Annotated in this window: 53 protein-coding genes (1 of these 53 only partly in view); 18 read left to right on the top strand and 35 right to left on the bottom strand. The window is 65.8% G+C overall.

Annotated features, from left to right (window positions below; genetic code table 11):
- On the bottom strand, positions 1-44 hold the beginning of the coding sequence (locus QVN30_RS09860) for a tyrosine-protein phosphatase (protein WP_289836238.1). 736 nt of this gene lie to the left of the window's left edge; 44 of the gene's 780 nt are visible here — the first part of the coding sequence; the start codon lies at positions 42-44; its stop codon lies beyond the left edge, outside the window.
- Between the two features lie 193 nt (positions 45-237).
- On the bottom strand, positions 238-1,341 hold the full coding sequence (locus QVN30_RS09855) for a CAP domain-containing protein (RefSeq protein ID WP_289836237.1): 1,104 nt from the start codon (positions 1,339-1,341) through the stop codon (positions 238-240).
- Between the two features lie 173 nt (positions 1,342-1,514).
- Between QVN30_RS09855 and QVN30_RS09850 the strand changes: the two genes are divergently transcribed.
- Complete coding sequence (locus QVN30_RS09850; protein WP_289836236.1) at positions 1,515-3,428, top strand: glycoside hydrolase family 2 protein; 1,914 nt, start codon at positions 1,515-1,517, stop codon at positions 3,426-3,428.
- Between the two features lie 421 nt (positions 3,429-3,849).
- Here QVN30_RS09850 and QVN30_RS09845 read toward each other — a convergent pair whose 3' ends face one another.
- The 4 genes from QVN30_RS09845 to QVN30_RS09830 all read right to left on the bottom strand — a co-directional run bounded on the left by QVN30_RS09845 (position 3,850) and on the right by QVN30_RS09830 (position 10,075).
- Complete coding sequence (locus QVN30_RS09845; RefSeq protein ID WP_289836235.1) at positions 3,850-5,478, bottom strand: MFS transporter; 1,629 nt, start codon at positions 5,476-5,478, stop codon at positions 3,850-3,852.
- 81 nt (positions 5,479-5,559) lie between these two features.
- Complete coding sequence (bsh, locus tag QVN30_RS09840) at positions 5,560-6,525, bottom strand: choloylglycine hydrolase (RefSeq protein WP_289836234.1); 966 nt, start codon at positions 6,523-6,525, stop codon at positions 5,560-5,562.
- Between the two features lie 179 nt (positions 6,526-6,704).
- Positions 6,705-7,763 carry a DNA/RNA non-specific endonuclease gene (locus tag QVN30_RS09835; protein WP_289836233.1) on the bottom strand — a complete coding sequence of 353 codons (1,059 nt, stop codon included), beginning with the start codon at positions 7,761-7,763 and terminating at the stop codon, positions 6,705-6,707.
- Between the two features lie 164 nt (positions 7,764-7,927).
- On the bottom strand, positions 7,928-10,075 hold the full coding sequence (locus tag QVN30_RS09830; RefSeq protein WP_289836232.1) for a Tex family protein: 2,148 nt from the start codon (positions 10,073-10,075) through the stop codon (positions 7,928-7,930).
- Positions 10,076-10,310: 235 nt separating this feature from the next.
- On the opposite strand from QVN30_RS09830, the gene QVN30_RS09825 reads away from it, so the two are divergent.
- From QVN30_RS09825 to QVN30_RS09800, 6 genes are all read left to right on the top strand, one after another.
- The gene (locus QVN30_RS09825) at positions 10,311-11,042 is read left to right on the top strand and encodes a lantibiotic protection ABC transporter ATP-binding protein (protein WP_289836231.1); all 732 of its coding nucleotides are present in this window, start codon (positions 10,311-10,313) and stop codon (positions 11,040-11,042) included.
- Positions 11,039-11,800 (top strand): lantibiotic immunity ABC transporter MutE/EpiE family permease subunit, encoded by a 762-nt coding sequence (locus tag QVN30_RS09820; protein WP_289836230.1) that lies wholly within the window; start codon positions 11,039-11,041, stop codon positions 11,798-11,800. The genes QVN30_RS09825 and QVN30_RS09820 overlap by 4 nt, the downstream gene beginning before the upstream one ends.
- A gap of 5 nt (positions 11,801-11,805) precedes the next feature.
- The gene (locus QVN30_RS09815) at positions 11,806-12,630 is read left to right on the top strand and encodes an ABC transporter permease (protein WP_289836229.1); all 825 of its coding nucleotides are present in this window, start codon (positions 11,806-11,808) and stop codon (positions 12,628-12,630) included.
- Positions 12,623-13,036 carry a hypothetical protein gene (locus QVN30_RS09810; RefSeq protein ID WP_289836228.1) on the top strand — a complete coding sequence of 138 codons (414 nt, stop codon included), beginning with the start codon at positions 12,623-12,625 and terminating at the stop codon, positions 13,034-13,036. Before QVN30_RS09815 ends, QVN30_RS09810 begins: the two co-directional genes overlap by 8 nt.
- 610 nt (positions 13,037-13,646) lie before the next feature.
- The gene (locus tag QVN30_RS09805) at positions 13,647-14,309 is read left to right on the top strand and encodes a response regulator transcription factor (RefSeq protein WP_204563002.1); all 663 of its coding nucleotides are present in this window, start codon (positions 13,647-13,649) and stop codon (positions 14,307-14,309) included.
- Positions 14,297-15,769 carry a sensor histidine kinase gene (locus tag QVN30_RS09800; protein WP_289836227.1) on the top strand — a complete coding sequence of 491 codons (1,473 nt, stop codon included), beginning with the start codon at positions 14,297-14,299 and terminating at the stop codon, positions 15,767-15,769. The genes QVN30_RS09805 and QVN30_RS09800 overlap by 13 nt, the downstream gene beginning before the upstream one ends.
- Positions 15,770-15,794: 25 nt before the next feature.
- Here QVN30_RS09800 and QVN30_RS09795 read toward each other — a convergent pair whose 3' ends face one another.
- From QVN30_RS09795 to QVN30_RS09785, 3 genes are all read right to left on the bottom strand, one after another.
- Positions 15,795-16,220, bottom strand: a complete 426-nt coding sequence (locus QVN30_RS09795; protein WP_289836226.1) for a GyrI-like domain-containing protein — start codon at positions 16,218-16,220, stop codon at positions 15,795-15,797.
- A gap of 180 nt (positions 16,221-16,400) precedes the next feature.
- Positions 16,401-18,158, bottom strand: coding sequence for a PH domain-containing protein (locus QVN30_RS09790; RefSeq protein WP_289836225.1), 1,758 nt, complete (start codon positions 18,156-18,158; stop codon positions 16,401-16,403).
- Positions 18,159-18,160: 2 nt separating this feature from the next.
- Positions 18,161-18,679: a PH domain-containing protein gene (locus QVN30_RS09785; RefSeq protein ID WP_204538783.1), complete on the bottom strand. Its 519-nt coding sequence runs from the start codon at positions 18,677-18,679 to the stop codon at positions 18,161-18,163.
- A 174-nt stretch (positions 18,680-18,853) separates the two neighbouring features.
- Here QVN30_RS09785 and QVN30_RS09780 point away from each other — a divergent pair, with 174 nt between their 5' ends.
- Positions 18,854-19,603, top strand: a complete 750-nt coding sequence (locus QVN30_RS09780) for a helix-turn-helix domain-containing protein (RefSeq protein ID WP_204588262.1) — start codon at positions 18,854-18,856, stop codon at positions 19,601-19,603.
- Between the two features lie 154 nt (positions 19,604-19,757).
- Here QVN30_RS09780 and QVN30_RS09775 read toward each other — a convergent pair whose 3' ends face one another.
- From QVN30_RS09775 to QVN30_RS09760, 4 genes are all read right to left on the bottom strand, one after another.
- Complete coding sequence (locus QVN30_RS09775) at positions 19,758-19,979, bottom strand: DUF6440 family protein (protein WP_204588261.1); 222 nt, start codon at positions 19,977-19,979, stop codon at positions 19,758-19,760.
- A gap of 90 nt (positions 19,980-20,069) precedes the next feature.
- Positions 20,070-20,669, bottom strand: a complete 600-nt coding sequence (locus QVN30_RS09770; protein ID WP_289836224.1) for a helix-turn-helix transcriptional regulator — start codon at positions 20,667-20,669, stop codon at positions 20,070-20,072.
- Between the two features lie 176 nt (positions 20,670-20,845).
- Entirely contained in the window at positions 20,846-21,043 is a 198-nt protein-coding gene (locus QVN30_RS09765) for an ATP-grasp domain-containing protein (protein WP_204588603.1), read from the bottom strand.
- Positions 21,044-21,654: 611 nt separating this feature from the next.
- A complete protein-coding gene (locus QVN30_RS09760) occupies positions 21,655-22,947 on the bottom strand; it encodes an ATP-binding protein (RefSeq protein ID WP_289836223.1) in 1,293 nt (430 codons plus the stop codon).
- A gap of 416 nt (positions 22,948-23,363) precedes the next feature.
- On the opposite strand from QVN30_RS09760, the gene QVN30_RS09755 reads away from it, so the two are divergent.
- Complete coding sequence (locus QVN30_RS09755) at positions 23,364-25,049, top strand: DUF927 domain-containing protein (RefSeq protein WP_289836222.1); 1,686 nt, start codon at positions 23,364-23,366, stop codon at positions 25,047-25,049.
- A gap of 268 nt (positions 25,050-25,317) precedes the next feature.
- Entirely contained in the window at positions 25,318-25,731 is a 414-nt protein-coding gene (locus QVN30_RS09750; protein ID WP_204588760.1) for a hypothetical protein, read from the top strand.
- 4 nt (positions 25,732-25,735) lie between these two features.
- Here the strand turns inward: QVN30_RS09750 and QVN30_RS09745 are convergent, their stop codons facing one another.
- A complete protein-coding gene (locus tag QVN30_RS09745) occupies positions 25,736-26,071 on the bottom strand; it encodes a winged helix-turn-helix transcriptional regulator (protein ID WP_087355877.1) in 336 nt (111 codons plus the stop codon).
- A gap of 155 nt (positions 26,072-26,226) precedes the next feature.
- On the opposite strand from QVN30_RS09745, the gene QVN30_RS09740 reads away from it, so the two are divergent.
- Together QVN30_RS09740 and QVN30_RS09735 are read left to right on the top strand one after the other, a co-directional pair.
- Positions 26,227-26,787 carry a flavin reductase family protein gene (locus QVN30_RS09740; RefSeq protein WP_117680434.1) on the top strand — a complete coding sequence of 187 codons (561 nt, stop codon included), beginning with the start codon at positions 26,227-26,229 and terminating at the stop codon, positions 26,785-26,787.
- A 118-nt stretch (positions 26,788-26,905) separates the two neighbouring features.
- On the top strand, positions 26,906-27,919 hold the full coding sequence (locus tag QVN30_RS09735; protein ID WP_289836221.1) for an IS3 family transposase: 1,014 nt from the start codon (positions 26,906-26,908) through the stop codon (positions 27,917-27,919).
- Positions 27,920-28,052: 133 nt separating this feature from the next.
- Here QVN30_RS09735 and hemH read toward each other — a convergent pair whose 3' ends face one another.
- From hemH to guaA, 5 genes are all read right to left on the bottom strand, one after another.
- A complete protein-coding gene (hemH, locus tag QVN30_RS09730; RefSeq protein ID WP_289836220.1) occupies positions 28,053-29,042 on the bottom strand; it encodes a ferrochelatase in 990 nt (329 codons plus the stop codon).
- A 139-nt stretch (positions 29,043-29,181) separates the two neighbouring features.
- Positions 29,182-30,468, bottom strand: coding sequence for an ISL3 family transposase (locus tag QVN30_RS09725; RefSeq protein WP_289836219.1), 1,287 nt, complete (start codon positions 30,466-30,468; stop codon positions 29,182-29,184).
- Positions 30,469-30,555: 87 nt separating this feature from the next.
- On the bottom strand, positions 30,556-30,903 hold the full coding sequence (locus QVN30_RS09720; RefSeq protein WP_289836218.1) for a hypothetical protein: 348 nt from the start codon (positions 30,901-30,903) through the stop codon (positions 30,556-30,558).
- 312 nt (positions 30,904-31,215) lie between these two features.
- Complete coding sequence (locus QVN30_RS09715; protein ID WP_289836217.1) at positions 31,216-32,517, bottom strand: ATP-binding protein; 1,302 nt, start codon at positions 32,515-32,517, stop codon at positions 31,216-31,218.
- A gap of 100 nt (positions 32,518-32,617) precedes the next feature.
- Complete coding sequence (guaA, locus tag QVN30_RS09710; RefSeq protein WP_066830382.1) at positions 32,618-34,216, bottom strand: glutamine-hydrolyzing GMP synthase; 1,599 nt, start codon at positions 34,214-34,216, stop codon at positions 32,618-32,620.
- Positions 34,217-34,570: 354 nt separating this feature from the next.
- Between guaA and QVN30_RS09705 the strand changes: the two genes are divergently transcribed.
- Together QVN30_RS09705 and QVN30_RS09700 are read left to right on the top strand one after the other, a co-directional pair.
- Positions 34,571-35,620 carry an asparaginase gene (locus QVN30_RS09705; protein WP_204538698.1) on the top strand — a complete coding sequence of 350 codons (1,050 nt, stop codon included), beginning with the start codon at positions 34,571-34,573 and terminating at the stop codon, positions 35,618-35,620.
- A 178-nt stretch (positions 35,621-35,798) separates the two neighbouring features.
- On the top strand, positions 35,799-36,059 hold the full coding sequence (locus tag QVN30_RS09700; protein WP_289836216.1) for a hypothetical protein: 261 nt from the start codon (positions 35,799-35,801) through the stop codon (positions 36,057-36,059).
- A gap of 11 nt (positions 36,060-36,070) precedes the next feature.
- On the opposite strand, the gene QVN30_RS09695 is transcribed toward QVN30_RS09700, so the two are convergent.
- The 6 genes from QVN30_RS09695 to groES form a co-directional block, all read right to left on the bottom strand.
- Positions 36,071-36,469 (bottom strand): DUF1648 domain-containing protein, encoded by a 399-nt coding sequence (locus tag QVN30_RS09695; RefSeq protein WP_239455903.1) that lies wholly within the window; start codon positions 36,467-36,469, stop codon positions 36,071-36,073.
- Between the two features lie 63 nt (positions 36,470-36,532).
- On the bottom strand, positions 36,533-37,609 hold the full coding sequence (gene ychF / locus QVN30_RS09690; protein WP_289836215.1) for a redox-regulated ATPase YchF: 1,077 nt from the start codon (positions 37,607-37,609) through the stop codon (positions 36,533-36,535).
- Between the two features lie 144 nt (positions 37,610-37,753).
- On the bottom strand, positions 37,754-39,019 hold the full coding sequence (locus QVN30_RS09685; protein WP_289836214.1) for a 4Fe-4S binding protein: 1,266 nt from the start codon (positions 39,017-39,019) through the stop codon (positions 37,754-37,756).
- Positions 39,020-39,228: 209 nt separating this feature from the next.
- Positions 39,229-40,260, bottom strand: coding sequence for a YitT family protein (locus QVN30_RS09680; protein WP_079989019.1), 1,032 nt, complete (start codon positions 40,258-40,260; stop codon positions 39,229-39,231).
- A gap of 240 nt (positions 40,261-40,500) precedes the next feature.
- Entirely contained in the window at positions 40,501-42,138 is a 1,638-nt protein-coding gene (groL, locus tag QVN30_RS09675; RefSeq protein WP_066829205.1) for a chaperonin GroEL, read from the bottom strand.
- A 51-nt stretch (positions 42,139-42,189) separates the two neighbouring features.
- Positions 42,190-42,477 (bottom strand): co-chaperone GroES, encoded by a 288-nt coding sequence (gene groES, locus QVN30_RS09670; RefSeq protein ID WP_066829208.1) that lies wholly within the window; start codon positions 42,475-42,477, stop codon positions 42,190-42,192.
- Positions 42,478-42,711: 234 nt separating this feature from the next.
- Between groES and QVN30_RS09665 the strand changes: the two genes are divergently transcribed.
- Entirely contained in the window at positions 42,712-43,944 is a 1,233-nt protein-coding gene (locus QVN30_RS09665; RefSeq protein ID WP_289836213.1) for an amidohydrolase, read from the top strand.
- A gap of 82 nt (positions 43,945-44,026) precedes the next feature.
- On the opposite strand, the gene QVN30_RS09660 is transcribed toward QVN30_RS09665, so the two are convergent.
- The 10 genes from QVN30_RS09660 to QVN30_RS09615 all read right to left on the bottom strand — a co-directional run bounded on the left by QVN30_RS09660 (position 44,027) and on the right by QVN30_RS09615 (position 51,926).
- Complete coding sequence (locus QVN30_RS09660; protein WP_289836212.1) at positions 44,027-44,548, bottom strand: DUF2752 domain-containing protein; 522 nt, start codon at positions 44,546-44,548, stop codon at positions 44,027-44,029.
- Positions 44,545-45,231 (bottom strand): DUF4234 domain-containing protein, encoded by a 687-nt coding sequence (locus QVN30_RS09655; protein WP_289836211.1) that lies wholly within the window; start codon positions 45,229-45,231, stop codon positions 44,545-44,547. The genes QVN30_RS09660 and QVN30_RS09655 overlap by 4 nt, the downstream gene beginning before the upstream one ends.
- A 22-nt stretch (positions 45,232-45,253) precedes the next feature.
- Positions 45,254-46,243 (bottom strand): DUF4013 domain-containing protein, encoded by a 990-nt coding sequence (locus QVN30_RS09650; RefSeq protein WP_289836210.1) that lies wholly within the window; start codon positions 46,241-46,243, stop codon positions 45,254-45,256.
- Between the two features lie 471 nt (positions 46,244-46,714).
- Positions 46,715-47,584: a MetQ/NlpA family ABC transporter substrate-binding protein gene (locus QVN30_RS09645; RefSeq protein WP_289821448.1), complete on the bottom strand. Its 870-nt coding sequence runs from the start codon at positions 47,582-47,584 to the stop codon at positions 46,715-46,717.
- 45 nt (positions 47,585-47,629) lie between these two features.
- Positions 47,630-48,310 (bottom strand): methionine ABC transporter permease, encoded by a 681-nt coding sequence (locus tag QVN30_RS09640; protein ID WP_289836209.1) that lies wholly within the window; start codon positions 48,308-48,310, stop codon positions 47,630-47,632.
- Entirely contained in the window at positions 48,303-49,052 is a 750-nt protein-coding gene (locus QVN30_RS09635) for a methionine ABC transporter ATP-binding protein (RefSeq protein ID WP_289836208.1), read from the bottom strand. The genes QVN30_RS09640 and QVN30_RS09635 overlap by 8 nt, the downstream gene beginning before the upstream one ends.
- A gap of 326 nt (positions 49,053-49,378) precedes the next feature.
- Positions 49,379-49,912 (bottom strand): Asp23/Gls24 family envelope stress response protein, encoded by a 534-nt coding sequence (locus QVN30_RS09630; RefSeq protein ID WP_435051639.1) that lies wholly within the window; start codon positions 49,910-49,912, stop codon positions 49,379-49,381.
- 68 nt (positions 49,913-49,980) lie between these two features.
- Complete coding sequence (locus QVN30_RS09625) at positions 49,981-50,367, bottom strand: DUF2273 domain-containing protein (RefSeq protein WP_239283397.1); 387 nt, start codon at positions 50,365-50,367, stop codon at positions 49,981-49,983.
- 1 nt (position 50,368) lies between these two features.
- Entirely contained in the window at positions 50,369-50,905 is a 537-nt protein-coding gene (locus QVN30_RS09620) for a hypothetical protein (RefSeq protein WP_289827781.1), read from the bottom strand.
- A gap of 214 nt (positions 50,906-51,119) precedes the next feature.
- On the bottom strand, positions 51,120-51,926 hold the full coding sequence (locus QVN30_RS09615) for a YebC/PmpR family DNA-binding transcriptional regulator (protein WP_066829240.1): 807 nt from the start codon (positions 51,924-51,926) through the stop codon (positions 51,120-51,122).
- A 725-nt stretch (positions 51,927-52,651) separates the two neighbouring features.
- Here QVN30_RS09615 and QVN30_RS09610 point away from each other — a divergent pair.
- The 3 genes from QVN30_RS09610 to QVN30_RS09600 all read left to right on the top strand — a co-directional run bounded on the left by QVN30_RS09610 (position 52,652) and on the right by QVN30_RS09600 (position 56,973).
- Complete coding sequence (locus QVN30_RS09610) at positions 52,652-55,573, top strand: cation-translocating P-type ATPase (protein ID WP_204538662.1); 2,922 nt, start codon at positions 52,652-52,654, stop codon at positions 55,571-55,573.
- Between the two features lie 78 nt (positions 55,574-55,651).
- On the top strand, positions 55,652-56,305 hold the full coding sequence (locus QVN30_RS09605; RefSeq protein WP_289836207.1) for a potassium channel family protein: 654 nt from the start codon (positions 55,652-55,654) through the stop codon (positions 56,303-56,305).
- A gap of 8 nt (positions 56,306-56,313) precedes the next feature.
- Positions 56,314-56,973, top strand: coding sequence for a potassium channel family protein (locus QVN30_RS09600; RefSeq protein WP_087201164.1), 660 nt, complete (start codon positions 56,314-56,316; stop codon positions 56,971-56,973).
- Positions 56,974-56,985: the final 12 nt, after the last annotated feature.

The raw sequence follows: 56,985 nt of genomic DNA, 5'->3' as shown, positions 1-56,985 counted from the left end.
AAATCGATGATGCCGTGATCGGGGTGCGCGGCGCTCGGCTCCATGTTCCATCCTCCCGGTGACCTCGTGGAATCGTTCACATCAGAGAAAGCGCCAACCGGCCGCATCCGCGCCCTGCGCGAAATGAGCCGATCAGCGGTTCCCAAGATACCAGAGGACGCGCCGATCCGTGTCATGCGTGCGTAAAGACGGGGCCGCGCCGACGCGTGAGCCCCGCCCATACGCCCCCGCAATCGATCAGTAGGCCGCGAACAGCTCGACCCAGTGCTTGGTGCCCGAGCCGTCGATAAAGCATGCGGCGCCGAAGACCGTGGACTCCGGGTTGACCATGTTGTAGTGATGACCCATCGATGAGGTCCAGGCGGCGTTGACCGCCTCCGCGCTCCGCTGCCTCATCGCGATGTTCTCGGCGCAGGTGTAGGGCCTCCCCAGCTCGAGCCTGAAGGGCATCACCTCCTGGAACCCGCTGCCGTCGGGGCGGTAGTGCGAGAAGGTGATCGACAGCTCGCTTGCCCGCAGCCGAGCGGCTTCCGCGACCTCGTCGTCCCAGGCAAGCGGCGCCACCCCGGAGCGGGCGCGCTCGGCGTTCACCATGGCAAGCAGGTCATAGGCCTCACCCTCGCTCTGCGCGCCCCCGAACACGTACGCACCGGTCGTCTCGTCGAAGTAGCGCGCGACGCCGTCGATGGTGTGCCAGCCCTTGACCATGCGGCCGGTCGAGGCGTGGTAGTACACCCATCTCGTGGCGGCAAGCCCGCCGTCGGGGTCCGTGGTCATGAACTGCCAGCCGTAGAGCACGGCGCCCGTCACGTCGTCGAAGTACATCCAGCCGGGTTCGTCGCCGTGCGATCCGTCGATATAGCGCTCGCCGTGCGCCATCTGGCCGGTCGTGTAGTCGTAGAAGACCCACTTGCCACCGTTGGAGGGCACGTAGGTGAAGCCCTTGAGCATCTCGCCGGTCACGGGGTCGAAGTAGTACCAGCCGCCGTAGCGGAAGTCCTCGCCCTTGACCATGTGGCCGTCCGCGTCGTAGCGCACCCACTTGCCGCGGGAGCGGTCCTCGTTGGAAACCGGGATGTAAACGTCCTTGTCGCGGGCCATCGTGCCGTCGGCGTCGAACCAGTACCAGGCGTCCGACTCGGGGTCGTAGACCTGCTTGTCGCGGGCCATGACGCCGTCGTCGTACCAGTAGCGCTCGCCGTCCACCTCGTCCCAGCCGTTCTGGGGCGCGGCCGCGGCGGGAAGCGCCGTCGCCACCATAAGCAGCACCGCCCACACCATGGAAGCGATGCCGAACGCGCGCATCCGCGCAGGTCGCCTTTCCCTTATTGTCTTCCCCATCGCAACCCCCTTATGGTCCGCGCGCCCGAAGGGCGCAGCAACAACCGGTCCCCTCCATTGTTATTGACCGACACCCCATCCCCGCCCCGCGGCTCGCCCAACGGTTTCGACCGTTCGCCCAGCGCGACGTGAGAAAATGGAGGCTACCCGCCGATGCCGTGGAGGATGATCGCATGCTCGATATCAAACGTGTTCTCATGAGCGCCAAGAGCCACAAGCGCGGCGACGTCTATCCGCTTGAGACGCCGCGGGGCGCCACACTCGATCCCGACCGGGTGCTTCCGGAATATCCGCGCCCGACCATGGTTCGGCCTGCATATACCATGCTCAACGGGTATTGGGAGTTCGCCATCCGGCCGATTCCGGAAGAATACCGCCATGCGCAGGCGCTCTCGACCGGACGGGTCCTCAACATGCTGGCGGCAGCCCCCGAACCCGAGCGCTACGATGGGCGCATCCTGGTCCCCTTCTCGCCCGAAGCGCCCGCCTCAGGCGTCGGCCGCGTGCTGCAGCCCGACGAGCTGCTGTGGTATACGAGGACCGTCGATGTTCCAGACCTTGACGAGCTCGAGCGGCTGATCGTGCGCTTCGGGGCGGTCGACTGGGCGTGCTCCCTCATGGTCGACGGCAAACCGGCGGCGACTCACGTAGGCGGCTACCTACCCTTCGATGCGGACATCACCGATTTCGCGCGCGGACGCCGCTCGCTTCGGCTGGCGCTGTGCGTCTACGACCCGAGCGACGCCGGCGTCCAGCCGCGCGGCAAGCAGCGCCTCGACGCCGGCGGCATCTGGTACACCCCGCAAAGCGGCATATGGCAAAGCGCCTGGTACGAGGTGGTGTCCGCGGTTCACGTCGAATCCCTTGCGCTCAACGGCGCCGCCAACGGCACGCTGCGCATCGAAGGCGCGCTCGCCGATCCGCACGGGCTGCTGCGCGAGGGCGACTCAATCGATGTCGTCGTGCGCGACCATGAGGGGCGGGACGTCGCCGCAGCACGTCTCCCGATAGCCGGGCGACGGGTGCGCGGCGCGATCGACGTCGCGCACCCGCACCTCTGGTCCCCTGGCGACCCCTACCTCTACGATGTCGACGTCGCCGTGTGCGCCCGAGGGCTTTTGGGCAGGCAGGACGCCCTCTCCAGCTACTGCGCCTTTCGGACCGCCGAGGTCAAGCGCGACGAGTCCGGCGTGGCGCGCTTCTTCCTCAACGGCTCCCCCGTGTTCATCAAGGGCGTGCTCGACCAAGGCTACTGGCCCGAGGGCCTCATGACCGCGCCGTCCGATGAGGCGCTGGTCCACGACATCCTCGCCATGAAGCAGGCGGGGTTCAACATGCTGCGCAAGCACATCAAGATCGAGTGCGCGCGCTGGTACTACCACTGCGACCGGCTCGGCATGCTCGTGTGGCAAGACGCCGTGTCCGGCGGCGGCGCCTACAGCCCCTGGCACACCAGCCGGAAGCCGACCCTGGTCAAGGCGTCATGGGACCGGTTCCGCGACGACACCCCGCGCCACCGGGCCGCCCTGTCGTCAGGCAGCGCGGACTACCGGCGCGAATGGCTCGAGACCACACGCGATATGGTTCTGCAGCTCGCCGGGCACCCCTCGATCGTGACCTGGGTGCTGTTCAACGAGGGCTGGGGGCAGTTCGACGCGCGCGAGATGAGCGAGCGGATCCACGAGCTCGATCCGACGCGCCCGATCGACGCCACGAGCGGGTGGTACGACCAGCGATGCGGCGACTACCTCTCTCAGCACAATTACTTCCGGCCGCTGACCGTCGACTGCGACCGCCGCGTCCCGGTCGGCTATGCGCAGGAGCGCGGCAACCGCGCGTTCGTGATCTCGGAGTTCGGCGGCTGGACGCAGGCGATCCCCGGACATACCGTGTCCCCCTACTCATATGGCTACGGCAACTTCCCGACGCTGGACGCCTGGCGCGACGCGGTGCGGCGCACGCTCGACGAGGCGGCGTCGCTCGAGGCGCTCGGCCTCGCGGGCTACGTCTACACGCAGCTGTCCGACGTGGAGGAGGAGCTGAACGGGCTGCTCACCTATGACCGCCGCGTCAACAAGCTGGCCTAGAGAAGCGCCGGAGGACCCCGGATGCCGCGCTCCCGTGCGAACGTGGCTAGAAATTTCTGTTTTGCTGTAAGCCGGTTCGAATGAAGGTGGCCGATTTGACCGCAATACCCGCATCGGCTGCTTATGATGCATGCGTCGTGGCCCCAAATGCCTCGGATGCGGCCTCGGCAGGGGAAGAAGCGGCACCGATGACGGGCTCCAGGCCCGATCGCGCGACACCGCAACAGCAAAACGGAAATTTCTAGCCACTTTCGCCAGAAGAGCGTGCGGCTGGGGCTCCGCGGACCGTGCTCTTTTGCCAGACAGAAGGTCCGGGGCCTCCCCCGGGCGAATCTGCGAGCTGTCGCGTCAAGGCTCATATGGTTGCAGATCCGCCCGGGGGAGGCCCCGGAACTCGTAAGGAGGACAAGAGCTTTGGCCGCTAACGGCCCTGCAGGGACTCCTGCTTGGACGTGATCTTGATCGCCGGGGTCGTCGCCAAGCCGAGCAGCACGATGACCGCGCCCACGGCGTAGGCGATGCGCGTCGACTCGAACCGCGCCTGCGCCTGGATATCCACGAGGGCGCGGCGCTCGGCGTCGGTCATGTCGATGCCCGCGATCTGCTGCTCGAACTCGCGGTCGCTGCCGAGGTTGAGCGTCATGCCCTCGAGCTGACGATCGACGTCACCCGAGATCGCGGCGTCCTCGCCGGCCTTCACGCGCACGGTGCTCGTGATGCCGAACAGCAGCACGGCGCCGAGCAGCGCCACGCCGATGGCCTGGCCCACGTTGCGCATGGTGCTCTGGATGCCACCGGACTGGGAGGCGTCGCGCTCAGGCAGCGCGAGCGCCACGATGTTGCTCGCGTGGGACGACACCGTTCCCGCGCCCACGCCCGCGACGAAGGCGCCCAGGTACACGCCGACGGCGCTCGCGCCGTCGATGGTGACGGACGACCCCATGATGCCGAGTGCGACCGCCATCGCCGCGTACCCGATCTGGATGACGTGGCGCGGATTCGCCCGCGGCGCGAGCTTGGGGATACCGAGCGCCAGCGCGAACGTCGGCACGCCGGTCACGATGGAGATCAGGCCCACGTCGACCGGGGTCCATCCGGCGACGAGCTGCAGGTACGGCGACATCAGGATGGACTGCGCGCCCATGAAGAAAAACGTCAACGCGTTGGCGGCGAGGCCGGCAAGCACCTGCGGCGTGCTCAAAAACGAGCTGGGCAGCAGCGCGATGCCGTTGGCGCGCTCCACCCGCGGCTCGACCAGGACCAGCGCGGCGAGCACCACAAGACCGAGCGCGACGAGCGGAAGCGCGGGAGAGATGCCGAACACGGTGAAGGGACATCCCTCGAACGGCGTGATCAGGCCCCACGAGGAGATGCCCGACAGACCGATGAGGAACAGGAACAGGCCCGTGGCGGCGAGTGCCACGCCCACGACGTCGAATTTGAGTTTCTCGTCCTTTTGGTCGATGGCCGGCAAGCGGAACGAGACGAGAAAGACCATGAGGAAATAGGCGCTGAGCACGAGGAACGTGACGCGCATGCCCGAGACCTCCATCACCACGCCGAGCATGAGCGGCAGCACGGCCGACAGCCCGGAGGCGGCGCCGATGCAGCCGAACGCGACCGCCCGGTTGCCCCCGCGGTACAGCAGCGGGATGAGCCCCAGCACCGAGGGGATCATGAAGCTCGCGCCGAAGCCGACGAGCACGCGCCCCACCCAGATGAAGACCGCCATGTTGGGAGCCGCCGCCAGCGCCGCCTCGCCCACCGCGCACAGCACGGTCCCGATGCGGAAGGTCTTCTTCCAGCCGACGATCGTGCCCGCCAGGCCGCCCGCGATCATGAAGGCGCCGCCGACGAGCGGGTAGATCATGTTGGCGAGCTGGATTTCAGACGTGGTGGCGCCGAGGTCGCCGGTAAGCGCCGAGGTGGCGAGCGACAGGGCGCCGTTGTCGCCGGTCGCCCCCATCTGGGCCAAGATCAAGATGACGATCGGCAGGACGGCGAAGCGCTCCTTGCCCGCCGATGCCATCCGTATGGTTGCTGCGTTCATGTCGATTCCTTTTCATTCGAACGCGTATATATGTCCACACCCGGCGCGGATCGCCCGGCGCGAAACGATGGCAGGGCGCCCCTATGCCGCGTCGGGCATGACGAAGGGATGCACGCCCGACAGATCGCAGGAGGACAGCGGATAGGCCCTGATCTGCGGATCGTCGTAGGAGGCGTGGTAGTACGTGCACCGCGCCGAGGAGAACCCGCTCGTGTAGAGCGTCTTCTCATACGAACCGTCGGCCATGCGGGCGCAGCCGTCGGGCACGGCGACCGAGCCGAGCGTGCGGAACAGGCGCGTGACGTTATCGGCCTCGGACGCCTGCTCGGGGTAGTGGCCGTTGACGAAAGCCGCCTTCACGAATCGAGCCGGGCCGCTGTAGTCGCCCGGGATCCCCTGCATGCCGGGGCCGGAGCCGAACGGGATGAGCTCGGCTTTGTCCCACGTGACGTGCGCGGGCTCGTCCTCGGTGAGCGAGATGTAGTTGCGCAGGTTTTGACGGTGCCAGCAAAACGTCGGCTCGTTGGTGAGCACGTCGACGTCGTCCTCCCAGACGCGCATGCCGTCCTCCAGGCACTCGACCGCGATGCTGCCCGTCTCATCGCCGATGATCCAGTGGAGGTTCGCCACCGGCAGCTCGTCGTTGACAGCCCGGGCGACGACGGTCACGTTCTCGAGCGCGGCGCGCACCTCGTCCAGGGCGGCGAAATTGCGCGCGACCCAGAACGGGAACTCATACGCGGCGACGTTCACACCGGTCGGCGCCGGCTCCGTCGCATAGTGCGCGCTCTGCGGGAAGTTGAGGCCCGCCACCGCCAGACCCGCGTCGTTGCCGCAATCGAAGTACAGGGGGATGCCCTCGACGATGATGCCCATGCCGATGACCGCATGCCCGCGCTCGGGGTCGCCTGCGCGCTCGAAGGCGACGGGCACCTTGGCGGCAGGCGGCGTCACCACCACGCGCTCGCCGTAGCTGGTCGTCCAGTCGAGGTTTCGACCGAAATACATGGTTCCCGCCGGATCGGTAAATCGGATGCCCGTGCACATAGGGCCACCCCTTTCCTGTTTGGGCAGCCTTGCGCCATCCAAACACATGAATTGTAGATAGTGATTTATTACCCATGAGTTATATGGGAAATTATGAAGCGCGGCTTAGGAAAGGGTTGCGAATTACGGAAGGGAGGGTCCGCCTGACAAGGCGGGCTTTTCGCCCCCTATGGCAGATGCTATGGGTTGCAGTTGCCGCAGGGCTCGTACCCCTGCGCGATGAGATTGTCGCGGGTGTCGGTGACCTCGCGCTTGTTGTGCTCGGCCATCTGGTCGACCGAATGGCAGTCCGGATAGTGGAACTTGCGGGAGTTCGTGTTGAGGATATAGGTCACCTGCGGCGCCGGGGCCTCGGGCGATGCGGACTGCGCCTGCTGCAGCGCGCGGCTGTCGCCTGTGGCGTAGTCGATCTCGATACCCGGCTGCACGTTGTAGCAGAACACGTTGAACGAGACGCCCGCGCCCCCGTCGTCGATGGACAGGGCCTCCAGGTGCACGCCGCGCGCGACCAGCTCGTCCCCCACGAACACCGGCGTGGAGCGCATGAGCACGCGGTTGCCGGTGCGCTCCACATAGGAGGCGACCTGGTTCTCGAACGGGAGCATGCCCTCGACGTTCATGTAGCGCGTGCCGGTGATGAGGTTGCGCTCGTTGGCGTTTTCCGCCGTCAGCTGGAATCCGAGCAGATGGCAACGGTTATAGAGGTAGCGGCCATCGACCAGGTCGTCGTAGCGCACCGTATGCCAGCCGGAGGGACGGATCATACCGATGCTTCCGCGCTCCTCGGTGGGCATGGTGTCCAGGCTCACGATGGCGAACGCGGCACCGCAGCGGCCGAGCGCGTCGAGCGGGGCGTAGGACTCCGCCGGCGCGCCGACGGCATCTTCGGCCGAAAGCGCCGGCACGTTGCCGTCGATCTCCGCATAAGGGCTTCCCGCATAGGGCGGTACCTGCGCATAGTCGAATGCCTGAGCCTGCTGCGCCGGCGCATCCGGGGTGCCCGGGGACGCCGGCGTCTCGGACGTTGCCGGGGCCTCCGACGGCGTCGATGCGACAGGAGTCTGCGGATCGGGGCTCTCGGGCGATGCGGGGGCGGCCTGCACCTGCTCGGTTGCCGGCGCGGCCGCTTGATCGCGGGCGGAGCTCGCGCTCGGTTCACCGGAGAACGCGCCGATCACCAGCAGGAGCGCGACGACGATGACGGGGACGGACAGCCCGCTGCGTTTCCTTGCCACCATATACCTCCTGCTTGAACCGATGGTTCAATGGTAGCATCCCGCAGGACGGGTTGGTTGGGGACGGGTTCGTTTCGACCCATGCCGGTGCAGCGCACCGCCATGGGTTGAAACGAACCCGTCCCCAACCAAAAATGAGCGAAGATTGCCCAGCCCAAACGCACCGGCTACTTGTTGGGCACCATGGTCAGCGAGATCTTCCCGCGCTCGCGGTCGATGCGCTCGACCCAGACCTTGACGGTGTCGCCCACCGCGACCACATCGCTCGGGTGCTTCACGAACGAACGCGACAGCTTGGAGATGTGGACCAGGCCGTCCTGGTGGACCCCCACGTCGACGAAGGCGCCGAAGTCGACGACGTTGCGCACGGTTCCGGTGAGCTCCATGCCGACCTCGAGGTCGTCCAGCGTGCGCGCCGCCTTGCTGAACACGACCTCGGGCGCGTTGTCACGCGGGTCGCGGCCGGGTTTCTCCAGCTCGGAGATGATGTCGAGCAGCGTCAGCACGCCGCAGCCCACCTCGCCGGCCAGCGCCGACACGCTCCCCACGCGCTTCTCGATATCGGGAATGCCGCCGTGCGCCAGGTCGGCTGCGGTCACGCCCGCGCGGTTGAGCACCTCGCGCGCCACCGCATAGCTCTCCGGATGCACGCTCGTGGCATCGAGCGGGTTGTCGCCGCCCGCGATGCGCATGAAACCCGCGCAGTTGAGGAACGCCTTCGGCCCGAGCTTGGGCACGTCTTTCAGCTGCCCGCGGTCGGTGAAGGCGCCGTGCTCCTCGCGGTAGGCGACGATGTTCTTGGCGACCGTCGGCGTGATGCCCGACACGTAGCCGAGTAGGCTCGCGCTGGCCGTGTTCACATCGACGCCCACGCGGTTCACGACGTCCTCGACCACGTTGCCGAGCGTGCGCGCCAGCTCAACCTGGTCAAGGTCGTGCTGGTACTGGCCTACGCCGATGGACTGCGGCGGGATCTTCACGAGCTCGGCGAGCGGGTCTTGCAGACGGCGGCCCAGGCTCATGGCGCCGCGGGTCGTCACATCGAGATCGGGATACTCCTCACTTGCCAGCGCGCTCGCGGAGTACACCGACGCGCCCGCCTCGTTCACGATGGTGTAGCGCAGCGCGAGATCCGACTCGGAGATGAACTCGGAGACGACCTCCTCGGTCTCGCGGCTCGCCGTTCCGTTTCCGATCACGATGGTGTTGATGGCGTACTTCTTGGCGAGGCGCGCGAGCTCGCGCTTGGTGCCCGCGACGTCGCGGCGGGGCGGGGTCGGGTACACGACGCCGTGATCGAGAAGCTTGCCCGTCTCGTCGAGCACCGCCACCTTGCAGCCGGTGCGGTACCCGGGATCGAGCGAGATGATGCGCGCACCGCGCACCGGGCGCGCGGACAGCAGGCTCTCGAGGTTCTTGCCGAACACCTTGATGGCGTCCATCTGGGCGCGCACCGTGAGCTTGGCGCGGACCTCGCGCTCGAGGGAGGGCGCCATCAGGCGCTTGTAGCCGTCGGCGACGGCGGCGTCCAGCACCGGCGCGAACACGCCAGAGCGGCGCGGCCAGCGGCTCCCCAGGCGCGCGATGGCGGCGTCGACATCGACCCGCACGCGGACGCGGAGCTTGTCCTCGCGCTCGCCGCGGTCGATGGCGAGGATGCGGTGGTTGGGGATCTTGCGCACCGGCTCGGCGAAATCGTAATAGGGCTCGTACGGCGTCTTCTCGTCCGCATCGACTGCCAAAGAGACGATCTCGCCCGTCCCCTCCGTGAAAGAGCGCAGGTCGGCGACGTTTTCCGCATCCTCCGCGACCACCTCGGCCACGATGTCCGAGGCGCCCGCCAGCGCGCGCTCGGGCGTATCGAATCCCGCCTCCTCGTTCACGTACTCCGCAGCCGCCTCGAGCGCCGTGCACTTGGTCGCCACCTGCATGATGATCATGTTCGCGAGCGGCTCGAGGCCCGCCTCGCGCGCCTTCGACGCGCGCGTCATGCGCTTCTTGCGGTACGGCTTGTAGAGGTCCTCCACGCGCTGCAGCTGCTCGGCGGCGTGGATCTCGGCCTCGAGCTCCGGCGTGAGCTTTCCCGCCGCGGAGATGAGCGCAATGACGTCCTCTTTTCGCTGCTCGAGGTTGCGCAGGTACGCGAGGCGATCCTCGAGCGCGCGCAGCGCCACGTCGTCCATGCCTCCCGTCGCCTCTTTGCGGTAGCGCGCGATGAAGGGAATCGTGTTGCCCTCGTCGATCAGGTCGACGGCCGCCTGGACCGCCATCTTCTTGAGGCCGAGCTCCTCGGCCAGAGTCGCGATGATATCCACAGGATGCCTCTCGGTGTCGGGTGTAGAGCTGAATTAGGATACCCGCGCGCGCAGACAGCCGCAATGCTTCCTTTGGGCTCTGCTGCTTTTGGGGACAGTCCCTTTTGGACCGCGATGGCGCACACGCGCCATCGCGGTCCAAAAGGGACTGTCCCCAAAAGCAGCAGAGTCGTTATGGCTTCGTTAGAATCGGCCTCCACCATGGGAGATGAACCGAAGGAGAAAGGAGACTCCCATGGGCTTTATGCTCGAGACACGCGGGCTGACCAAGCGCTTCGGACGGAACGCCGACGCGCAGGCAGCCGTGACCGACGTGAACCTGCACATCCGCGAGGGCGAGGTGTACGGCCTGCTCGGACCCAACGGCGCGGGCAAATCGACCACGCTCAAGATGATCTGCGGCATGCTCCGCCCGACCGAAGGGAAGATCATCGTCGACGGGCACCCGTGGTGCCGCGACGACCTGTACGCGATCGGCTCCCTCATCGAGGAGGCGCCGCTCTACCCCAACCTCTCCGCGCGCGAGAACCTGCGCGTGCGCACGACCATGCTCGGCCTGCCCGCATCGCGCATCGATGAGGTGCTCGGGCTCGTGGACCTTGCCGATACCGGGAACAAGCGCGCGGGCCGGTTCTCGATGGGCATGAAGCAGCGGCTGGGGCTCGCGCTCGCGCTGCTCTCCCGCCCGCGTCTTCTCGTGCTCGACGAGCCCACCAACGGGCTCGACCCCATCGGCATCGAGGAGCTGCGCGACCAGATCCGGGGCTTCGCGGCAGCGGGCACGACCGTGCTCGTCTCGAGCCACATCCTCTCCGAAGTGCAGCAGATGGCGGACTCGGTCGGCATCATCTACCGCGGGCGCCTCGCCTACGAGGACCGGCTCCGAGCGGGCCAGGACCTCGAGCAGCTCTTCATGAGCGTCTGCCGGGCGGGCCGCGCCGCCGGATCGGGGGTGCATGCCGCATGAGCCTCACGTTCGCATCGACCCTGCGCGCCGAGGCGCTGAAGTTCCGCCACGCCGCGCCTGCGCGCATCGCCGTCCTCATGGCGCTGCCCATGCCGCTTCTGGGCGCGATGCCCGTGCACGGCTACCAGTCCTTCAGCGCATGGAACTACTGGTACACGCTGTTTTTGCCCATCGCCCTCTCGCTTTTGGTCGCCTGCGTCGCCCAAGCCGACGCGCGCATGCGCATGAGGGGCGCCTTCGGTCTCGGCGTGCCGCTCGGGCGCGCGTGGTGGGCGAAAGCGGTCTGGTGCCTGGCGCTGCTCGCCCTCTCGAACCTCGTCGTCTTCGCCCTGTACCTTACCGGCTCGGCCTTCTCGGCGCAGGGCGTCACCGCTGCGGGAGCTGCCACGATGCTCTGCTGCGCGGGCGTCAACACGCTCACCGCAGCGTGGATGATTCCCGCCGGGCTTTTCTTCACGGTGCGCGCGGGCATGCTCGCGGGCGTGTTCATCCCGCTTGCCGTGCAGCTCGTCGGTGCATTCGCATGGTCCATCATCCCGCTGCCGCAACTCTTCCCGCCATCGGCCTCGACGGTCATCCCGACGAGCTTCATCCCCGTGCTGCCAAGCGGCGAGCCGCTCTCCGCGGACATGGCGCTCGGCGGGGCGCTGGCCGCCGACGGCACGCTCACGGTCGCGGGCCTCGCCGTGTGCGCGATCGCGTTCGCGGTGCTCACGGCGGCGACGGCAACCTGGTTCGCGCACTCGGAAGAGAGGTGATGGACATGGCGAACGACGCAATCCCGCGCATGTCGCTTGTGCGCTCCCTGCGCTCCGAGCTTCTGCGCCTCTCTCGATCCCCGCTCATCTGGCTGCACCTGCTATGCGGGCTTGCGGGCGGCCTGGCCTGCGGCGCGTACTTCTCCGTCGCCGCATGGGATGCCTCCATGGGAGCCGACGCGTATGCGCAGTTCCTCGGAGCGCTCATGCCGCTCATGACGTCGATCGTCTGCGGTCTGGCGGTTGACGAGGAGCGCTCGGCTGGCAAGCTCGCCAACCTGACGGCAGTCCCCTCGCGCGGCAGGGCCGTGCTCGCCGCATGGGCGGCGCTTTCCCTCATGGGCGCCTGCGCGCTCGCCACGGCGTTCGGGACGTTCGGCATCGTGCTGGCCGCCGCGCATCGGCTGACGCTCGGCGCCCACGTGCTCTCAACGGCCTGGGCGGGCTGCGTCCTGGGGAGCCTTCCCCTCTACGCGCTCGAGCTCGCCTGCGCGTTTCGCTTCGGCAGGAACGCGACCATCGGCGTCGGCGCCGCGGGCACGCTCCTCGCGTTCTTCTCCATCGGCGGCCTCGCCCACGGCCTCATGACCGGGGAGCTCACCGGGGCGTTTCCGAGCATCTTGGGCTGGATCCCCTTCTCGTGGTCCGCGCGCTTGGGCTCGCTCGGCATCGAGTCGGCCATCGCCGCCGGGCGGGACGCCGTGCAGGCGGCAGCCGTGAGCACGGCGGCAATCGAGACCGCCGTGGCCTGCGCGGTGCTCCTGGCAGTGGCCATCCCCCTGTTCACCTGGTGGTTCCGCCGTTTCGAGGATCGGGGGCTCCATGTGTAAGAGCCGAATGCTCCGTCTGCTGGCGATCGCGCTGCTCGTGGCCGGCACGATCGCGGGAGGAAACGCGCTGGCCAGCACCGGGTGGGCTCCGGCGCTTCGGTCCGTGGCCGACCGCATCCTCCCCTATCCCGAGGTGACCATGTGGGCACCCGCCCCTGAACCGGGCAGCCACGTGAGCACGTATGCCGACGCGACGGGAGCCGGCTCGAACTACGTCTACGACGTGCAGGCTGCTGACGCGAACGGAGACACCCGCGAGCTCCAGCTCATCTTTTTCGGCTCCGAGTCGAGCGGAAGCGGCTGGCTCGAGATCGAGGCGCGGGGAGGGTCGGGCGTGCACTACCGGGCATGCGAGGAGACGGCCGTGCCCGACGACGCCGTCGTAGCACTCGGCGAGCGCCGATAACCCGGGAGACGCTGTTTGATTGCGTTCAGATTCGCTGAAGTAGGTGCAGAATGTATATTCCCATCCCGAAACTGCATAAAAATCCGCTTCGGGCAAAACCCACAGGGAGAGTAGGCTGAGTTTGGTGCGATTTTTGAGGCCCATTTCCCCACCATCGCTACATCCCTCAGCATTTCCGCAGGAAACAACTGGGCAAATGCCGAGGGGTGCGGCGCATGTGGGCGAAGGGCACCGAAAAATCGCACCAAACTCGATATACATGTTTTTTGACACATTTCGAGACGGGGCAAACGGCCGTCCCGGCCGGCTCCGCCGGTGACTCACCCCATGCGGGCCGGTCCAATCGAAATCCGGACGAGGTCGGCCGGGGCGGAGGGTCGGCTAAAGCTGCAATCGGGCCGTTTTGTTCACCGGCGGCGTCATCCGCAGGGCGACAGGACGGCTTGGAGCTCAGCCCCCATCGCTTGGCCCTATCAGGGCCAAGCGTTCGAACGATGGCGGTAAGGACGAGGCGCGGCCGATCGCGGCATCGGCGGGAGGTACCCCGATTGTTTGCCCTCCGCACCCCGTCCGCACGTATAATCTCGACAGGAATTCAGGGAGGTTGCGCATGGCGCGCATATTGGCGATAGACGACGAACGCGCGATTCTCGACGTCCTTGCACGGATACTCGGCAAGGACGGCCACGAGATCGTCAAGGAAAGCGATCCCGTGCAGGTCCTGGACATGAACCTCGCCCGCTTCGACCTCATCCTGTGCGACGTCATGATGCCGAACCTCGACGGCTTCGAGCTCGTGCGGCGCATCCGGCCGCTTTTCGACGGCCCCATCCTCTTCCTCACCGCCAAGGTCGCCGAAGAGGACGCCGTCAGCGGCTACGGCCTGGGCGCAGACGACTACGTCCGCAAGCCCTTCGGCGCGTCCGAGCTGCGCGCCAAGGTCGCCGCGCACCTGCGTCGGGAGCGACGCCCCCATGCGCACGCCCTCTCGTTCGGCGACGTGCGCCTCGATCTGGAAGCCCGCGACCTGGCCGTCGGCGGGACGACCGTGCCGCTCACGCCCACCGAGTACGCCATCTGCGAGCACCTGGCGCGCCATCCCGGCCAGGTCATGAGCCGCGCGCAGATTCGCGAAGCCGTGCTCGGATGGAGCAGCGACGCCGACGACGCGGCGATATCCATGCAGGTCAGCCGCTTGCGCAAGAAGCTCGCCGCCGTCGGTGCAGACCCGATCGCGACGGTATGGGGAATGGGGTACAAATGGCAGCTCTGACATCTGCGCGCGCCGCCGGCAAACGCCTGGGCATGCCGCTCTCATTCGTCATAGCCCGGTACTTCGTCTACTCGTTTGTCGCCGTGGGCATCACGTGGGTCGCCGCGTTCATGCTGCTCTCCTCCACCATCAATACGGGCTATGTGGTCGAAGCGAGCTGGGGGCCCGCCAACGCGCGCGCCGTCGCAACGGAGCTTATGGACGCGGATTCCCTGGGGCCCACGGACATTCCGACCTCCTACCGCTACCTGATCGTGGACGCCTCCGGGAGGACGGTGGCGACCGACCTTGAGGGGGCGCAGCTCGACCATGCTGCGGAGGCGGCCGACGCGGCCCGTGGGGCCCAGTCCGAAGACATCGCAATCGAGGGCGGAGGCGGCGGGCTCACGTTCGCCTCGTTTTCCGTCACCCGCGGCGGGGCCTGCGTCCTCGTATCGGAATACCTGCCGCAATGGGCGTCGCGCGATCTTGCCGAAACCCTCCCCAACCCGCAGAACATCATGTTCGCCATCGGAATCGCGGGCAGTGCCCTCGCCCTTGCGCTCGTGGCGCACCGGGCGAGCCGCGTGATCTCGCGCAAGATGCGGCCGCTCGCCGACGCCGCCGTGCGCATCGGGCAGGAGGAGCTCGACTTCCCCGTCGGGCGCACCAACGTGCGCGAGGTGAACAACATCCTCGCCGCCATGGACGCCATGCGCTCGTCGCTCGCCGAATCGCTCGACGCCCGCTGGCAGGCTGAGCGGGCGCAACGCGAGCAGATGGCGTCGCTCGCCCACGACCTCAAGACGCCGCTGACGGTCCTGCGCGCCAACGCCGACTTCGTGGCCGAGGAGCTCGAGTGTGACGAGGCGCCGCGCGAAGGCGATCGCGGCGATATCGCTGCCGCCGCCCGCGACATCGCGGTGAGCGCCGAGCGCCTCGACGGCTACGTGCGGCTGCTCATCGAGGCGTCACACGGGGTGGGCAGCGCGGCGAAGGCCCCCGTCTCGCCCGTAGAGCTCTGCCGCCATGTTGTCCTGGAGGCCAAGCCCGTCGCCCGCGCGCGGGGAATCGAGCTCGCATCGAGCATCCAGCCCGCCGTCGCAGGGGCTCCTGATGCCCTGCTCGACCGCACCATGCTCGCACGCGCCGTCTCGAACCTCGTCTCCAACGCCGTCGAGCATGCGCGCTCCCGTGTAGAGATCTCCTGCATGCTCGACGGCGGCTCTCTCGTCATCGAGGTCGGCGACGATGGCGCGGGCTTCTCGCCCGCTGCCCTCGAGCATGGCTGCGAGCGGCTCTTCACCGACGACTCCTCTCGCAGCACGACCGGCGGCGAGCGGCACTACGGTCTCGGGCTCTTCGGCGCGGCCGAGGCCGCCCGCGCCCACGGAGGCTCGATCACGCTCGCGAATCGCATCGACGCTCACGGAGCGGTCCTCGGCGCCACAGCGACGATGCGCCTTCCCCTCTCTGCATGAAAACGGCCCGTTCCAAAAAGCGCCGTCACTTCCGGCGCACGGGCATCCAGATCTCGCTGTAGGCCGTGTTGTCCTCGCGCACGTCGCAGAACGAGAACATGCGGAAGCCGTCGAGCTCGTAGGGCGCCTCCGCGAGCCACTCACCGTAGACGCGCGCCGTCGTCTGCTGCATATCCTGGGGATAGGGGCCGTCGCTGGAAAAGACCGCCCAGGTGAGCGCGGGAACCTCAACGAGATCGAGCCCTTCCGCCGCCTCGGTCGACGTCGTCGCCACGCCGATCAGATGCGTGAGCTCCCCCGACTCCTCTTGGAAGTCTGTGTCGGAGTTCCACGACGCATTGATCACGCGGCGCGGCTCCATATCCATCAAGCGATGCATCTCCGCCCGTTGCCCGGGCGTGATGCTGCGAGCAAGCTCGGCGATGGCCGCGTTCTCCCCCTCGAACCGCATGGGGCACGCGCGCGACCACCCCCGCCAGACGAAAGGCCGGCATATCGACGATGCGGTAATCCATATGAACTCCTCGGTACCTCGCAAGTTGACGCTTTTGGGGACAGTCCCTTCTGGACCACGATGGCACAAATGTGCCATCGTGGTCCAGAAGGGACTGTCCCCAAAAGCGTCAACCCGTCACGGATGCGGCCGGACCCAGGCGAGAAGCGACTCGACGTCCGCCGCGGCGAAATCGCGCAGGGCCACATCGCCTGCCGCAGCGGTCTTCGTGGTGAACGTCTCAAGCTGCAGGCGGCGCTGGAAGGGGGACACCGAGGCGGTCGCGTGCTGGAGCCGGGATCGCGGCACCACCTGGGTTCGACGCTTGATGCCGCCCACGATGGCGACGAGCCGCGTCCGGTCATGCCCGACACGGCTGTCTCGGTAGCGCAGCACGGCTCCGACCGCCATCCTCACGACGACCACGGCGCCGACGGCGCAGAGCAGCACGCGAAGCACCGTGCCGAGCACATCCCACGCCCCTCCGGCGGGCAGCATGCGCTCCGCGCAGCACGGCGCGCCGGCGATCACGGCCGCAAGCAGCAGCGCCCTCACGACCGTGCGAAACGCCAGCCTCCGCGCAGCCGCGGGCGGAAGGCGCACCATATGCGATGTGGCAAGCGCCCCGGCGCATTCGGGGGCGATGGCCTCGAGAAACGCGTCGATTTCGGAAACGCGGATGAACGGATGCAGCACCACCCCGTCGGAAGACGACGTCTCGTCCGCCGACCCGATGCTCCCCACCACGGAGGCGCGGACCTCCGCGTACCCCATGACCTGGCGTATCAGCCCCTGATTGATGCTGATGGACTGGATGCGCTCGAGCGCCACCATATGCGACGTGCGGTTGAGCAGCCCGCGCTCGACCGAGATGCGTCCGCCCGTGCGCTCCGCGCGGTATCCGGCAAAGCCGATCAGGCTGAAGACGAACGAGACCGCAAAGCCGACCACGACCGAAAGCACCAGCAAGAGCACCGCGCTTCCGACAAGCACGCCCACAGGGAGCGCCGCGACGCTTCCCGCCGCCTCCGAAAGGTTGACGAGCCGGCTTTCCTGCAAGAAGTTGATCCCCTGCACGATGAGGATGAGAAACGCCACGGCCTGCGCGACGATGCGCGTCTCCGTGAGCGCCGCGACCACCAGCTGACCCCGCGTGAGCGTAAAGCATGCGTCCGGGACGCTGTCGTAGGCAGCCGGCGCGAAAACGTCCCCGGCGGCCTCCCCCGTCGCCCCCGGGGCGCCTGCTTCGGAATCGCCCGCGGGCCTTTCGGAAAGCACCACGGCCTTGCGCCGGAACAGCTCGTTTCGCAGCGCCTGGGCAAGGCCTGCCTGCAGGCCCGTGATACGCGTCGCCTCGCCCTCGCTATCCGCGGCGCCCGTGTCCAAATCGAGCGTCATGAGGCCGAACAGGCGCTCCATCAGGCTCGACGACATGTTCACCGTGTGGATATGCTCGTAGGGGACCTGCAGCTGCTTGGCGGTGACGAGCCCGTGGCGCAGCATGATGCCCGCGTCGGTCAGCTCCCAGGTGCGCGTGCGCCAGGAAACGACCGACCCCACCACGCTTCCCGCGATGAGGAGCGCGGCGATGGCAAAGATCCCGGGCAGGTTTTCAGGCGTCGAGCCGCCGAGAACCTGGACGATCGCGATGAGGGAGACGCCCAGGGCGGCGCCGATGCCGCTCACCGCACCCGACACGAGCGAGAGCGCGCTTCCACGGTGCACGCCGGCCAGTTGGGGGTCTGCGCCCTCGAACAGGGAGCGCTCGGGGTTTGCCAGCTGCTCGATCTCCTGCTCGAAGCCCGCGCCGGCACTACCGTCCGCAAACGGCGCCATGGGGGCAGGCGGCGCCGGCGCCCCTTCGACCTGGCGGGGCGCCCTGTCCTTTTCGCCCATGGCTACACATCCTCCTTGGCGAGACGGGCGAGCTCGGCGACGCGATCGCGCAGCATGTTGGCATCATCTTCGGCAAGGCCGGGAATCTCGAAGCTCTCGCCCGCCGTGGAGATGCGCACGGCGGCCAGGCCGCTCGCCTTGAGAAACGGTCCCTGCTTGGTCTCGACGTGCTGCACGCGCACGAGCGGGACGATGGCGCGCTTCTTGACGAACACGCCGTGATAGAGGTCGACTTCGGTGGGCGTGACCTCGTAGCGCCAGGTCGCGTACTCAACGCGCGGGCTGATCGCCATGTCGCACAGCTCGATGACCAGAAGGACGGCGGCGATGGCGACCGGGATGAGGACGGGCCCGCCGAGCCGCTGGACGATCAGCGTGGCGACAGCCCCCACCACGACGGTCCCGGCGATGAGCGCGAGCGAACTGGCATACCAAACCCGCAGCATGCGCGGATCGAGGCGATGAGAGGGAAGCCCCATGGAAAACTCCTCCTGACATGCGGTCGACATGTTGATCAGCATGATAGCACCCCCCCCCCGAACGCATTTCAATCGGAAGACGGGTACGTCGACTGGAGCCGCACTCGACAAGAGTCGGCGCAAACTGGAGCGACAATCGCTACCCCGCGTCCGCGGCGCATCCGATAATGATTTCGAGCTCAAACGTGCGCGCACCGTCCACAGAAGGAGAAAGCCATGTTGAACATAGCAAAGACCATTCGAGAAAAACGACGGGCGCACGGCTACACCCAAGAGCGCCTCGCCCAAGCGCTGGGGCTCACCCCGGCGGCGGTCTCCAAATGGGAGACCGGCCAGACGCTTCCGGACGTGACGATGCTCGGTCCCCTTGCGGCGATGCTCGGCATCACGACGGACGAGCTGCTGGGATTCGATCCCGATGTGAGCGAGGAGCACGCCGAGGAGCTGGTCGAATCCGCCCGGGACGCGCTGGCCCGGCGCGACATCTCAGGGGCCATCGAGCGGTGCGAGCGCGCGCTGCGGCTCCATCCCGCAAGCATCACGCTCGCCTTCGCCGTGGCGTCCGCACTCATGGAGATCGCACAGGGAGCCTGCGCCGCGGACGACCCTGCACGGTCCCCGGCGCAGGAAGGCGCCGCGAAGACCGCGCTCGCGCGCAGCATCGAGCTGTTTGAACGCTGCCTGCAAGAGGGTTCCCTCGAGCAACGCGAAGCCGCCGCCTTCGTTCTTGCCGGACAGTACGTTCTGGTCGGCAGGCACGACGAGGCGCTCGAGGCGGCCCGCTCCATCCGGGCACCCCAAGCCGACCCGCGCATCATGGAGGCAACGGCGCTCGCGGCATCCGGCGAGCTCGAACGGGCGGAAGAGCTCGCGCAACGCACGCTTGAGGAGAAGGAGGCCGACGCCTCCGCCCTGAGGGACATCCTCTGCGGCATCCGCCGTGCGACGGCCGCGACGCCGGGATAATGTGTAGAACACCCGCTAACGGGTAACGCCTCGAAGCTCGATCGACGAGGCCGAGGCCGCGCCCCGTTTGCATCGGCGAGACCCGCATTCCGCGATGCCGGTGAGACGTTTCCCCTCGCCGACATCGCGGGCTCCTGAAGCACCTGGAGGGCCGCTACTCCCGATCGAGCAGCTGGCCCATCGTGACGGGATCGTTCCCGTCCAGCGGCGTGACCAACGGCTTGCCGTCGGCATCGACCAGCACGGTGATGCCGCTGCCTCCCGTCATATTGGATGACATCAGCAGGTAGTTCACCCCGGTCTGCGTATCGACGATGATCTTGCGGACGTTGGTCACTCCCTGGGAGTAGACCTCGACAAAGCGGTCGTGTGCCATAGCCGTTCCTTTCTGAGTGATCGGTTGCTTGCTATCGTTCAAACATGTTTGATTGATACCGGTGTTGGTCGGCGGCGAGATCGAGCGGGGCTAGCCCTCCACCAGCCTCAAGATGATGCCGGCGGCTCCCCATCCGCAGCAAAGGCCGACGATGACGGCAAGGACGGTCTGCACGACTCGTCGCGCGACCCAATGCCTGCCGGCGCGCTGGTTATAGCGGCAGCCCACCTCGGGATCCTCGCCCGCCAGGTACGCCTCGACCGACTGGTAGGCGTACAGCTGGTTGTCGTGCCGCATCTTGTCGATGAAAAACGCCGCGATCATCGCGGGGATGAAGAGCGCTGCCGCAGGCACCGCGATGGCCGCAATGTTCAGGTCCAGGACGATGCCCACGATGACCCACGTCAAGCAGGCAAGACCGCATGCCGCCGCGACGGCGCCAAGGCGCCTCATCTTCTTTGCCCCCGTTGCCAGCGCATCGCGTATCTCACGCGAGTCCTCCTTGACGAGAGCGTCGATGCTGACGCCGAACAGGCCGCTCAGGATGATCAGGCTCTGCACATCGGGATAGGTGCGGTCGGTCTCCCAGTTGGATATGGTCTGACGCGACACGAACACCTTCTTGGCGAGCTCGCTCTGGGACATCCCGAGCCGCTCGCGGTGTTCTTTGATGCGCCTTGCGAGCTCCACGCGTCCTCCCTTTGGCCCACGGTCTATCAGGTCGCGAACAAGGTACCATCGAAACGCTTTTACAGCGACGGTTTTGGACGAATTCAGCTTGCAAAAAGTTTTTGTCAGGTGCTTTGAGCTGGGGATTTGTTCATGGGCGCTATACCCATGAGCAATCATGTCGCGCGTACCGCATCTCATCCGTCCAAGCGATCCGGGCATCGAGCCATCGTCTCGTAGAACCTTGACGGATCGTCCGACTCGGCAAGCCCGGAAACCTGCCCGTCACCCACCTCTATGATAGTCCAGCCGCCATCCTCGAGCTCGGCTCTGAAATTGTCGGCGGGGGCTTCCGGCAAGCAATAGTTCCCCGGGAACAGGACGGTCGCTTCCATGGTTTTCTCCTTGGTGATAGCGATGCCTTCCCTCGGTAGTATAAGGTGGGCTTCGCCACGCTCTGCAAACCAGGCGCAATCATCAGGGACACGACCTTCAATCAATACCTCGAGGCGCGTGGGAGGTCTTGCGGCGCCGCACCGCTTCTCTTTCTGCCTCAACCACGCCAACAGGCAGGACAGATCTCCCGCAGCCTCCCTAATAGACGAAGCGACGCCCCTTTACCGCTCGTTGCGGCAGGGAGCGTCGTTTATTTCGGATGCTGCCGGGCGTTGGGGCACACCTTACAGCACCACAATCTTGTACATGACGGCGACCAGCATCTCGGACTGCCCCTGTGCGGCGTCCACGAGCGGCAGCAGGCACTCCTCCGCAGCAGCGGCCTATACATGAAACGGCCTCCCTTCCGAGAGGCCGTTTTCTTGCGTTATAGCGGTATGGTCAAATGTAGGAGTTGTATTCCTCAATCTCACTCCCGCTCAGTAATCAAATCGTGCATCTCCATAGCCTCTCGTCTACATGATGCGCCGTCGCCCACCTTTGACTGAATTCGGCCGGGCCCCGACACTCATCTGAACTCAAAAATGAACTCAACGTGGCACGCCCCAACCTAAATTCCGGCGAGGCTGTTCTCGTCGAGCAGGAAGTCGAACACGCTCATCGTAACCACTCCCCGCTCATCGCGCAGAGGCTTCACCACGTCACGCACAAGCACGACCTTCTTGAAGCTGTCATTGATGCCGAGCAGGGAGGCCTTCTCCTGGGCGGCCTTCTCGGGAGTCCTCATCTCCAGAGCCGATTGGATGTAGACGCGGTCGGAGCCCCTGTTGGCGACGAAGTCGACCTCGAGCTGCCTGCGAACGTCCCTGCCCTCCTCGCGAACGCGCTTCTCTACCACGCCAACATCTACCGCATATCCGCGTGCCCTGAGCTCGTTGTAGACCACGTTCTCCATGATGTGGCTCTCCTCGACCTGCCGAAAGCCGAGGCGCGCGTTTCGGAGCCCCACATCCTCGAAGTAGTACTTCAGGGGGCTGCCGATGTAGCCCCTCCCCTTCACGTCGTAGCGCCGCGCCTCCTCGATGACGAAGGCGTCCTCGAGGTAGCCTATATAGCTGGAAATCGTGTTCGAAGAGATCTTGGAGTGGAGCACGCTTCGGAACGTGTTCTCGAGCTTACTCGGGTTCGTGAGCGTCCCGATACCGGAGGCGAGCACGTTTACGAGGTCATCGAGCTCTCTCAGCTTCCTGATCTCATGCCTGTCCACAACGTCCTTCAGATACGTCTCCTCGAAAAGCCGCTCGAGGTAGCGCGCCTTCTGCTCGTCCGTGCGCATCGAAAGCGTGAGCGGCATGCCACCGTATACCGTGTACTCGGCCCATCCCTGGTAGCGGTCGCCATCGAAGCCCTGCGTGAACTCGGAGAAGGACAGTGGTCGTACGCGAACCTCGTCCCCGCGCCCCCGAAACTCCGTCATCACGTCATGCGAGAGGAGCTTCGAGTTGCTCCCCGTCACGTACACGTCGACGTTGCGCATGCGCAGAAGCCCGTTGAGCACACCGTAGAGCCGGGGCGGGACGTCCGGGTTCTTGAGCTCCTCGCGTGAGATGGCGTACTGGACCTCGTCGAGAAAGACGTAGTATTGTTCGTGCCCGCTCGCGATCTTTGAGCGCAGATGAGCGGACAGCGCGGCGGGGTCGCGGAGGGCTGCGTTCTCCTCGACGTCAAGCGCGACCTCGATGATGTGCTCGTCGTCGACGCCCTCAGAACGCAGATAGTCGCCGAAGAGGTTGAAGAGCAGGTACGTCTTCCCGCAGCGACGGATGCCCGTGACCACCTTGACCATGCCGTTGTGCATGCGGTCGATAAGCCTGTTGAGGTATCGGTCCCGCTTGATCTCCATGAGTACCCCGCTTTGATTCCCGATTGACTTCTATTGAGCAATTTTGCCGCATGCGGCATTTTTTCTCAATAGCAGAGGGTGTGGCTCTAAAGGCATCAGCGAAAACAATCGAATCAAGAATGCCGAGAAAAACCTTCCTTGCCTTGCATCATTGGAACCATCGAGCAGCGTATATTGTTTGAGCAAGTTGTCTTTTTCAGATTTCTGCACCGCCCCATATCCCGTCGTGGCCGGATTAGCGCTTTCTCCAAAGCAAAGAGAAGCTTCGAGGCAGACGACTGCTTTCTGACGGTCGCCAGTCCCTATTCATCCCATAGAGGAATAGCTTTGGAAAAACCTTTAAAGTCAAAGTTAGGCAGAACAGCAGACCGAACGCGCGAACAGAATCATAGCCCAAAGGTGATGGTGCGGGGCGAGTGCGGGAGAGCGAAGCCTATCTGTCCACGCCGGGCGATACAGGCACCGTGACGGCGACGGCGCCCTGGATCGCGTGCGACCTGGTGGACGTGGACACGGGCGACGTCCGCGCGCTAGTGCGCGTTGCCGTGGCGGGCGGCGTGCGCAAGCGGGCGCTCGACCGCGACGTGCTGCTGAACCAGACGCGCATCATCGGCGCGCTGGCTCCGCTCGGCGCGAACGTGTCGAGCACCAACGCCAAGGACATCGTGCGCTACCTGACCGACTGCGAGCGCCGGTGCGCGGGCTCGCGCCCCCGCGCGCGCAGCGTGGTGCACCTGGGCTGGGCAGAAGGGCCGCTCTCCGCCTTCATGCCCTACGACGCGGGCGGCGGGGTGCGCTTCGACCCCTCGCGCGGCGAGGCGGTGAAGGCGCGGCCGTTCATGGAGCCCGCGGGGGCGCTCCCGGACTGGGTGGCGGGCATGGCGCCCGCGCGGGCGGCGTCGCCCGCGTTCCGGTGCGTGATGGCGGCGAGCTTCGCCTCCCCGCTGGTTGCGCTCCTCGGCGTGCAGACCTTCATCGTGTACCTGTGGGGCAGAAGCCGCTCCGGCAAGACGCCGACCCTCAAGGCGGCGGGCAGCGTCTGGGGCGACCCGACCGAGGGCTCGGACTCCTACTTCCGCACCTTCGCGGACACGCCGAAGAGCATCGTGCGCGCGGCGGCGCTCTTCCACGACATCCCCGTGATCATCGACGAGCTGCAGAGCAAGGGGGCGCCGGGCGGGCAGGCATCCAAGCGCCAGATCGTGGAGGACCTGCTCTACTCGCTCTCGCTCGGGCACGAGCGCGGGGCGCTGAACAGCGACCGGACGATGATGCGGGCGGGCTCCTGGCGCAGCCTCGCGATAGCCACGGGCGAGATCCCCATCGTGGGCGGATCGACCCAGCAGGGCGCGGCGAACCGAACGCTCGAGCTCAACGCCGAGCCCTTCTCCGACGTGCGGGCGGCGCAGGAGATGCACCACCTGGTCTCCGCGCAGCACGGCACGGCGGGACGCGCCTTCGTGGAGGCGCTGCGGCGAAACCCCGCCGAGTTCTACGCCCGGCAGTTCGCGCAGGTGCGCGACGCGGTGGGCTCCATCGCCTGCGGGCACCCGCAGGCGGACAACATCGCGCTTTTGGCGTTCGCCGATGCGCTGGCGGAGTTCTACGTGTTCCCACCGGGCTCGGATTGGCAAGGCTGCCTGGACGGGGCGCTTGCCATGACGGTGTGGGCGCTCGGCAACGCGACGGGGGCCGAGGGCGGCGACACCAACCTCAAGGCCATACAGTTCGTGGCCGAGTGGCTCGTTGGCAACCGCATCCACTTCGACGACTACTGCGAGAACGACCGCCTGGAGCGCTGGGGCGCGGTCGAGGACAAGGCCTGCGCGACGGGCTACCTCTGGTACGTGTTCTCGAGCGTGCTCGACCGGGCGCTCGCGGGCGCGAACTACGACCGGGCGAAGACCCTTCGCCGCATGGAGGAGGAGGGGCTGCTCGTCTGCGACTCGGGGCACCGCTACACCAAGCAGAAGCGGTTCCGCAACGCGGGGCGCGTCTACTGCGTCTGCATCGACAACGAGGCGCTGGAGGCGTTCCTGGAGCGGGCGGCCACGGGCGCCAGCGCGGCCGTCATCGCGTCTCAAGGCGGCGAGCCATGTTGAGACGGGGCTTGAGACGACCGTATCGGCTGGTGAGGACGAGAGTTCTCGGCTCTCGTCTCAATGTCTTTACGGGAACGAGGGGAAGGCCGGCGTCGCGCGCGGGCGCACGCGCGCGCACGGGCGCGGGGACCTTCGGTCGGAATCCGCTTGAGACGTTGAGACGACGCGCGTTCGCGCTGGCAGGAGGACTGTTCACCGTCTCAAGTGAGCGCGGCGGGCGCGATGTCGCGCGGGCTGCAAACATGAGACGCGGCGGGAGGGGGCGCGGATGAGCTGGTGGACGGAGGAGCAGGACGACGTCCTGCGCGAGGTGAGCTTCCGGGGGGCCGCCTACGCCGCCGCCGAGATCGAGCGGCGCTGCGGAGTGCGCCACTCGGTGCGGGCCGTGGAGATGCGAGCGAGCCGGATCCACTGCTCGCTCGCCGTCCAAACGGTGTGCCCCTCGTGCGGGGCTGTGGGCGTGAAGATCAACCGGCAGACGGGGATGTGCCCGCTGTGCACCGAGCGCTACCACCTGGAGCAGGAGCGCGCCTTCAACGAGCAGCTGGAGCGAGAGCGGGCGGCGTGCGAGGAGTCCGCCGAGCTCGCCGACGTTAGGCGCGAGCGGGACAAGATGCGGCAGCGGAACTCGCGGCTGTGCAGGAAGTATGGGCTCAAGGGGAGGCGGGAGCGGAAGTGCTGACGCCTCAATCGCCTGGCCGGTTCCTCTCGCCCCAGACGCACAGGAGGTCGAGGACCTCCATGAGCGACGCGCCTCGCTCCGTGAGCGAGTACTCGACGCGCGGCGGGATTTGCGGGTACTCCCTGCGCGCGACGAGCCCGTCGGCCTCGAGCTCCTTGAGGCTCCGCGAGAGCGTGCGGTCGGATACCCCGCCGAGGTAGCGGCGCATCTCGTTGAAGCGGACGGGCTGGTACTCCATGAGGCAGTAAAGGATTGACATCTTGTGCTTGCCCCGGATGAGCGAGAGCGTGTAGCTGTACCCCGTGCCCTCGAACGACGCGCCCTCTATGCCCCGCCCCATGTCGCACCCCCTCCGTGAAGCTCCCGTCGCATGCGCTTTACCAAATGATAGCACCTGACATTAATGCCGGTACTTAACAGAATGAGGACGCTGGGAGATACTCGAGGCAGGATGGCGCGGCCTGGTGCGGCCGCTCGAGCAGAGGAGGAGAGGTCATGAAAAAGAATCTCGGCGTGGCAGGCGAGCTGTTTCCCCAGTCGGTCTTCATCGTCGCGAGCTACGGGGAGGACGGGACGCCAAACGCCATGAACGTCGCGTGGGGCGGCGAGTGCACCCGCACGCAGGTGGCGATCAACATCGGCGACCACAAGACGACCGACAACATCCTGGCGCGCGGGGCGTTCACGGTTGCGCCCGCCGACGCGGCGCACGTCGCCGAGGCGGACTACTTCGGTATCGCCACCGGGCGCAGGGTCAACAAGGCCGAGGGGTCGGGGCTCACCTTCACGCGTTCCGAGTTCGTCGACGCGCCGGTCATCGAGGAGTTCCCCCTCACTATGGAGTGTCGCGTGGTTTCCGTCGAGGACTGGGCCGGCGAGAAGCGCTTCGTCGGGGAGATCGTCAACACCCGCGTCGACGAGGCGGTGCTCGACGGAGAGGGGCGCGTCGACTTCTCTCAGATGCGCCCGATCGTGTACGACTCGACGCGTCGCGTCTACCGGGTCGTCGGGGAGGAGGTCGGCGGCGCCTGGAGCGCGGGGAAGGCCTTGATGTAGGCTCCACCCAGCAGCGGGCGGAGGGCTTGTCCGGGCGCCCGGAGGGGCGCCCCTCTTTGTGACGCGCCACGAGAATCCACCGTGAGGGAATCTATCGACCTTTCACGGGGGTGATTGCATGGCGAGGCGGGCGAAGCTGACGCAGGGAGGTCGAGCGGCTCAGGCGCGAGAACGAGGTGCTTTTAAAAGCGAGCGCCTTCTTCGCCGGCAGGCAGCTGTAGACGCCCAGGCGGAGAGGGCGAAGTTCGCTTTCATATTGCTCAACGAAGGAGCCTGGAGCGTGTCCGAGATGTGCCGCGCGCTCCATGTCACCCGCCAGGGCTACTACGCGTGGAGGAAGAGGCGGCCGAGCGCGCACGACGAGAGGGACGCCGAGCTCGCCGGGAAGATCTCGGAGATATACGCCGCCAGCCGCGGCATCTACGGGGCGCCGAAGGTCCCCGCCGAGCTCAAGAAGGCCGGCGAGTCCACGTCGCGCAAGCGCGTGGCGCGCATCATGCGCGAGAACGGCTGGGTCGGGACGACGCGCGGCTGCGCCAAGCGGCCGAAGGGCGAGGCGAAGGCGGCCGCGCCGCAGGCCAACTCCGCCCCCGACCTGGTGCGCCGCGAGTTCTCGGCCGATGGCCCGAACAGGGCCCGGTTCGCGGACATCACCTACGTCCGCACGCACCAGGGCCGGCTCTACCTGGCCGCGGTGACGGGCATATGGTCCAGGATGATCGTCGGCTGGTCGATGTCGGACCGGATGACGGCGGGGCTCGCCGACGACGCCCTCAGGATGGCGATAGCCCGCCGGCACCCGAAGGAGGGTCGCATCCACCACTCGGATCACGGCTCGCAGTACGTCTCGCTGCTGCTGGGCAAGACGATGCGCGAGGCCGGCATCGAGCCCTCGATGGGGTCGATATCCTCGCCGTGGGACAACGCCGCGATGGAGTCGCTCATGGGCCTCATCAAGGCGGGGTGCGTGCACGCGAGGACCTTCGAGACGCGCGAGCAGGCGGCGCTCGAGATCTTCGAGTACATAGAGTGCTTCTACAACAGGGTCAGGATCCACTCGGCTCTGGGCAATCTCAGCCCCGCGGAGTTCGAGGCGAGGAATATGGAGGGCGCCGTCAAGATGGCGGCGTAAGGGTGTAAACGGAATCGGGGTAGATTCACTCTCGGTCGGGTCTACCACCGTTGTCACCGGCGGTGCCCGGCACGTCGAGCAACAACCTGTTGCATGGCCCGCGCCTGCCGCGCCGCGCCAGCCAACTCCCTGGCTACCGCAGCGCCCGCTTGATCTCGTCGAGCAGCAGGTCGATATGGTCATCCCGGTGATTGAGCGCCGGGATGTAGGTAACGTCAGGATTCCCGCCGCGCGCACGGCAGCGCTGCTCAAAGCGCCCCTTGGCAACAGACGCGATGTCGTACAGCGATTCGAGGCAGTCGGACGCGAAACCCGGCGTCACGAGGGCGATTCGGTCCACGCCCTCGTCTGCCCAGGTATCCAGAATCGTGCTGGGATGCGGTGTCGCCCACGAGCGCGAATCCTCGAAACGCGAGTGGTACGCGACGGCCCAGTCGTCGGCGGAAAGCCCCAGGAGATCGGCTACCTGACCCATCGAATCCCGAACCTCATCGAGGTAGGTATCGCCCGCCTCGACGTCGTTCAGAGGCACCGAGTGAAACGAGAACAGGACCTTGCTTCCCGGGCGCCATTCCCACCGCTCCGCAATCGACCGGGCGAGCGCGCCCCAATAGAGCGGGTTGTCCGCATAGCCCTCGAGGACCCCCACCGCCTCGGAGGGGGCGACAACGCTCAGAAACCGCTCCTTGCAGGTGCCCACCGTGCAGGTTGCCGTCTGCGGAAAGAGCGGGAACCCGAGAAGCCGCGTGCACCCCTGGCGCCTCAACGAAGCTGCGGCATCTTCGATGGAAGGCGATCCGTAGCGCATGCCGACCTCGGAAACAAAGGGCAGCCCCTCCCGAGACATGCGTTCGTTGAGCTCGTCGCGCTGCTTGAGCGACTCGACAAGCAGGGGTGCGCCCTCAGGCGTCCACACCTGCCGATACCGAGGGGCGGTTTTCTTCGGACGGTTGCGCGCCACGATTCCATGGAGGATGGGGAGCCATATCGCATGGGGAACGCGGACGATATTCCTATCGGAGAGAAACTCGATGAGGTAGGAACGGATGTCCTCGGGATCCGGCGATGCGGGAGATCCCGTGTTGATCAGGATGACCCCGGTTTTTTCATGCAAGCAGTCCATGGAGCCGACTATAGCAAAACGTCTTCCGATTGTGAGCCGCAAGGAGCGTGCAGTTTGGCGCGAAGACACCCTTGCCCATCCTTCACGATGAGACCTGTCAGCAGAAAAACGAGGCTTCGTGAGTTCGTGTGGGTAGGGGTCACGCTCCCGGCCTGCCCGGCAGCGCCGGCCTGAGGTCCGAGCACCTGAGCATGACGAGCGCTATCAGGTTGTCGATGTTCCTGAACCCGTATCCCCGCCTGACCGCCACCTTGATCTTGTTGCTCACCGCCTCGACGCGGGCGTTGGAGACCCCGGGCCCGACCGGCCTCAGGACGCCCTCCCGCTTGCGCCCGACCTTCCTCGAGAGCTCCACGAACTGGGGGATCCTGCAGCGGCGCGCCCATGAGAGCCACCGGCCGAGCAGGCCGGCGGCGTCGGCGGGCCGCGCCCTGAAGACCGCGCGCAGCCCCTCCTTGAGCAGGTAGCCGCGCCGCAGCGCCGCCCCCGAGCGCCTGAGCCCCCCGAGCGCCGGGGCCTGCCCCTCGCTGAGGTCCTCGGGGTTCTTGAGCAGCGGGAACCTGAGGCCCCTGACCCCCTTGGCGGGGCCCGCGGGGGCCTCCCCGCCCTTGCGCGGCCTGCCCCGCCCCCGCTTGGGGCGCGGGGCCCTGCGGGCCTCCCGCCACGCCTCGCGCCGGAGGTCGTCGAGCGCGTCGGCCGCCCGGGAGACCGCGTGGAACGGGTCCACAGCCAGCTCGGCGCCGGGCGGCCGCTCCGCGACGACGTCGGCGATCCAGCGCGCCCCGTCGGCGGCGACGACCTCGATGGAGCCCCTCTGCACGTCGGCGGGCTGGTCGAGGAAGTCGTTCAGCTGCCGCCTGCCGTGCCCCTCGCGGGCCCACACGACGCGCCCGCGGTCGTGGTCGACGACCACGGTCATGTACCGGCGCCCCCTCTTGCAGCTGGTCTCGTCGACGCCGATGCGCCTCAGGCCGTCGAGCCTGGCGCGGCCGTCGCGGGCCTCCAGGTCGGCCTCGACGCGGGCGCATATCCCGCCCACGGTGCGCCAGTCGACGCGCATCAGCTCGGCCAGCGCGCTCCCGCACATGTGGAGCGCCAGCCACGCCACGGTGTCCTCGAACGCGCTGGTGAACCCGCTCGCGGCGCCGCGGGCCCACGGGACCGCCTCCGCCCTGACCCCGTGCTCCGGGCACTCGGCCCTCCTCGGCGCGTGCTCGGCGTAGCAGCGCGCGGAGCCCAGGTCCGGGGCCCTCCACCGCCGGGCGGGGAGCGTGCCATAGCCGTCGCACCTCCTGCCGCAGACCGGGCACCGCGGCGCCCGCTTGCGCGGCCTGGCCGACACGATTATGGATTCCCCCTCGATTCGGACGCCCTCGACGACGGCGCCCCCGAGGCCGAGGGGCTTTTTTAGTACACTCTCCAGCATGCGGCGGCGCACCTTTCGCCCGTTGCCCTCTCTTGGTCGAAAAGCAAACGATACGCGTAGTGCGCCGCCGCTGCTAGGCCCCCGTTTTCATCGGGCCGTCAGCCCACACAAACCCCCGAAGAGCCCTAAAGAATCCCAGAATTCTGCAACGAATTTGTATGCGGAATCGTCGTAACCTTCACCGAGAAACGTGCGTATGGCCTCGTCTTTTCCAATATCAATAAGGGCTCGATGGGCTAGCAGCTCCTCTAGAAGATAGGTGTTTTTGAACTTTGCGCCCAGATCAATGCACGAAGAAATCATGGAAGCCTGCGTTGTAGCCTGTTCAATTAATTCAGCCACCTTCTTTCTATTTGCCAGGCCTTTGATTTGCGTCCTGCCCCGATCAATTGACCGGGAAAGTAGTTCCGCTCCAATGGAATCCAGCAAGTTCACGCACACCCCTATTGAGAAGAATGGGAAATAGGTCTACGCATAGTTATAGAATTCATCGTTCAGTTTCCGGGAGTACCCCCTATCAACACGGGGCACAAGCAGAGGCGTTTAGGATAATTAAGGTGTCGATAAAAACCTGCTCCTAAATTTACAATTTGGCGTTGGCAAGGCTTTTGTGAAAATATAATATGGCCCCTTCCCCGAATTCTTCTTTCTGTTTGCGCCCCCTGTTTTCCCACACACCATGCTTGAAATATGAAGACACCGTCTATCGTCCTCACTCTTCACCAGTTCGCTCGCTTGACCCCGCGCCTATCCCCACAGCCCCGCATTCGACATCGCGTACAGCGGGACGTTTCTCATCCAGTCCTGTTTGCGGTAGCCGGAAAGGCTGAAACGCACGGACCTTATCTCCGGATGCGCCCCCTTGAACGCCCGGAGACTCTTTGCCCGCAGGTTCTCCTCCGCCTTCACCTCGATTGCATAGACGCTGTTCGACCTCTGCACCAAGAAGTCGATCTCTCCCGAGGAGTTCTCGGCCGACCAGTAGTACGGCGTGAGCCCGCAGTCGGAGACGAGCTGCTGGCAGACGTACTGCTCGGTGAGCGAGCCCTTGAACTCCTCGAAGATATCGCTGCCCCCGACGACCGTCTCCTTGTCCAGGCCAGCCATCGCGCCCAGCAGGCCGACGTCCACCAGGAAGAGCTTGAACGCCGTGTCATCGGCATAGGGGGCCAGGGGAATACCAGGTTTCGAGATCCTGCGGACGAGGGTCGTGATACCAGCTTGGGTGAGCCACGTGATGCCAGCCTGGTAGTTCCGCGCCCGCGCCCCCTGTGCGATATGGCTGAACACGAACTTCTTGTTCTCCCTCCCAAGATGGGACGGGATTGACCGCCATGCGGCGAGCGCGTACTCGGTCTCGGTCCTACTCAGGTGCTTCGAGATGTCGCGCTCGTAACCGCGCAGGATCTCAAGCTGCACTTCACGCGCATCCTCCAAGAGACCTCGCTCAAGGAAGGCGCTTACCTCCTCCGGCATCCCCCCGACGTAGTAGTACTGGCGAAGGAGCGGAACGAACTTGCTTGAGAAGCCGTTGATGAGGCTCGTGTCTCCCGAGTCGATGAGGTCGCAGAGCGGCCGATTCCCCGTTGCGACAAGAAACTCCCGAAAGCTCAGGGGATGGAGATCAAGTGTATTCACCTTCCCAACGGGGTACCCGCTCCCCTCGTGCACGGTGATGCCCAGAAGCGAGCCGGCCGCGGCAACCGCGTACCCGGGCGCGTCCTCGCAGAAGTACTTGAGGGAGGTGAGCGCCTTTGGGCACGCCTGGACCTCGTCGAGGACGATGAGGGTGCCTCCCTCAGACACGACCTCCCCTGTCTCGAACTGGATGGCCGAGACGATGCGCGGGATGTCGTAGCCCAGCTCGAACTGCTCGCGCATCCTGGGGTTGTCGTCGAGGTTCACGTACGCGACGTTCTCGAACTGCGTCCTGCCGAACTCCTTGAGCAGCCACGTCTTTCCAACCTGGCGCGCGCCGTTGAGGATGAGCGGCTTTCGGCGGGGCCTGTTTTTCCAGGCGATGAGCTCATTCATGAGGAACCGGTCCATGCTTTCCTCCTCACAAACAGGTTACGGCCTTATTTTCGCATTAGTTGGCGAAAATAAGGCCGTAAAAAAGCCGAGTTTGGAGATAATCAGGCGGAACCTGCTACTCCCACTCGATCGTCGCGGGGGGCTTCGACGTGATGTCGTACGCCACGCGGTTCACGCCGGGAACCTCGGCCACGATGCGGCTCGAGATCTTGCCGAGCACCTCGTAGGGCAGCTTCGCCCAGTCCGCGGTCATGGCGTCGCTCGACTCGACGGCGCGGATGATGACCGGGCGCTGGTAGGTGCGCTCATCGCCCATGACGCCCACGCTCTTGATGTCGGGCAGGACCGCGAAGTACTGCCAGCAGCTGTGCTCGGAGTTGCGCTCGCCGGTCGCCTCGAACAGGCGCGCGTTGTAGGCGTCCAGCTCCTCGCGCACGATGGCGTCGGCGTTCTTCAGGATCTCGAGCTTCTCGGGGCTCACCGCGCCGATGATGCGGATGGCCAGACCGGGGCCCGGGAACGGCTGGCGGTACACGATGTGCTCGGGCAGGCCGAGCGCCAGACCCAGCTCGCGCACCTCGTCCTTAAAGAAGTGGTCGAGCGGCTCGATGAGGTCGAAGTGCACGCCCTCGGGGAACGGGATCAGGTTGTGGTGGCTCTTGATGGTCGAGGCCTTGCCGCCGGTCTTGCGCGCGCCGGACTCGATGATGTCGGGGTAGATGGTGCCCTGGGCCAGGTACTTCACGCCGTCGAGCTGCTGGGCCACGGCGAAGAACTCCTTCCAGAACTGCGTGCCGATGATGCGGCGCTTCTCCTCCGGCTCGGTCACGCCGTCGAGCAGCGCGGCATAGCGGTCCTCAGCGTGCACGTGGATGAAGTCCACGTCGAACTGCTTGGTGAACACCTCTTCGACCTGCTCGGGCTCGCCCTTGCGCAGAAGGCCGTGGTTGATGAACACGCAGGTCATCTGGCGGCCGATGGCACGCGCGCCGAGCGCGGCCACGACCGACGAGTCCACGCCGCCGGACAGCGCCAGGATCACGCGGTCGTCGCCGACCTTCTCGCGGATCTCGCGGCTCATGGTCTCGACGAGGTTGTCCATGGTCCACGTCGGCTCGATGCCGCAGATGTTGAACAGGAAGTTCGACAGGATCTGCTGGCCGTACTCGGTGTGGCGCACCTCGGGATGGAACTGGGTGGAATACAGCTTGCGCTCCGGGCACTCCATGGAGGCGACGGGGCACACATCGGTGGAGGAGGTGACCACGAAGCCCTCGGGGGCGCGGCTCACGGAATCGCGATGGCTCATCCAGACCGTCTGCTCGATCGGCGTCGCGTTGAACAGCGCGCTCTCGCGGTCGCGCTCGATCGTGGCGGGGCCGTACTCGCCGATATCGGAATGGGAGACCTCGCCGCCGAGCACCGCGGCCATGGTCTGATGGCCGTAGCAGAAACCGAGCACCGGCAGACCGAGATTCAGGACCTCGGGGTCGATAGTGGGCGCGTCCTCGGCGTAAACGGATGCAGGGCCGCCGGACAGGATCAGCGCCGCCGGATTCATGGCGCGGACCTCGTCGGCCGTGATGTCGCACGGAACGATCTCGGAGTACACGTGCAGGTCGCGCACGCGGCGGGCGATAAGCTGGCCGTACTGCGCACCGAAGTCGAATACGAGGACCTTGCTCCCCGTCTGATTGGAAGAAGCCTGTGCCATAGAACTCCCCTTCTGCATGTTTCGCAAGACGACGCCTCGCCGTCCCCTCTCACAAACGTCATCATGATACACGCTCGCGACCAGCACATATGACAAAACAGGCCATCTGAAGGAGAACTGCGCAACATCGAAATCCGGCGCAGCGGCAGATCGGACCGAAAGCGGCCGGAAATGCCCATTCTGCTGTATCTAGCACCCTTCTTATCAGGCTGACCGAGCGCCAATCGAACGAAAAGGCCGCTGTGGCACCGCTTGGAAGCGCCAGCAATCTTTGGCCCGAAGCGGGCGACGGTGAGAAAATGGGTCACAATACTGTCGACGAAACCATCCCGAGCTTGCCACGAGGAAGCGCCCATGAAGAACATCTTGCTCATCGCAACAGGCGGCACCATCGCATCTGCCGAAGACGGCAACGGCCTTTCGCCCTCGCTGACCGGCGAGCAACTCGCCGAGGCGGTGCCGGAGATCGCCTCGCTCGCGCATATCGGCATCCTCCAGCTCATGAACATCGACAGCACCAACATGCGCCCGCGCGACTGGCTGCGCATCAGCTCCGCCATCGTCGATGCCTACGACGCATACGACGGATTCGTCGTGCTGCACGGCACCGACACCATGGCATATACCGCAGCCGCGCTGTCCTACCTCATCCAGGACAGCCCCAAGCCGATCGTGCTCACCGGCTCGCAGAAGCCCATGTGCGACTCGTTCACCGACGCCAAGCTCAACCTGTACCAAAGCCTGCTGTATGCGACCGATGAGCGCAGCCGCGATGTCGTCATCGTGTTCAACGGGGCGGTCATCGCCGGCACGCGCGGCCGCAAGCAGCGGACCATGAGCTTCAACGCCTTCAAGAGCGTCAACTACCCCTCGATCGCCTACGTGCGCAACGACCGCATCATCCGCAGTGGAGACGCCCTCGCTCGCGCGCAGGGCCTCGCCGCGAGCAATCTGGCGCCCACGACCACGCCGCGCTTCTTCACCACGCTCGACGAACGCGTCTTCGTGCTCAAGCTCACCCCGGGCATCGACCCGTCCATCTTCGGGCTGCTCGAATCCAACTACGACGCGGTCATCCTCGAGACCTTCGGCATCGGCGGCATCCCCGAGTACGAAGGCGCGACATCGGGCTCCCCTTCGTTCAGGCAGGCCATCTTCGACTGGGTCGATTCGGGGCGCACGGCGGTCGTGACCACGCAGGTCCCCGAGGAGGGGCTCGATCTTGGGGTCTACGAGGTCGGTCGTGCCTACGCCGACCATCCCGGCATCCTCAAGGGCGACGACATGACCACCGAGGCGCTCGTCGCCAAGACGATGTGGGCGCGCGGCCAGTCCTCCGACCCCGACGAGATCAAGAGGCTCTTCTATCGTCCGGTGAACTTCGACCGCCTGCCGCCGCTATAAAAAAGCGCGCCGAGAAGGCTCGTCGCACCCCGTGCGGAATGCGTGCATCTCGCTAGGAAGCGCCGATCGGCTGCCCGCGGGCTCAGTGTTTCCGGCATCCACAGAAAACTGCATAATAGTGTTGAAAAATACATAGAATTGCATAGGCCCGCCCACTTCGCAAGGAGGCGATTTGGGCATGGTCGAGTTTGTCACTGTTTTTGAGGCACCTTTGCTCAGCCGCCGGGTACCCTTCGATATTTCCGCAGGATTCAACTGGGCAAATATCGACACTTGCGGCGCCTGTGGAAAAACGGCATCGAAAAACAGTGACAAACTCGCATGCACGTTTTTGCACGGCCCGACGAAGGACCGGTCGAAGACGATCCACTCCCGCGGGATCCTGCCACAGGGCCCCGCATCCGCCCGGCACGAGGCCGACCGGTGCGGAATGAATTGACCAGTGTTCCCCTAGAACACCAAGGGGTTCGTCCCCGACAAGGTGACGTAGAGCAGGTAGAAATTTGCCACGTTGATGACCGCGGTCGTGATCACGCCGCTGCGCAGGAAGCGCTCGGCCGTGCTCACCGCCATGATCATGGAATCCTTGGCGTGCTCGGCAGCCTTGCGCATCGTCTGCACGTAGATGCCGAACCCGAACGCGATGGCCATCACCGGCGGAATCAGCATCTCGTAGCGGCTGCCCCAGCGAATCACCTCGCCCGCGGAATCCCAGCGCATGGGCACCTGATCGGGCAGGCCGGGAATGACCGCGAGCGCGATCACGGTCGGTACGAGCGCCAAGATGATCGTGGCGACACCCAGGTATCCGGCCTTCTTGCCGTACTTGAACATAGAGAACTTGGACATGAGGACTCCTCGCGAAAACGGGATGACACCGCAGCCGAGCGCGCGGGCGCGACAGGGCGCGCGCTACACGTTGAAGCGGAAATGCACCACGTCGCCGTCGGCCATGACGTATTCCTTGCCTTCCATGCGGAGGCGCCCAGCGGCCTTGGCTCCCTGCTCGCCACCGAGCTCGATGTAGTCGTCGTAGGAAATGACCTCGGCCTTGATGAAGCCGCGCTCGAAGTCGGAGTGGATCACGCCGGCGGCCTGGGGCGCGGTGGCACCGATGCGCACCGTCCACGCCTTGACCTCCATCTCGCCCGCCGTGAAGAACGACTGCAGGCCGAGCAGGCGATAGGCCGCCTGCGCGAGCACTTCCAGACCGGGGCGCTCGAGGCCCAGCGTCTCGAGGTACTCGGCGGCCTCCTCGGGATCGAGCTCGGAGAGCTCGGCCTCGACCTTTGCGCAGATCGGGATGGGAACCACCCCGTCGATCGGCTCCAGCTCCTCACCGAGCATGTCCTCGTCGACGTTGGCCACATACAGGATCGGCTTCATGGTAAGCAGGAACAGACCCTTGGCGGCAGCGCGCTCCTCGTCGGTCATGTCCAGCGTCGCGGCGCGGTTGCCCTCGTTCAGCCACTCGACCAGGCGCTTGGCCACGTCCAGCTTCGGCATGAGGTCGTGGTCGCGCTTGGCCTCCTTCTCCAGCTTGGGCAGCTGCTTCTCGAGCGTCTGGATGTCGGCGAGGATGAGCTCGGTCATGATGGTGTCGGCGTCACCCGCCGGGTCGACGAAGTCGCCCACGCGGCCGACCTCGCGCATGACGTTGGGATCCTTGAAGTAGCGCACGACCTCGCAGATGGCGTCGGTCTCGCGGATGTTGGCCAAAAACTGGTTGCCGAGGCCCTCGCCCTCGTTGGCGCCCTTCACCAGGCCGGCGATGTCGACGAACTCAACCGTCGCGGGGACGATGCGGCCGGGGTGCACGATATCGGCGAGCTTCTGGAGACGGTCATCGGGCACGTCCACGATGCCGACGTTGGGGTCGATAGTGGCAAAGGGATAGTTGGCGGCCAGACCGCCCTTCTTGGTCAGCGCGGTGAACAGCGTCGACTTGCCGACGTTGGGCAGACCGACGATTCCGATAGACAGGGCCACGGTGTACCTTCTCTCAAACGAAAGCGCCCCGCCGGCAAGCAGCAGGGCGCCTGAACCTTCCGGAGTATCATACTAGCGCAACGTCGCACGGTACAAGGGCGCAGCGGTCAAGTCCCCATCCATGCGCGACACGGGCGCGCTGGGTCAGTCGGCCATCTTCTCCACCGAGTCAAGGACCTTGGTCAGGGTCTTCTTTGCCTGAGCCTTGGTCTTCTCGACCTCGGCATGGGTCTTGGCCGCCTCCGCCGCACGGCGCTCGGACTCGGGATCGGGAACGACCAGATCGCTCGCATCGTGCTGCACCATCGTAAGCGCGTGCTCCTCGCACACCTCCGCGCACAGCCCGCAGCCGACGCAAAACGTCGGCTCGACGGTGAAGCGGCCGGCACCGACCAGGTCGGTCGCGTGCGTGGGGCAGATGCGAACGCACTCGCCGCACAGCGTGCACTTGGAGAAATCGCACTCGGGCGTGCTCACCTGGATGTTCTGGGCGAGCTCAGGATGCTCCTGCAGGGTGGACAGCACGAGCTGACGCCCCTGCGTCAGCACGCGGCGACGCTTGGCGGTCGTGGTGCCGCAGGCCTCCTTGAGCGCCTTTTCGAGCGCGGAGATCTTTTTCGTATGGTCGCGCAGGCGCTGCGCCACCGACGTCACGGCGGCCGTGGCGGGGTTCAGCTTGCTCACCGCGAGGCCCGTGGTCTTCATGATGTTGTCCATGAACTCCTTGCGCTCATACTCGCGACGCTTCTCGCACTTGAGGCGCTTGGGATCGACCTCCAGCCCGAGGCCTGTGCCCGCCCACTCCTCGGCGGTGGCGATGGCGTCGCCCAAGATCTCCTCACCCGTCGTGTTCTTGCAGTTCGTGCAGATGTCGAGCGGCAGGTACACGCTCACGTTGGGATAGTCAGCCATGATCGAGAACCACACCTCGGGCTTGACGTCCCCGATGCAGGCGACGACCACCTCATTCTCACGCGGGACGCGGCGCAGGGCGCGCGTGCACGTCACGTACGCCGTCTTGTAGGCGGCCGCGGCGCCGGCGATGGCGTCGTACAGGCGCTTGGGCTGCAGGCGCTTCGCGGAGATGGCCTCTGTGGGGCACACCGACGTGCACAGGCCGCACTTGCGGCACATGTCCTTGATGTCGATGCTGAACTCCTCGATATCGATCGCGTTCACCGGACACGCGTCGATGCACGCGCGGCAGCTGCTCTTCTCGTAATTGCACAGCAGGCACGGGATCGAGTTGCCGCGCGGCTTCTCCTTGTAGTCAGCCGGGTTCCACTGGGGTGCCTCCTGCTCCCCCGTCCCCATGATGGCGTCGGTGACGCCGCCGAGCGGATTTTTCAGGGCGCTGATGCCCTTGCTGATATCGATAATGTCATCGAACAGATCGTGCTGCTCTGCCATGCGAATCTCCCCTGTGCTCTGCAGATGGGCCCTCGGGCCACAGTACACAATTGCCTCATTGTACCGTGCCCGACGGCCTTGCGACCGATAAGGGAACAACTCCATGTCGAAGATGCCCCGCGAGGCAGACGCGGCATACGCGAGGGGCGCCCCGCTCGCTCGTCTCGAACGGGGCGCCCCTGAACGGAAGGCCATCGCTATCGCGGCACCTAATCCACCGGGCCGCGATAGAACCTGCCGAAGAAGTCCTCCGAGCGGAACACGTTGATCACCGCGTGGTCGTCATGCGCTCGCACGAGCGCGACGATCTCGCCCACCTCGTAGGACGACACGACCGTCTCGATGATCCAATACGTCTTGCGGCTGTAGCCTCCGATCACCTCGAAGCACGAGGAGCCGTGGCGGAACTTCTCCGTGTACGCCTCGAGAACCTCGTCGGGCTTCTTGGTGGTGATGCGCAGGGTCATACGGTCGTAACGGTGGTAGAACGTCTCGATGGTCTTGGTCGAGATGAACTGGAAGATGATCGAGAACGCCGCCGAGGTCCAACCGAACAGGTATCCGAAGATGAGCAGCATGACGCAGTTGCCCGCAAAGATGAATCCCCAGATGGACTTGCCCGTCTTGTTGGACACCATGAGCGAGATGAAGTCGGTGCCCGCCGTGGACGCGCCGCCGCGCAGGGCAATCGCGATGGCGAGGCCGTAGATAAAGCCGCCGAACACCACGAGCAGGACCGGCTCGCGCAGCATGGGGTCGAAGTCCATGAAGCGCAGAAGCGTCGAGGACAGGAATACCTGGATCATCGAGAAGACGACGAAGCGCTTGCTGATGCTTTTCCAGCACAGGATGGCGACGGGGATGTTGAAGACGATCATGCCGAGCGACGTGGGGAAGCTGAACCCGAACATCGAGGTGATGCGGTCGACCAGGATCGCCAGGCCCGTGAAGCCGCTTGAAAGCAGGCCGGCCGGCTGCACGAACACCTGGATGGCATAGGCCTGCAGAAATGCGGAGACGATCACGAAGCACAGCGTGATGACGCGGCGGACGATCGCGCGGCGCCTCAGGCTCTTCAGACGCTCGAGCTCCTTTTTGGCGTCGACGACAACGGGGGCGTTCCCGATGCGCTTTTTGCCCTGGCGCATCTCGCGCTCGTGGGCGCGGTCCTTGATGCGCGCGCGGGCGTCCGCATCGCGCACGTAGGTGCCGCCGTCGGACCTATCCCAATCCTCAGCCATCTCTACCCTCCGGCAAGACAAGACAAAGCTGGTCACTTCCGCCGCACCATGATAGCCGAAAGCCCCCGGCAGGCACCGGAAGACCGCCGACCGACCCCTATTTCCGCCAAGCGGCACATGCCCGCACCATCTGGGAAAGCAAGATGTGGTGCCGCGCAGGCAGTCGCGCGCCGCGACGCAAAAAAGGGCCCCGGGTAAACCCGGGGCCCCATCGACTGATATGCTCAAGCCAGATTGGGCTTAGTACATACCGCCGCCCTGCGCGTTGGCGGTAGCGGCAGCGATAGCATCCTCAAGCTGCGTGTTCTTCGGCACGTCGGTGACGGTGGCCTCGGTGATGAGGATCAGGCTGGCGACAGAGGCGGCGTTCTGCAGGGTGGTGCGGGTAACCTTGACGGGGTCGAGCACGCCCATCTCGATCATGTTGCCCCACTCGCCGCTCGCGGAGTTCAGGCCCTCGCCCGCAGGCAGAGAAGCGACCTTGTCGACGACGACAGCGCCCTCGTAGCCGGCGTTCTTGGCGATGGTGGCGACAGGAGCGGTCAGCGCCTTCTTGATGATGTCGATGCCGATCTGCTCCTCGGGGTCGGAGATCTCGATGCCCTCGAGCGCCGGGATGGCGTCCATGAAGGCCACGCCGCCGCCGGCGACGATGCCCTCCTCGACAGCAGCGCGGGTCGCCTGCAGGGCGTCCTCGACGCGGTGCTTGATCTCCTTGAGCTCGGTCTCGGTGGCAGCACCGACCTTGATGACGGCGACGCCGCCGGAGAGCTTGGCCAGACGCTCCTGGAGCTTCTCGCGGTCGAACTCGGAGTCGGTGTGCTCCAGCTCGCCCTTGATCTGGGCGACGCGGTTGGCGATGGCCTCCTTGGTGCCGGCGCCACCGACGATGGTGGTGTTGTCCTTGGAGACGGTGACGGACTTGGCGGTACCGAGCATGTCGGCGGTGATGTCGGCGATCTTGATGCCGAGCTCGTCGAGCGCGGCCTGGCCGCCGGTCAGGCAGGCGATGTCCTCGAGCATGCGCTTACGACGGTCGCCGTAGCCGGGGGCCTTGACGGCGCAGACGTTGAGGGCGCCGCGGATCTTGTTGAGCACGAGGGTCGGCAGGGCCTCGCCGTCGATGTCCTCGGCGATGATCAGCAGGCTCTTGCCGGCGCGGGAGACGGCCTCGAGCACGGGCATGATGTCCTGGACGTTGGAGATCTTCTGATCGGTGATGAGGATGTAGGGATCCTTGAGGCTGGCCTCCATGCGATCGTTGTCGGTCACGAAGTACGCGGAGACGTAGCCCTTGTCGAACTGCATGCCCTCGACGGTGTCGATGGTGATGTCGAAGGTCTGGCCGTCCTCGACGGTGATGACGCCGTCCTTGCCCACGACGTCCATGGCGTCGGAGATCTTGGCGCCGACCTCGGGGTCGCCGGCGGAGATGGTGCCGACAGACGCAATCTGCTCCTTGGTCTCGACCGGCTGGGCCTGCTTCTTCATCTCGGCGACGACGGCGTTGACGGCCTTGTCGATGCCGCGACGGATGGCCAGCGGGTTTGCGCCGGCGGCGACGTTGCGCAGACCGTCGTTCACGATGGCCTGGGCGAGCAGGGTCGCGGTGGTGGTGCCGTCACCCACGGTGTCGTTGGTCTTGGTGGCAACCTCCTTCACCAGCTGGGCGCCCATGTTCTCGATGTTGTCCTCGAGCTCGATCTCCTTGGCGACGGAAACGCCGTCGTTGGTGATGGTCGGAGCGCCGTAGGAGCGCTGCAGGGCGACGTAGCGGCCCTTGGGGCCCATGGTGACGGTGACGGCGTCAGCCAGCGTGTTGACACCCTTGGCGAGCTTGGCGCGCGCGGTGGTGTCGAACGTAATATTCTTAGCCATGTTCTATTCCTCCAAGTGAAGATTCAAATGAGAAAGCGAATGCGACTCGTGCTACTCGACCACAGCGTAGATGTCGTCGGCACGCATGAGGAGGTAGTCCTCGCCGTCGACCTTGATCTCGTTGCCGCCGAACTTGCCGTAGATGACCTTGTCGCCGACCTTGACGTCCATCGGCACGCGCTCGCCCTTGTCGTTGAGCTTGCCGGCGCCCACGGCGATGATCTCGCCGCGCTGCGGCTTCTCCTGCGCGTTGCTTGCGATGTACAGACCAGAGGCGGTCTTCTGCTCAGCTGCATCCGGCTTGATAAGAACGCGGTCTCCAAGCGGCTTCAGGCTCATGCTGATTCCTCCTTAGTGCGCTGGCGAGCTCTTTTGCCCAGCTCGTACCAGCCTTGCCTTACGTACGCCATGAATAATACCCACCTGACCCGACTTATACAACGCAAAGTCAAAAAATCTTAAGTATCGGCACTTAGATTTCTTCAGTGCTCAGACATGCGGTTGCATAATCACGGCTTTTCGCCGCGTTCGGCATATACTGGTGCCAACCCGCGCCCACGAAAGGACCGAAGCATGGAAACGCACGCCGCGCATACGCCCGAACAGATCACGAGCACCATCCAAAGCCTTGCCGCCCAGATCGAGCCCTATGTCATCGAGCAGAGGCGGTATTTCCACGCCCACCCCGAGCTCAGCCTGCAGGAGTTCCAGACCACCGAGGCAATCGCCCGCGAGCTCGACGCCATGGGTATCCCCTACACACGTCCGCTCGATACGGGGCTCGTGGCGACCCTTGCGGGCACGGCGCCCGACGCCTACGCGGCAGACGGCACCCCGCGCCGGCGCATCCTGCTGCGCGCCGACATCGACGCCCTGCCCGTCACCGAGCGCACCGGAGAGGAGTTCGCGAGCGTGAACGACGGCGTCATGCATGCCTGCGGCCACGACTGCCACATCGCGATGATGCTCGGCGCCCTGCGCATCCTGAGCACCATGACCGACGACGTCCACGGCGAGATCCGCGTCGTCTTCCAGCCGTCGGAGGAAAACGGCTCCGGCGCCAAGTTGATGATCGGGGCGGGCGCCTGCGACGGGGTGGACGGCGCCTTCGCCATGCATATCTGGAGCGAGGTCGACGCGGGCACCATCAGCTGCGAGCCGGGCCCGCGCATGGCGAACACCGACTGGTTCCGCATCGACATCGAGGGCACGTCGTGCCACGGCGCCATGCCCCAGCGCGGAGCCGACGCCATCATCGCCGCGGCGGAGATCGTGAACGCGGTCCAGACGATCGTCAGCCGCGACCTCAACCCCTACGAGCCGGCGGTGGTCACCATCGGGGAGATCCACGGCGGTACGGCGCGCAACGTCATCGCCGGGTCCGCATACCTGACGGGCACGGTGCGCACCTACAGCGACGCCGCCCATGACCTCATGCCCGGCCTGATCGAGCGCATCTGCACGCACACGGCGATGGCGCTCGGCGCCGAGGCGAGGCTCACCGACTACACCATCGCCAACTACAAGGTCGAAAACGACGACGAGGCGAGCGCGCGGTGCCGCGAGGCCGTGACCAAGGTGCTCGGCCGGGCGGGCATCGGATCGTATCGCGGAACGCTCTCGGGCGAGGACTTCTCCGAGTACCTGCGCCGCGTGCCCGGCGTGCTCGCGTTCGTGGGAACCCGCAACCCCCAGATCGGCGCCACGTGGGCGCAGCATTCCTGCTATTACAAGGTCGACGAATCGGTCCTGGTGCAAGGCAGCATGCTCGCCGCGCAATACGCCCTCGACTTCCTCGCGGAATAGCCGGCAGGGCGCCCGAAGCGGCGCCCTGCCCAGGATGCAAAGAACCGCGCCCGAGCGCCCGGCGGATCGATACCCATCCCCCTCACCCCAGCCAACGCGGGGAAGACAGGAAGACGACATCCGCCTCCGCCCCGGACGGCGACACCCCGGAAAAGAGCAGGCCGGCGTCGCAGGGGTCGGCCAGGCGCACGAGCCAGACCGCCAAAAACGCGCACGCGATCAAAGCAAGAAGCGCCACGCAGGCGCGCCATGCCGCCCGCAGCAACGCATGCCGAGCGCACCGGGCGCCCCCGGTCGCGACGAGCATCGAGGCCAGCGCGCCTTGCGCCGCCGCCAGAAGGCCCGCGATCGGAACCATCCAGAACAGCGGATGGTATGCGAGCGCGCAAGCGACGTCACCGCTCAGAAACGCGAGGTATGCCCTCGTCATGCCGCAGCCCGGGCAGGGGACGCCCGTCGCGAAGCGAAAGACGCAGCCGATGCCGGAGACCGTCAACGCGCCCACGGCCAGAACGGCCGCCCCGCACGCGGAAAGGGCCCGGCGGCACGCATCCGCGCCGCCGGGCCCGCGCATGTCGGCCAACCGTCTGACAACGCCCATCATGATTGATAGACGACGCCCGCCCGCGCGTTATACGCGGCGGCGAGCGCATTCGCGTTCTTCACGATGATGCTCATCGCGACGATGGGCCCCGCGCAGCACAGCAGGCATCCGGCGTAGTTCCACACCAGCAGGGTCGTCCCGTTCTCCTTGAACGAAAGGCCGTAGCGCGGGGCGTTTCTCTGCAGGCGGTTGCCGATCTTGTAGTACCACCAGGCCGTATACAGGCCGCCGGTCAGAAGCGACAGGACGATGAACACGGCCATGCCCGGCGTCTCCTCGCGATCGCCTCCGCACGTGATATTGGTGTCCTCAGCGATCTCGTGGAGCGCGATGTACCAGTAGACGCCGCACGTCACGATATTGAGCAGCAGGACCATCAGGGTGCTGCGTCTATCGTTCAGGGCCCGAGCGCTACCCATGGGTGCGGGAGGCGCGAACCCTCCCGAGGCAGCATATCCTTCCGCACCCCCGGAAAACGGAGCTCCCCCATAGCCTTGCTGCTGATACCCCTGCTGGGAGGGCGACTGCTGGTAGGGCTGGCTGTACGCTTGTCCCGCCTCACCCTGGTACGGCGCGATGTCCGTCGTGCCCGCCTGGGCCTGCGGGGTGGTCGCCGGCATGCCGCACACCGGGCAGTACGCGGAATCTTCAGGTACGGGAGAGCCGCAATTCGGACAGATCATGAGCGTTTCCTTTCCACGTGGTTCAGATTCTCAGCGTCGTGGCGAACCGATGCGTGAAGGGCAGCACGCAGTCGTGCTCGGCCTCGTCCTTCCAAGACGGGGCGAAGCGCTGCGCCCAGTACCCGACGGCCCGGTATCGGACGATCGAGCCGCACGAGACGCAAAACGCCGCGAGGCCGACGAGTGCCGCCAAGACGACGTTGGCGCCAAAGCCGCCGATGGGGTCGAACAGGCCCGTCCCCACCATGCCGAACGGAAGCACGTCGAGGGCATCCGATACGAGCGACAACGCCAGATTGCCCACCATGACCGCCGCGATGGCGGCCAGACCGGGGACCACGGACGCGCAGAACAGCTTCCCCGGTTCCTTGCGGAAGACGGCGAGCACCCCCGCGAGCGAGAACGCGGATTCGAGCCTTCCGGTCACCACCAGATGCATCGTCATCGCGTCGGTGAACATGGTGAGCACCACCGCCAAGCCGATGGCGAGGACATGGAGTGCGATCGAGATGACCCCTGCTATCAGCGAAACAACCGTCCCGAGTACCGAGAACCCCACGCCGTAGGAGTCCCAAAGCAACGTCGCCCCCAAGCCGATGCCCAGAAAGCTCAGCGCCCAGGCGATCAGACCGGGGATGGCGCTCACCACCACCGCGACAAGGTGCAGCGCCCCGCCGAAAAAGCCGAGCGACAGCAATGAGGTGCGCGCGACGGGGGCATCGGCGTCAAAGCCGTGCGGCGCGGAGAGCTCGCGCCCCCAAGCCACCCCGTAGCCGCCGCAGCACAGAAGCAAGACGGCGGAGCATGCGAGTCCCACCGGGCCGATGACGGTCCCGGCCACCGGCAGCGAGGAAGCGAGAACCGAGGCGGCGGCGACCGCGGTGGGAAACAGCGCGCTCCGAACGATGCGGCGCAGGCGGCAGGCGCCGCCCACCGCGTCGTCGATCGCCTGGGCAAGACAGCCCTTCGCGCGAGAGGCGGGTGCCGCCGCCGAGCAGTTCCACCCGGGCATCGACGTCGCCTGCGCCCCGTATCCGCCGGCGAATGCGGCTGACGGGCCTTGCGGGGATGCGCCTCGATTCCGCCCCGCAGGGCCCGGCGGCGGCACCGTATGCTCGTTACATCCCCCGTTCGCATCAGCCGCGACGTTGCCCGATCCGCACACGGGGCAAAACCTGTTGCCGTCCGCCACGTACGATCCGCATGCGTTGCACCTCATACCGGTCCCCTTTCGTCTCGTCGGTTCCGCATGTAGGTGCTCAGTATATGTTCTGATTATTTAATTTTGTGTACTATTGCTATTTTGCAGCTAACATCGCGTTTCTTAACGATATCCGACAAACATCCGACACCCATGCAAGCCGGGGACGTGCCTCCCGCGTGCATTTTTGCACGCGGGAGGCACGTCCCCGGCTTGCATGCAAAAGCCCCGGCGGCAGGTCCTGCCGCCGGGGCTTGTCGGATTCACGAATAGGCAGATGGCCTAGAACGCCGCCTGGACGGAGTCGCCGAACGTGTCGGCCAGGTACTCCTTGAACTCATCGGTCGTCAGCACGTCGACCAGCGCCTTGATGCGCTCGTCGTCCTCAAGCTCGGGCCTCGTCACGATGACGTTGGCGTACTCGTTCTTGATGACGTCGGAGTCGGCGCTCTCCTGGGCCACGGCGTCCGCCAGCGTCAGGCCGGCGTCGATGGCGTAGTTGCCGTTGATGACCGCGAAGTCCACGTCAGCGAGCGTGGAGGGCAGCATGGCGGCCTCCTGCTCGAGAATCTCGACGTTGTGCGGATTGTCCACGATGTCGTTGGGCGTCGCGGTGATGCCGGCGGACTCGGAGAGCGTGATGACGCCGTGCTCCTGCAGAAGCAGCAGCGCGCGGCCCTCGTTGGTGGCGTCGTTGGGAACCGAGATGGTCGCGCCATCAGCGATGTTGGCGAGGTCGTCCGACTTGCCGGCGAACACGCCCATCGGCTCGAAGTGGATCTTGCCCACGTTCACCAGGTCGGTGCCGTTCTCCTCGTTGTAATTGTTGAGGTAGTTGATGTGCTGGAAGTAGTTGCAATCGATCTCACCGGCGGACACGTCCTGGTTGGGAAGGATGTAGTCGGTGTACTCCTTCACCTCGAGCGCGATGCCCTGCTCGGCGAGCTTGTCGGCAGCGAAGTCGTTCAGGATCTCGGCGTGCGGGCTCGGGCTCGCGGCGACGGTCAGCGTCTGCGAGCCGCCCTCGGCAGAAGAGCCGCCGGCGGCCGACGTGTCTCCGGAGGTGCCGCACGCGGCCAGAGATCCGACGCCGACGACAGCTGCCGCGGCGGCGATCAGGGAACGACGGGAGAGAGCGATGTTGTTCAACATGGTAAATACCTTTCTTGATTGAGATTGTTGGAGAAGCGGTCGTCGCTAGACGCCGCGGTGGTCGACCTTGCGCGCGGCGATGTCGCACACGCCCTGGATGACCTGCACGATCACCACGAGGATGATGACGGCGACGATCATGACCTCGTCGACGCGACGGTAGTATCCGTAGCGCACGGCGATGTCGCCCAGGCCGCCCGCGCCGATGGCGCCGGCCATGGCGGTGTAGCCCAGCACGGAGATGAGCACGACGGCGACGCCGCGCACGATGGAGGGCAGGGCCTCGGGCAAAAGCGCCGAGAACACGATGCGCGCCGTGCTCGCCCCGCACGCCTCGACAGCCTCGACGGACTCACGCGGCACCTCGGCGAGCGACTGCTCGATCATGCGCGCGATAAAGGGCGACGCGGACAGCACAAGCGGCGGGATGGTGCCCAGGATGCCCGACCCCGTACCCATGATGAGGCGCGTGAACGGGATGATGAACACCATGAGCACGATGAAGGGGAACGAGCGCAGGATGTTGACGACCCAGCCCAGCACCGCGTTGAGCGCGGGCGCGGGGCGCAAGGAGCCCGGAGCGGTGAGATAGAGCACCACGCCGAGCGCGATGCCGATGATATATGAGATCAGCGTGGGCACGAGCACCATGACGATCGTGCTTCCCGTGCCCTCGACAAGGAGCTCGCCGTACTCGGCGATGAAGGCGTTCGCGGCATCAAGCATCCCAATCAACCCTTTCGAGCAGCACCTTCGCGGCCTGGGAGGTGGGGTTGGCGAACACGTCGGCCACGCTCCCCTTCTCGACCACGCGGCCGTGCTCCAACACGACGACATTACGGCAGATCTTCTCGACGACGCTCATCGCATGCGTGATGACGATGACCGTGACGCCCGTTTTACGGTTGATCTCGCGCAGCAGCTTCAAAATCGTGTTGGTGCTCGCCGGGTCCAGCGCGCTGGTGGCCTCGTCGCACAGGATGTACTCGGGGTCGCACGCGAGCGCGCGGGCGATGGCGACGCGCTGCTGCTGGCCACCGGACAGCTGCGAGGGGTAGGACGGCGCCTTCTCGCGCAGGCCGACCATGTCGAGCAGGTCGAGGGCATACGCGCGGTTCTCGGCCGTCACCTTGCCCGTCGCGGCGAGGAACGGGAAGCACACGTTGTCGAGCACGGTCTTTTGGGACAGCAGGCCGAAGTTCTGGAAGATCATGGCCACGCGGCGGCGATAGCTGCGAAGCTCCGCGCCGGACAGGCTCGTCACGTCCTGCCCGTCGACGACGATCTGGCCCGACGAGGGGCGCTCCAACAGATTGATGCAGCGCACGAGCGTGGACTTGCCGGCACCGCTCATGCCGATGATGCCCATGATGTCGCCGTCGGCGATATCGATGTTGATGTCATCGAGAGCATGCGCGACGCCCGAGGCGCCGTCGAACTCTTTGCACAGATGATTGATTTGAATCACGAGAAAAACTCCGCCCGATGATGGTTCGCGAACTGAGGCGGGTCGTCTTCTGCCAAAGACGACCTAATGAAGGCGCCCGGTCTCCCCATGCCGGCGGGTTGCGCGCGGCATAGCAAAGTGCCCGGGCGAGGGCATCATCATAACCATCATCATATGTGCGGCATTCGTAAACATGTAAACTACAGTAACAGGGCTACATGTCCGATGCAAGCGCGAAACGACTGTGAAACAAGAGGGCGTGACAGCGAGATAGAGCAGCCGGCACCCCGGGACGGATCGCCGCCCCGGGGTGCCGGCTGCTCTATCTCGCTGTCACGCGCGCGGCGCTACTCCGCCGCGGCCTCCTGGGCGCGCTTGTGGCTCGCCGCGTACTCCTCGCGGGTCATGACGTCCTCGATGCGCAGGTTGATGCCCGCCACCTCGAGCCCCGTCATGGCGGCCAGGCGCTCGGTGACGCGCTCCTTGACGTCCTCGAAGATCGCGGGCGCGTACGCGCCGTACTCGATGATGACCGAGATGTTCACGATCACGCGGTTGTCGTCGGTGACCTCGACGGACACGCCCTTCGTCAGGTTCTCGGCGCCCAGCGTCTCCTGCACGAAGTGCATGAGGTTGCCCTTCATGCCGAGCACGTGGGCGGCCTCGCGCGTGGCGATGGCGACGATCTTCTCGATCACGCCGTTGGAGTAGGTCAGCGAATCCTCGGAATCGAGCTCGTCGTCGAACTCCCCGTCGTCGGCCATATCTTCGTCCGCCTGCTCCTGCGCATCGGCGACGACGACGCCCGCCGTCTCGGCAGCGTCGATCTCGGCCGCCTCCGGCTCACCCGTCTCCACAGCAACCTTGAGCTCGTCGGTCATGGGTGCTCCCCTTTCTGCTTGCGCGGCCGCGCCGCGATCCTGCTACGTTCCGTACGCAAAAGGCAGGCTTAGCGCTTTCCGCCGAACAGCCTGCTGAAGAAGTTGACGATGCCGTTGTCGCCGTCGCGGATCTGGCCCAGCGTGGCGCCCACGCCGGCGAAGATGGCGATGACGATAGTCGACCACAGTCCGATCGTCAGGATGAGGACGGCGAGCACGAACCCGATGAAGCCGTACAGCACCGTGTAATGGTGCGTGTCGGCGTATGCCCACAGCGATGCGCCCAGCCCCTTGATGAACCCAACGGCCTGGTCGCCGAGGGCGCTTCGCGCGTGCGCAGCCTGCTCGGATGATGCATCGGATGCCGGCGCCGCCTGATCGTCGGCCATCGGCTCCTGCTCGATCGTCAGCTTGGGCGCCGCCTTCTTGGCGCCGGAGTGTACGGTATCGCTCACGCTAGACCTCCTTGGTCACGATCGTGGTCTTGCTCGGCAAAAAGCGGATGCGGGCGACGACGCCGGGCGTGCCGAGCAGCGCCTCGCATGCGGTCTCGACACGGCGCTGCATGCGCCGGGCCAACGCGTCGAGCCCCTGGTCGGTAAAGGCGATGACCTCGACGGTCAAACGGACCTCGTCGCGGCCCTTTCCGGCAACGCGTCCCTCGACCGACTCGATGAGCACGTCGTCCTCGCCCGGCGCGGCGCGGCGCGCGGCCGAGGCCAGGGCGGTGAGGCTCACCTCGATATCGGGATTGCCCGCCGGATGCACGCAGGTGATCTCGGGCCGCTCGGCGAGCGTCATGATCGCGACGACCAGGATCCCGAGGCCCGCGATCGCCGCGCACGCGAGCGACGCGACATGTCCCGCGGGCGTGTCGAGCACGCGGTCGATGTGGCCCAACGGCACACCGGCGCGCTCGGCGGCGAACACGCCGCACACCACGATGCCGGCCATGAGGAACAGGACCGCAAGGACCTTCCTGAACGCGCGCATGCGCCAGCCCCCTTCCGAGAGATCGAACGTGAGAACAGCTTAGCAGACGACAAACGCCTCGTGCGATCCGAGTTGCGCCGAGGCGCGCAGCCGTCCCGCTCGTTTTCGTATACCCGAAGGCGCGCTTCCGCCGCGCTCGATCGCAGAATACGCAAAAGCCGGGCCGCGATGCGCGGACCCGGCTTTCATCATCCACGACGTGGACGAGCGTGCGCTACTCCTCCTCGAGGGCGGCGACGACCTCGTCGGTCATGTTCATGGTGTGGTAGACGTCCTGGACGTCGTCGAGCTCCTCGAGACGGTCGACGAGGCGCTGGACCTTCTTGGCGTCGGTGGGTGTGACATCGGTCGGGGTGGTCGGAACCATGGTGAGCTCAGAGCCCTTGACCTCGATGCCCTGCTCCTCGAGACCCTTGGAGACGGCCATGAGGTCGCCCGGGGCGGTCCACACGACCCACTCCTCGCCGGCGTCCTCGTAGTCGTCGCCACCGGCCTCGGCGACGGCCATCATGAACTCCTCCTCGTCGCCCGCGGCGCCGTTGGCCATCATGTTCTCTTTCTTATCGTTGGGATCGACGATCTCCTTGGCGACGATGACCTGGCCCTTGCGCTCGAACTGGAAGGCGACCGAGCCGCTGGTGCCGAGGTTGCCGCCCGCGTGGCTGAACGCGGAGCGGACGTCGGCGGCGGTGCGGTTGCGGTTGTCGGTCAGGCACTCGACGTAGACGGCGACACCCGCGGGACCGTAGCCCTCGTAGACGATGTTCTCGTACACGGCGGCGTCGGCGCCGGTGCCGAACGCCTTGTCGATAGCGCTCTTGATCTTGTCCTTGGGCATGGACTGAGCCTTGGCCTTGGCGACAGCGGCGGCAAGGGAGGCGTTGTTATCGGGATTGGGGTCGTTGCCCAGGCGGGCGGCGACGGTGATGTTACGGGAAAGCTTGGAGAAGAGCGCGGAGCGCTTAGCGTCCTGCGCGCCCTTGCGGTGCTTGGTGGTGGCCCACTTAGAATGTCCGGACATGCGAGACTCCTTCGTACTTACGCGAGCCGGCGACGCGCGGTGCGCAGGGCCGACCTTTAGAAACACACGGACGGTATGATATACCGAATGGCGGACGCGAAAAAGCCCCCATGCCCATGGCCACGCAATGAGCACGCAAGCACATGCACATCGGGGACGCACCTCCCGCATGCAAACTCGGGGACGTACCTTCGGCGTGCACTTTTGCAAATCGGGGACGTACCTTCAGCTTGCACTCTTGCGCTGAGGGAGACGGCTCCGTAAAAACCGCTTCGAAGAGGATGCTGGCTCCTGCCGGCTTTTTTCACGGTCGAAAACTGCTACACGGCCTCTTCCGATGGCCCCTCACCCGTTTTAGGGGATCGCGCATCATTTTGAGAGGGCCCCTCCTCCGGAATCCGCCGCGAACATACAAGCGGATACGGCGAAGGCGTGTCCCCCTCGTGCAAAAGTGCAAGCGGAAGGTACGTCCCCGAGTTTGCATAAGTGCAAGCGGAAGGTACGTCCCCGATTTGCATTTTGAACGTGAGCTTTGCGGTCTCATTTTTGCCCTGCTATATGGTAAAACGTTGCTTACAAAATTTTGAAAAAAGACCCTTGCATCTCGCTGGGCACATGGATATGATGCAGTGCCATCCACAGGGGCATGCGCGAGCCCCCGTGGCCCTAGTTTTTGTTTTTCTCGCCAAAAGCACCAGCTTTTGACCGTGGGAAGGATGGGGATTATGGGAACGCAGAACCCCGCGTCGCCGCAGGAAGCGGCAGGCACGGATTCGGGCCCGCACCTAGAGCCCGGACGTGCACACCGAGCCGGAGACGATTCCGGCAATCTCATTGAGACAATCAGAACATCGACGATCGACCAGACGCTCGCCATGCTCGGCGTCGGCGCCGGCGGCCTCCCGTCCACGGAGGCGACGGCACGCCAGCAGCGCTACGGCAAGAATCTGATCGAATCCGGCAAGAAACGCTCGCCCATCATCGCGTTTCTGTCCAACTTCACCCACCTCATGGCCATATTGCTGTGGGTGGCGGGCATCATCGCGTTCATCGCGGGCCTGCCCGAGCTGGGCGTTGCCGTATGGCTCGTCAACATCATCAACGGCGTCTTCAGCTTCTGGCAGGAATATCGCGCAAGCCAGGCGACCGAAGCGCTCAAGAAGATGCTGCCCGCCTACACCAACGTCATCCGCGACGGGCAGGAGCAGAAGGTGCTCGCGGAGGACCTCGTCCCCGGCGACATCATGCTTCTAGCGGAAGGCGACAAGATCTCGGCCGACGCCCGCGTGATCGCGAGCTCGGATCTGCAGGTGAACCAATCCACGTTGAACGGCGAGTCCAACCCTTCGCGCAAAACCTCGGACGCCGTCCTCGAGGAAGGGCTCTCCGCAGCCGAGATCCCCAACCTCGTCTTTGCCGGCACGAGCGTGTCGGAGGGCAACGGCCGCGCCGTGGTGATCCGCATCGGCATGGACACCGAGTTCGGCAAGATCGCGAACCTGACCCAGAACATGGAGGACGCCGAGAGCCCGCTGCAGCGCGACCTCGACCGCCTCACCAAGCAGGTCACCGTCTTCGCCATGTGCATGGGCATCATCTTCTTCTCCCTCTCCATGTTCGTCGTGCATGAACCCTTCGCGCAGTCGTTCATCTTCGCGCTCGGCATGGTCGTCGCCTTCATCCCGGAGGGCCTGCTGCCCACCGTGACGCTGTCGCTCGCCATGGCGGTGCAGCGCATGAGCCGCCGCAACGCCCTCGTCAAGAAGCTCAGCTCCGTCGAGGCGCTGGGCTCCACAAGCGTCATCTGCACGGACAAGACCGGCACGCTCACCCAAAACGAGATGACGGTCAACCACCTGTGGACCGCGTCGCGCGAGTACGAGATCACCGGCGTGGGCTATGCGCCCGAAGGCGCCATCGAAGCGGGCGGAACGACGTATCGCGCCGTCGACGACCCCGATCTGGAGCTTTTGCTGGAAGGCGGGCTTCTGTGCGGCAACGCGCGCCTGCACGCCCCCGAAGAGGAGGGCAAGCGCTACGAGGTCTACGGGGACCCGACCGAGGCCTGCCTGATCGTGTCCGCCCAGAAGGGCGGCATCGACCCCGCTGAGCTGGAGAGCCGCATGCCGCGCGTGAAGGAGCTGCCCTTCGAGAGCCGCCGCAAGCGCATGACGACCGTCCACAGCCTGGAGGACCCCGTCGACGGGGCGACGCGCATCGCCTTCACGAAGGGCGCCCCCAACGAGGTCGTGCGCCTGGCGGACAAGATCCGCGTGGACGGGCGCGTCGTGCCCATGACCGACGAGCTGCGCGCCCGCATCATGGACGCCAACGACTCCTACGCCGCCGACGGCCTGCGCGTGCTCGCCGTGGCCTATCGTCCCCTCGGCGCCGAGGCGGAGCGCCAGGGCGTGCCCGCGTCCATGAGCGCCTACACGCCCGAGACCATCGAGTGCCACCTCACCTTCGTGGGCCTCGAGGTCATGATGGACCCGCCGCGCCCCGAGGTCGCCGCGGCCGTCGCCGAGTGCCGTCGCGCCGGCATCCGCATCGTCATGATCACCGGCGACTACGGCCTGACCGCCGCGAGCATCGCCCGGCGCATCGGCATCGTCGACGGGGGCGACCTGTCGGTCATCTCGGGCTTCGAGCTCTCGAAGATGAGCGACGACGAGCTGAAGGAAAAGCTCGCCGGACAGGTGGTCTTCGCCCGCATGGCGCCCGAGCAGAAGCTTCGCGTCGTCACCGCCCTGCAGGAGATGGGCGAGATCGTGGCCGTCACCGGCGACGGCGTGAACGATGCGCCGGCGCTCAAGAAGGCCGACATCGGCGTCGCCATGGGCGTGGCCGGCACGGACGTGGCCAAGGAGGCTGCGGACATGATCCTGACCGACGACAACTTCGCCTCGATCGTGGCCGCCATCGAGGAGGGTCGCGCGGTGTACAGCAACATCCGCAAGTTCCTCCTCTATATCTTGAACTCCAACGCGCCCGAGGCCGTGCCGAACGCCGTGTACCTGCTGTCTGGCGGCGCCGTGCCCCTGCCGCTGACCACCATGCAGATCCTGACCATCGACCTGGGCACCGATATGCTGCCCGCGCTGGGTCTTGGCACCGAGCCCCCCGAGGGCACCGTCATGGACCAGCCCCCGCGCGACCCCAACGAGCGCCTGCTCAACCCGCGCGTGCTCGTGAAGGCCTTCCTGTGGTACGGCCTCATGGGGTCAATCGCGGCGATGATCGGCTACTTCCTGGTCAACATCCTGAACGGCTGGCCCGCCGTGCCGCTCGCCGGCATCGGCAACGACGCCGACCCGGTCTACATCCAGGCGACGACCATGACGCTCGCGGGCATCGTGTTCGCCCAGATCGGCCAGGTCATGAACTGCCGCACCGAGAAGACCTCGGTGTTCAAGATTGGGCTGCTCGCCAACCGCCAGATCGTCATCGGCATCGTGTTCGAGGTCGCCCTCATCGTGTTTTTGACGGTGTTCCCGCCGCTCCAGAGCGTGTTCCATACCGCTCCGCTCGCTTGGCAGGACTATGTCTTCCTCTGCTGCATCCCGCCGGTGGTCATCGCCATCGAGGAGGCGCGCAAGGCCTGGCTTCGCCGCCGCGACGCCCGGCGCGCCGCGCGGCAGGCGTAGAGGCGCACCCCGGGTTTTCGGGATTACCCTTATGCAACGCGGGGAGCCGCGCTCCCCGTCTTTTGAAAGGTGATGAAGATGAACGTGATCGTTGTAGGAGTCGGGTTTCTGGGCTCCGGCCTGGCCGAGCGCCTGTCTCGCCAGGGCTTCGAGGTGACCGTCGTCGACCGCGACCGGGCGGCACTCGACGCGCTCAGCCCCTCGTTTACCGGCAAGAAGGTCTGCGGCGTGGGCTTCGACCGCAGCGTGCTCGAGGAGGCCGGCATCATGCGCGCGAGCGCGCTGGTCTCGTGCATGGGCTCCGACGAGGCCAATATCGTGGTCGCCCATGTGGCGCGCAGCATGTTCCGCGTGCCCCGCGTCATCGCGCGCCTGCACGACCTGTCCAAGGCCGAGACCTACCGCAGGCTCGATATCCAGACCATCTCCCCGAACGACTGGGGCATCTCGCGCATCTGCGAGCTGCTGACCTACCAGCAGCTCGACGGCGTCTACGACATCGGCTCGGGCGACGTGCGCCTGGTGCGCGCGGACATCCCGGCGCTGCTCGACGGCTCCACCGTCCGCGAGCTCACCGCCATAGGCGAGGTCCAGATCGTCGGCATCTCGCGCAACAACGAGACATTCATACCGACCCAAGGCACCGTGCTCGCCAACGGCGACATCATCTACGCCGCCGTCACGTCCTCGGCGAGCCGCAAGTTCAAGCAGATGCTCGGCATCGGAGAGTAGGCGATACTATGCAGATCATCATTGCGGGCGGCGGAAAGATCGGCGCCCACCTGGCATCGCAGCTGTGCGCCGACGGCGAGACCGTCACGATCATCGAGCAGCGCGCCGAGGCGGTGGAGCGCCTGCGCCGCTCCTGCCCCGATTGCACCATCATCGAGCAGAGCGCCTCGAACCCGCGCACGCTCGAGCGCGCCGGCGTGCACATGGCCGACGTCGTCGCCGCGGTCACCGGCCAAGACGAGGTCAACCTCGTGGTCTCCATGCTGGCCAAGATGGAGTTCTCGGTGCCGCGCGTCGTCGCGCGCGTCAACGACCCGGCAAACGCCTGGATGTTCACGCCGGTCAACGGCGTGGATGTCGGGGTGAACCAGGCCGAGATCATCACCCGCTTCATTCGCGAGGGCATGAGCCTGCGCGACATGCTCACCCTGATGAAGCTCGGCCGCGACGAGCACAGCATCGTGCAGACCACGGTCAAGCCCGGCTCGAAGGTGGAGGGCATGCCGCTTTCCCAGATCACCTTCCCCGATCAGACGATCGTGGTCGCCGTCGACCATGGCGGCGACCTGATCGTGCCGAACGGGCGCACCGTCCTGCGCGCGGGCGACGAGACCGTGCTGTTCTGCAGCCGCGAAGGGCGCGACGAGATCCGACGCATGTTCGCGTAGCGTAGCCACTGG

This window comes from Collinsella ihumii (assembly GCF_030385545.1).
Lineage (GTDB): Bacteria > Actinomycetota > Coriobacteriia > Coriobacteriales > Coriobacteriaceae > Collinsella > Collinsella ihumii.
The sequence above is the reverse complement of the archived record's forward strand: the minus strand, read 5'-3'. Positions and strand labels throughout refer to the sequence as shown.

Coding starts and splice junctions, on each gene's coding strand:
- QVN30_RS09855 (WP_289836237.1), bottom strand. CDS start 1,341: ATGGGGAAGACAATAAGGGAAAGGCGACCTGCGCGGATGCGCGCGTTC.
- QVN30_RS09850 (WP_289836236.1), top strand. CDS start 1,515: ATGCTCGATATCAAACGTGTTCTCATGAGCGCCAAGAGCCACAAGCGC.
- QVN30_RS09845 (WP_289836235.1), bottom strand. CDS start 5,478: ATGAACGCAGCAACCATACGGATGGCATCGGCGGGCAAGGAGCGCTTC.
- bsh (WP_289836234.1), bottom strand. CDS start 6,525: ATGTGCACGGGCATCCGATTTACCGATCCGGCGGGAACCATGTATTTC.
- QVN30_RS09835 (WP_289836233.1), bottom strand. CDS start 7,763: ATGGTGGCAAGGAAACGCAGCGGGCTGTCCGTCCCCGTCATCGTCGTC.
- QVN30_RS09825 (WP_289836231.1), top strand. CDS start 10,311: ATGGGCTTTATGCTCGAGACACGCGGGCTGACCAAGCGCTTCGGACGG.
- QVN30_RS09820 (WP_289836230.1), top strand. CDS start 11,039: ATGAGCCTCACGTTCGCATCGACCCTGCGCGCCGAGGCGCTGAAGTTC.
- QVN30_RS09815 (WP_289836229.1), top strand. CDS start 11,806: ATGGCGAACGACGCAATCCCGCGCATGTCGCTTGTGCGCTCCCTGCGC.
- QVN30_RS09810 (WP_289836228.1), top strand. CDS start 12,623: ATGTGTAAGAGCCGAATGCTCCGTCTGCTGGCGATCGCGCTGCTCGTG.
- QVN30_RS09805 (WP_204563002.1), top strand. CDS start 13,647: ATGGCGCGCATATTGGCGATAGACGACGAACGCGCGATTCTCGACGTC.
- QVN30_RS09800 (WP_289836227.1), top strand. CDS start 14,297: ATGGCAGCTCTGACATCTGCGCGCGCCGCCGGCAAACGCCTGGGCATG.
- QVN30_RS09795 (WP_289836226.1), bottom strand. CDS start 16,220: ATGCGGTTCGAGGGGGAGAACGCGGCCATCGCCGAGCTTGCTCGCAGC.
- QVN30_RS09790 (WP_289836225.1), bottom strand. CDS start 18,158: ATGGGCGAAAAGGACAGGGCGCCCCGCCAGGTCGAAGGGGCGCCGGCG.
- QVN30_RS09785 (WP_204538783.1), bottom strand. CDS start 18,679: ATGCTGATCAACATGTCGACCGCATGTCAGGAGGAGTTTTCCATGGGG.
- QVN30_RS09780 (WP_204588262.1), top strand. CDS start 18,854: ATGTTGAACATAGCAAAGACCATTCGAGAAAAACGACGGGCGCACGGC.
- QVN30_RS09775 (WP_204588261.1), bottom strand. CDS start 19,979: ATGGCACACGACCGCTTTGTCGAGGTCTACTCCCAGGGAGTGACCAAC.
- QVN30_RS09765 (WP_204588603.1), bottom strand. CDS start 21,043: ATGGAAGCGACCGTCCTGTTCCCGGGGAACTATTGCTTGCCGGAAGCC.
- QVN30_RS09760 (WP_289836223.1), bottom strand. CDS start 22,947: ATGGAGATCAAGCGGGACCGATACCTCAACAGGCTTATCGACCGCATG.
- QVN30_RS09750 (WP_204588760.1), top strand. CDS start 25,318: ATGAGCTGGTGGACGGAGGAGCAGGACGACGTCCTGCGCGAGGTGAGC.
- QVN30_RS09745 (WP_087355877.1), bottom strand. CDS start 26,071: ATGGGGCGGGGCATAGAGGGCGCGTCGTTCGAGGGCACGGGGTACAGC.
- QVN30_RS09740 (WP_117680434.1), top strand. CDS start 26,227: ATGAAAAAGAATCTCGGCGTGGCAGGCGAGCTGTTTCCCCAGTCGGTC.
- QVN30_RS09735 (WP_289836221.1), top strand. CDS start 26,906: ATGGCGAGGCGGGCGAAGCTGACGCAGGGAGGTCGAGCGGCTCAGGCG.
- hemH (WP_289836220.1), bottom strand. CDS start 29,042: ATGGACTGCTTGCATGAAAAAACCGGGGTCATCCTGATCAACACGGGA.
- QVN30_RS09725 (WP_289836219.1), bottom strand. CDS start 30,468: ATGCTGGAGAGTGTACTAAAAAAGCCCCTCGGCCTCGGGGGCGCCGTC.
- QVN30_RS09715 (WP_289836217.1), bottom strand. CDS start 32,517: ATGGACCGGTTCCTCATGAATGAGCTCATCGCCTGGAAAAACAGGCCC.
- guaA (WP_066830382.1), bottom strand. CDS start 34,216: ATGGCACAGGCTTCTTCCAATCAGACGGGGAGCAAGGTCCTCGTATTC.
- QVN30_RS09705 (WP_204538698.1), top strand. CDS start 34,571: ATGAAGAACATCTTGCTCATCGCAACAGGCGGCACCATCGCATCTGCC.
- QVN30_RS09700 (WP_289836216.1), top strand. CDS start 35,799: ATGGTCGAGTTTGTCACTGTTTTTGAGGCACCTTTGCTCAGCCGCCGG.
- QVN30_RS09695 (WP_239455903.1), bottom strand. CDS start 36,469: ATGTCCAAGTTCTCTATGTTCAAGTACGGCAAGAAGGCCGGATACCTG.
- QVN30_RS09685 (WP_289836214.1), bottom strand. CDS start 39,019: ATGGCAGAGCAGCACGATCTGTTCGATGACATTATCGATATCAGCAAG.
- QVN30_RS09680 (WP_079989019.1), bottom strand. CDS start 40,260: ATGGCTGAGGATTGGGATAGGTCCGACGGCGGCACCTACGTGCGCGAT.
- groL (WP_066829205.1), bottom strand. CDS start 42,138: ATGGCTAAGAATATTACGTTCGACACCACCGCGCGCGCCAAGCTCGCC.
- groES (WP_066829208.1), bottom strand. CDS start 42,477: ATGAGCCTGAAGCCGCTTGGAGACCGCGTTCTTATCAAGCCGGATGCA.
- QVN30_RS09665 (WP_289836213.1), top strand. CDS start 42,712: ATGGAAACGCACGCCGCGCATACGCCCGAACAGATCACGAGCACCATC.
- QVN30_RS09660 (WP_289836212.1), bottom strand. CDS start 44,548: ATGATGGGCGTTGTCAGACGGTTGGCCGACATGCGCGGGCCCGGCGGC.
- QVN30_RS09655 (WP_289836211.1), bottom strand. CDS start 45,231: ATGATCTGTCCGAATTGCGGCTCTCCCGTACCTGAAGATTCCGCGTAC.
- QVN30_RS09650 (WP_289836210.1), bottom strand. CDS start 46,243: ATGCCCGGGTGGAACTGCTCGGCGGCGGCACCCGCCTCTCGCGCGAAG.
- QVN30_RS09645 (WP_289821448.1), bottom strand. CDS start 47,584: ATGTTGAACAACATCGCTCTCTCCCGTCGTTCCCTGATCGCCGCCGCG.
- QVN30_RS09640 (WP_289836209.1), bottom strand. CDS start 48,310: ATGCTTGATGCCGCGAACGCCTTCATCGCCGAGTACGGCGAGCTCCTT.
- QVN30_RS09630 (WP_435051639.1), bottom strand. CDS start 49,912: ATGACCGACGAGCTCAAGGTTGCTGTGGAGACGGGTGAGCCGGAGGCG.
- QVN30_RS09620 (WP_289827781.1), bottom strand. CDS start 50,905: ATGCGCGCGTTCAGGAAGGTCCTTGCGGTCCTGTTCCTCATGGCCGGC.
- QVN30_RS09615 (WP_066829240.1), bottom strand. CDS start 51,926: ATGTCCGGACATTCTAAGTGGGCCACCACCAAGCACCGCAAGGGCGCG.
- QVN30_RS09610 (WP_204538662.1), top strand. CDS start 52,652: ATGGGAACGCAGAACCCCGCGTCGCCGCAGGAAGCGGCAGGCACGGAT.
- QVN30_RS09605 (WP_289836207.1), top strand. CDS start 55,652: ATGAACGTGATCGTTGTAGGAGTCGGGTTTCTGGGCTCCGGCCTGGCC.
- QVN30_RS09600 (WP_087201164.1), top strand. CDS start 56,314: ATGCAGATCATCATTGCGGGCGGCGGAAAGATCGGCGCCCACCTGGCA.